The organism is Streptomyces olivochromogenes (assembly GCF_021538895.1).
Taxonomy (GTDB): Bacteria; Actinomycetota; Actinomycetes; order Streptomycetales; family Streptomycetaceae; genus Streptomyces; species Streptomyces olivochromogenes_A.
The window spans coordinates 1-55,545 of record NZ_JADDRL010000065.1; the positions used below are offsets into that span (position 1 = coordinate 1).

Sequence of the window (55,545 nt, forward strand, 5' to 3'; positions counted from 1 at the left end):
CCGCACGGGACGTCCCCGGTGGCGTACGGCAGCCGCAGCACCCCGTCCGCGGTCCACAGCCCCGCCCCGGCCAGCCATCCCGGCGGCGCCGGGTAGTGGTGCACCCGCCGCTCGGCCGGCCGCCACACCGCGACCCAGTTGCCCAGCGGACCGTCGACGCGCAGCGCCACCGCGCAATGCTCCGGCGTCAGCACCTGCCCCGGCTGGATCGCGAACGGGGTCACCGTGTACTCCGCCATCCGCAGGCACTCCGGGAAGCGCACCGGCAGCGTGCTGCCCAGAACGCCCCAGCCCAATCGTTCCTGCCCGGGGGAGGCCGCGTCCGACCCGATGAGGATCAGCCCGCTGTCCGGGTCGGCGAGCAGCAGCCGGTCGTCGCTGCCGGGCGCGATCTCCAGGAGAGGCGACACCTCCCCGCCGCGCTCCAGGTCCACCGCGACCGCCTTGGTGCGCCCGCCGATCTCCCGGTCCACGGCGAGCATCCGCCCCGCCCGGTCCAGCCAGACCCCGCCCGAGCAGCGCCCCGGGATCTCGGCCAGCCGCTCCGGCCCGAACGCGCCGCCCGCCACCAGCCACACCGCCGTGGAGCGGGGACCGGCCGCGAGGGCGTACGCCCGCATGCCGCCCGGCGCCGGCGGCAGCAGCCCGAGCCGGGTGCCGGCGTCGGGGCACTCCACCGCGCTCAGCGGCAGCTCGCCGGTGCCGGGGCCGGTCGGGTAGAGCAGCGAGAACACGTGCCGCTGCCCGGCCACCCGTCGATGGATCAGGACCCGCCCGTCACGCATGGGCTGCACCTCGGTGCCGGGCTCCTCCGGCTGGTGGCCGGGCAGCGGCACGGCGTACGGCTCGGGGCCGTCCAGCGTCCAGCGCTCCGGGAACCAGGAGCCGCCGTCCACCGCGAGGCGGGCGGCGTAGGCGCCGTCCGCGGTGATGGCGCAGCCCGCCGCCGGCGGCTCGCCGTTCCCCTCGGCAGCCGAGGGCGGTGGGGGTACCCCCTGCTCGAGCGAAGTCGAGAGCTTGGGGGACGCACAGGCCGTCATGGTTCGGTCACCTCCAGCGACGAAGCTAGTTTTCGCACGCACAGACGTGGGACCGGCCAGCTGCCGCTTCACACATAAGGATGGCCGGGCAGCGGTTCGCCTGAGGAAACGGGGGCGGATGTGCTGCCCGGGGCTCTTTGGGGACGCAGCCGGTACATCCCCCCAGAACAGCCAGGTAGCCTTTTCCCCGTGCCCCGTCTGTCTGAAGTCATCGCCGCGCTGGACAACCTGTGGCCCGCCGAGCGGGCCGAGTCCTGGGACGCGGTCGGCACGGTCGTGGGCGACCCCGACCAGGAGGTCGCCCGGGTCCTGTTCGCCGTCGACCCGGTGCAGGACATCGTCGACGAGGCGGTGAAGCTGGGCGCCGACCTGCTCGTCACCCACCACCCGCTCTACCTGCGCGGTACGACCACGGTCGCGGCCACGCACTTCAAGGGCCGGGCCGTGCACACGCTGATCAAGAACGACATCGCGCTGCACGTCGCCCACACCAACGCCGACACCGCCGACCCGGGCGTCTCGGACGCCCTCGCCGGCGCGCTCGACCTCCGCGTCGTACGACCCCTCGTGCCGGACCCGACCGACCCCGAGGGCCGCCGGGGCCTGGGCCGCGTCTGCGAACTCGACCACCCGCTGACCCTCCGCGAGCTGGCCGCCCGCGCCGCCGAGCGCCTGCCCGCCACCGCGCAGGGCATCCGGGTGGCCGGCGACCCCGAGGCCGTCGTGCGCACCGTCGCCGTCAGCGGCGGCTCCGGCGACAGCCTCTTCGACCAGGTCCGGGCGGCGGGCGTCGACGCCTTCCTCACCGCGGACCTGCGCCACCACCCCGTCTCCGAAGCGGTGGCCCAAGGTTCCCTCGCGCTGCTCGACGCGGCGCACTGGGCCACCGAGTGGCCCTGGTGCGAACTGGCCGCAGCCCAGCTCGACGAGATCTCCGACCGCCACGGCTGGGACCTGCGCGTCCACGTCTCCAAGACGGTCACCGACCCCTGGACCGCCCACGCGGCGTCCAATGCCACCACTAGCTCAACAGGAGCCCCCAACTGAACGCCGCGCCCGCCGACCAGATCCGACTCCTCGACGTCCAGGCCCTCGACGTCCGCCTGCAGCAGCTGGCGCACAAGCGGAAGTCGCTGCCCGAGCACGCCGAGATCGAGTCGCTGACGAAGGACCTCACGCAGCTGCGCGACCTGCTCGTGGCCGCGCAGACGGAGGAGAGCGACTGCGCCCGCGAGCAGACCAAGGCCGAGCAGGACGTGGACCAGGTGCGCCAGCGTGCCGCCCGCGACCAGCAGCGCCTGGACTCCGGCGCGGTCACCTCCCCCAAGGACCTGTCGAACCTCCAGCACGAGATCGCCTCCCTCGCCAAGCGCCAGGGCGACCTGGAGGACGTCGTCCTGGAGGTCATGGAGCGCCGTGAGGCCGCGCAGGAGCGGGTGGGCGAGCTGACCGGGCGGGTGGCCTCCGTCCAGGCGAAGATCGACGACGCGACCGCGCGCCGGGCGGCCGCGTTCGAGGAGATCGACGGCGAGGCGGCCACGGTGACCAAGGAGCGCGAGGTCATCGCGGGCTCGGTCCCGGCGGACCTGCTCAAGCTCTACGACAAGCTGCGCGAGCAGCAGGGCGGCATCGGTGCGGCCAAGCTGTACCAGCGCACCTGCCAGGGCTGCCGCCAGGAGCTGGCCATCACCGAGCTGGCCGAGATCCGCAAGGCCGCGCCCGACACGGTCGTGCGCTGCGAGAACTGCCGCCGCATCCTGGTGCGCACGGCCGAGTCCGGCCTGTAGGGACCGAAGCCGTGCGGGAGTTCATCGTCGAGGCCGACGGCGGGTCGCGGGGCAACCCGGGGCCCGCGGGCTACGGGTCCGTGGTGATCGAGGCGGCGTCGGGCGAGACCCTCGCCGAGGCGGCGGAGTACATCGGGATCGCCACCAACAACGTGGCCGAGTACCGGGGTCTGATCGCCGGCCTGCGCGCCGCGCACGCCCTCGACCCGTCCGCCGCGGTGCACGTGCGCATGGACTCCAAGCTCGCCGTCGAGCAGATGTCGAGCCGCTGGAAGATCAAGCACCCCGACCTGAAGCCCCTCGCGGCGGAGGCGAACCGCGTCTTCCCGCCGGAGCGGGTGACGTACGAGTGGATCCCGCGCGAGCGGAACAAGCACGCGGACCGGCTGGCCAACGAGGCGATGGACGCGGGCGGCCGGGGCGAGCAGTGGTCGCCGTCGACGTCCACGGCCGAGCTGGACGCGTCGGCGGCGGAGCGCGCACGGGCCGCGGCTCCCGAGCCGTCCGGCCCGCCAGGGGACGCCACGGCGGGCGCGGCACGCGCACGGGCGGCGCTGGCGGACGTACGGGCGGCCCGGACCGTCGCCGCGGACGGGCCGAAGAGTGCGGCGGCACAGCCGACGAAGTCGGCGCCGTCGGCAGAGGCGCCGAAGGAGACGTCGAAAGCGGCGCCGAAGGAGACGTCGAAAGCGGTGCCGAAGGAGGCGCCCGCCCCCGGCTGGTCCGCGCCGGACCTCGGCGCTCCCGCCACCTTCGTGCTGCTGCGGCACGGCGAGACCCCGCTGACGCCGCAGAAGCGGTTCTCGGGCAGCGGCGGAACCGATCCGTCCCTGTCCGACGTGGGCCGGGAGCAGGCCGAGCGGGTCGCCGCGGCGCTCGCCCGGCGGGGCACGATCCAGGCGGTCGTGGCGTCCCCGCTCACCCGTACCCGGGAGACCGCCGGGATCGTCGCCGCCCGGCTCGGGCTCGACGTGACGGTCGACGAGGGCCTGCGCGAGACGGACTTCGGCGCCTGGGAGGGGCTCACCTTCGGCGAGGTGCGCGAGCGTCACCCGGACGATCTGAACGCCTGGCTGGCCGACCCGGAGGCCCGCCCCACCGGCGACGGTGAGAGCTTCGCGGCGACCGCCACCCGGATCGCGGCCACGCGCGACAAGCTGATCGCCGCGTACCAGGGCCGCACGGTCCTGCTCGTGACGCACGTGACCCCGATCAAGACCCTCGTGCGGCTCGCCCTGGGCGCCCCGCCCGAGTCCCTGTTCCGCATGGAGCTGTCGGCGGCCTCCCTGTCGGCGGTGGCCTACTACGCGGACGGCAACGCGAGCGTACGGCTGCTGAACGACACGTCTCACCTGCGCTGATCGCCGACCTGCACAGGCGCTCACCCGCGCCGGGCCGCCCGCTCCCGCAGCAGCTCCGCTGTCGGCCCGTCCGCCGGCAGGAACGCCTCCAGCTGCAGTTCGGCCAGCGTGATGTCGACCGCGGTGGCGAAGGACGTCAGCGTGGTCAGCAGCCGCAACTCGCCCTCCGCGCAGCGCAGTCGGAGCGGGACGGCGAAGCCGAGGTAGTCCTCGTCCGGTGCGTACGGCGGTACGTACCCGGCGAGTTCGTCGGCCAGCGCGTCGAGCCCGGGATCGGGGCTGCGGGCGGCGCGCGCCCGGACGTTCTCCACGATGTGCCGCCCCCACGCGCCCAGGTTCAACACCCGCGGCGCCATCCCGCGCGGATGCAGCGCCAGCCGCAGCAGGTTGGCGGGCGGCTCCAGCAGCGCCGGGTCGGCCCCCTCCGTGAGCACCTCGAACGCAGCGTTGGCCGCGACGAGGTCACCGCGGGGCCCGGCCACGACCGCCGGATACGGCAGATGCCCCTCCAGGATCCCGCCCAACGCCGCGCGCACGGCACCCAGTTGGCTCGCCTCCAGCGGTGACTCGGGGTACGCGGGCGCGTAACCCGCCGCCAGCAGCAGCGCGTTGCGCTCCCGCAGCGTGAGCTCCAGCGACTCGGCCAGCCGCAGCACGACCGCGCGCCCCGGCACCGAACGCCCCCGCTCGATGAAACTGACGTACCTCTGTGTCGTCCCGGCCCGCGAGGCGAGTTCGAGCTGGCTGACCCGACGGGCGGTGCGCCAGCGCAGCAGCTCCCGGGCGAAGGCCGGTGGTTCGACGGTGGTCATACGCCCAGTTGTACGACACGGGTACGACATGGGTACGACATGGGTACGACAACCGGGCGTCGCCACCGCACTGACGCCGACTGCCCATACCCGGCCGGGAATTGAGGCCCCGCCCCCCGTCCGCCCAGCATGGCGGCATGCGCAGCTACCACATCGAGACGCCCGGCACCGTCGACGGCATCGTCGCGCGCGACACGGCCGCCCGCCCGGAACCCGGCCCCACCGACATCGTCGTCCGCGTGCACGCGGTGTCCCTCAACCGGCGCGACCTGCTGATCCTGGACGGGAGTTACCCGCTGAAGGCCGCCCCCGGCGTGATCCCGGTGAGCGACGGCGCCGGGGAGGTGGTCGCGGTGGGCGAGGCGGTCACCCGCTTCACCGTCGGCGACCGCGTCACCAGCACCTACTTTCCCCGCTGGATCGACGGCCGGATCACCCCCGCCCTGATCGACCAGCCCGGCGCCACGCTGCCCGGCATGCTCGCCGAGTACGTCCGCCTCGACCAGGAGGCGGCCGTCGCCGCCCCCGCCCACCTGAGCTGGGAGGAGGCCGCCTGTCTGCCCTGCGCGGGCGTCACCGCCTGGAACGCCCTCACCGGCGCCGACCCGGTCCTCCCCGGCGAAACGGTCCTGACCCTCGGCACGGGCGCGCTGTCCCTGTTCGCCGTGCGGTTCGCGAAGACCCTCGGCGCCGAGGTCGTCGCCACGACCTCCCGGCCGGCGATGGCCGACCGCCTCAAGGCCCTCGGCGCCGACCACGTCATCGACCACGCGCGGAACCCGGCATGGGGCCGGGCCGTCCGGGAGCTGACCGGCGGGCGCGGGGCCGACCTCGTCGTCGAGACCGGCGGACCGGACACCATCGAGCAGTCGGTGCGTGCGGCCGGCCTCTACGGCCGACTCGTCCTGGTCGCCGCCGGCGGCCCGCGCCGCCCGTCCCTGGAGATCAGTACGGACGCGCTGGCGTCGAGCCTGGTGAGCATGCGGCGGATCTTCGTCGGCAGCCGCACGCAGTTCGAGGGGATGAACCGGGCGATCACCCGGAACGGCCTGCGCCCGGTCGTCGACCGCGTCTTCGCCTTCGACGAGGTCCACGAGGCCTACCGCCACTACGCGGCCGGCGAGCCCTTCGGCAAGGTCGTCATCCGCGTGGCCTGAGCCCGGCCGCCTCCCGGGCCAGCGTCTCGACCCGCGCCCAGTCCCGGGCGGCGACGGCACCCGCCGGGACCATCCAACTCCCGCCCACACAGCCGACGTTGGGGAGGGCAAGGTACTCCGGGGCGGTCCCCGGGCCGATGCCCCCGGTGGGGCAGAAGCGGGCCTGCGGCAACGGACCGGCCAGCGACCGCAGATAGGCCGTACCGCCGGCCGCCTGCGCCGGGAAGAACTTCATCTCCCGCACCCCGCGCTCCAGGAGCGCCACCACCTCCGTCGTGGTCGACACCCCCGGCAGAAACGGCACCCCGGAGGCCCGCATGGCGTCCAGCAGCCCGTCCGTCCAGCCGGGGCTGACCAGGAAGCGCGCCCCCGCCGCCACGCACGCGGCCACCTGTGCCGGTGTGATGACCGTGCCCGCGCCGACCATCGCGTCCGGGACCTCGGCGGCGATCGCCCGGATCGCGTCGAGCGCGGCCGGCGTCCGCAGCGTCACCTCGACCGCGGGCAGCCCGCCCGCGACCAGCGCCCGCGCGAGCGGTACGGCATGGGCGGCGTCCTCGACCACGACAACCGGGACGACGGGCGCGAGATCCAGCAGCGACGAGGACATGCCGCTCATCCTGCCCGCGGGATGCAGTGTGCGCAAAGGTCATTGCACATGCTGCAATGGCTTCGCGGGGCGGGGCGAGGGCGTGGATCGGGGCGGAGGCGCGGATCGGGGCGAAGGCGTGGATCGTGGCGATGACGTCAGTGAACCTCCGTCACCAGCACGTCCAGCGACCAGGCCTGACCGGCCTTCGCGGGCGCCTCCGCCTCCACGACGTACCCGAGATCGCGCAACGCCTCGACCAGCCGGGCCGGGTTCTCGGGTGCCGTCCCCGACGCCAGCAGGCTCCGGACGATCCGGCCCTTCGTCGCCTTGTTGAAGTGGCTGACGACCTTCCGGGTCGGCGCGTGCAGCACCCGTACGGTCGCGGTCCGCCCCGCCACCTCGCCCTTCGGCTTCCAGGCGGCCGCGTAGGCGGAGGAGCGCAGGTCGAGGACGAGCCCGGCGCCCGCGGCCTCGGGCAGGACGGTGGCCATCGGGGCCCGCCAGTGCGCGCCCAGCGCGCCGAGTCCGGGCAGCTTCACGCCCATCGAGCAGCGGTAGGAAGGGATGCGGTCGGTCACCCGGACGGCGCCCCACAGCCCGGAGAAGACCAGCAACGAGCGCGCGGCGCGCCGCTTGGCGGCCGTGTCGAGGGAGGCCAGGCCGAGGGCGTCGTACAGAACACCGGTGTAGATCTCCCCGGCGGGACGCGCCCCGGCCGTGCGCAGCTCCGCGTTCTTCGCGACCTCGCCCCGCAGCCCCTCGCTCAGCCCGAGCACCTCACGGGCCTTCTCCTCGTCCCCGGCGCACAGCTCCACCAACTCGTCGAGCACGGCCTCACGGGCGGCACCGAGCCCCGGCAGGGACAGCGACTCCGGCTTCAGCGGGGCGCCACGGCCGGAGGATGCCTTTCCTTCGGAGGGAGGCAGCAGGACGAGCACGGGTTCTCCTTCTCTTCTAGAACTCGCTCTTCCAGAACTCGCCACAGCGTACGGCGTGCCACGGGGCGACCCCCGCCCTACTCTCAACACATGCCCCGCCGCCACATCCGCGTGACCGGCGCCCCCGATGCCCCTCTCCGGGCCGCCCTCACCGCGTTGCGCAGTCGCCTCGGTGTGCCCGAGGGCTTTCCGGCCGAGGTGCTCGCCGAGGCCGAGCGGGCCGCGAAGGCCCCCGTCCTTCCCTCGTACGAGGCCACCGACATCCCCTTCTTCACGGTCGGCCGGCCCGACGCCGGCGGCCTGGACCGGGCGACGCACCTGTCCCGGCACGGTGGTGGCTACCGCGTGCGGTACGCCGTCGCCGACCTCGCCGCCTTCGTCGTACCCGGCGGAGCCCTGGACGCGGAGACCCACCGGCGGGCCATCACCCTCCACTTCCCGGACCGCGAGGTCCCGCTGCACCCCGCCGTCCTCGGCGAGGGCGCCGCGAGCCTGCTGCCGGACCAGGACCGTCCGGCGGTCCTGTGGACGATCGACCTGGACGCCGAGGCGCGTACCCGGGCCGTCGACGTCCGCCGCGCCCTCGTCCGCAGCCGCGCCCGGCTCGACCACGCGGACGTGCGGCGGCGGATCGACGGCGGCACCGCCGAGGAACCGGTCGCGCTGCTCAAGGAGATCGGCGAGGCCCGCGAGCGACTGGAGGTCGAGCGCGGCGGCATCTCCCTGTGCGTGCCCGAGCAGGAGATCACCGAACGGGGCGCCGGCTATGACCCGACCTTCCACGCCCCGCCGCCCGCCGAGGGCTGGGCCGCCCAGCTCTCCCTGCTCACCGGCATGGCGGCGGCCGACCTGATGCTGGCCAACGGCACCGGCGTCCTGCGCACCCTCCCCGCCGCCCCGGACGGCGCAGTCGCCCGGCTGCGCCGTACCGCGCACGCCCTGGGCATCGACTGGCCGCACCACGTGTCGTACGCGGCGCTGGTCCGCTCCCTGGACCCGCACCACCCCGACCACGCGGCCTTCCTCCAGGAGTGCACGACCCTGCTGCGCGGCGCGGGCTGCACCGTCTTCCGGGACGGCGCCCTGCCCGCGATCACCACACACGCCGCCGTCGCCGCCCCCTACGCCCCCTGCACGGCCCCCTTGCACCGTCTCGCCGACCGCTACGCCGCCGAGCTCTGCCTCGCGGCCGCCGCCGGACAGGCCCCGCCCGACCGGGTGCTCGCCGCGCTCGACGCGCTGCCCGGGCGGATGGCCGAGGGCTCGCGGCGCGCGGGGACCGTCGAGCGGGAGGTCGTCGGCCTCGTCGAGGCCGCGCTGCTGCGGGACCGGGTGGGGGAGGTCTTCGACGGCTGCGTGGTGGACCTCGACGAGCACCGGCCCACCGCCGGGACCGTACAGCTTCGCTCGCCCGCCGCGACCGGCCGGATCGAGGGCGACCGCCTCCCCCTGGGGGAGCGGCTGCCGGTCCGGCTCACCCGGGCGGATCCGGGAGCGGCACAGGTGCTGTTCGTGCCCGCGTGAGCGCGCCTTTGAGCGCGCCCACGAGGTGATCGGCCTCGTCGGCGTGCAGACGGACCGTGGTCACCTCGCGGCGCCGCCCGAGGAGGCCGACGTGGGTGACGGGCCCGGTGAGGTCGAGGGTGACGGTGGTCTGCGCGCCCACCGCGATGTTCAGCGCGGCGGTGTCCGCGCCGTCGTGGGTGCTGCGCGTCTCGCGGCGCACGGTCGCGATCCGCTCCAGCGGTATGCGCAGGTCCAGCCGGACGCCGTTGCGGACCCGGACCGCGTCCGCCTCCAGCACGTGCGGGCGGACCACGGACGCCGCGTGCAGGGCGACGATCAGCACCACGGTGTACACGTCCAGCACGAGCACCACCCGGTGCACGCTCGGCCAGTCGCGCAGCAGCACGGACATGGTGAGCGTCTCGATCACGCACACGAAGGCGAACCCGGCCATCACGGCGCCCTGGCCCCGCGTATACCCGAACCCCCGCCCCCCGGCCGTCCCATGGGTGCGCCGGGCGATCCACAGCGCCAGGCTCGCCAGCAGCCGCGCCTCGTGCCGGACCAGGGCGTACGCCGTCCTCATGTCCGCTCCTCGGTGACGATCCGCAGCGCGCGCCGGATCGCCTCCGCCTGCGCCGGGGCGAAGTCCGCGTAGAAGGCGCGGAGGAAAGGGGCGTCCCGGTCCAGGTCCGCCTCGGGGACCAGCTCCGGCGGGATGCAGGCGGCGAGGGCCCGCGCCGCGTCCGCCACGCGCGGGTCGTCCGGGCCGGCGTCCGCCAGCCCGTCGAGCAGCGCGTACGCCTCCTTCGCCCGGTCCAGGTTCTCCGGTGAGCCGAGCGTGCCGCGCAGCGCGGTCAGCAGCCGTTCGCGTACCTCGGCGGGCGCCCCGGTGTCGAGCAGCGTGAGGATCTCGCGGTCCTTCGCGGCCATGGGGGAGTCGGAGGCGGGCAGCCCGGCGAGCAGCGGGGCCAGCTCGGGGGAGACGGGACCGTCGGCGGGCAGTTCCCCGGCGTCCAGCAGCGTCCGCAGCCGGGCCCGGCGGTCGCGGATCTCCGCCTCCTGCCGGGCCAGGTCCTCGTCCAGCTCGGTCAGCACCTCGACGAGGTCCTTGCCGGCGTCCTGGGCGAGTACGTCCCGTACCTCCGCGAGGCCCAGACCGAGTTCGGTGAGCCGCCGGATCCGGGCGAGTACGACGGCGTGCCGGAGGGTGTAGTTCCGGTACCGGTTGGGGTGCCGCTCCGGCTCGGGCAGCAGGCCCAGGTGGTGGTAGTGCCGCACGGTGCGCGTGGTGACGCCCACGGTGGCGGCGAGTTCTCCGATCCGCATGGAACCAGTACAGACGTTGACGTTGCGGCAAGGTCAAGCGCGGCGGGCGGGGGGTGTCCGCGGCACCCGACCAGCAAGCCGAGGACACCGCGGCATGGAAGCCGGGCCCAAAGGCGTTGTACCTCTGCGGAGCGCACGCGGGGGTTCGAGGGGGTACGAGATGGCGGAACAGGCACGCTGGACCCGGGCCAGGCTTGGCCCCTGCGGCCCACACCTCGACCTGCTGACGGCCCGCTTCGACAAGCACGTCTACGCCCCGCACGCCCACGAGGAGTTCACCGTCGGCGTCTGCGTCGGCGGCTCCGAGGTCATCGACTACCGCGGCGGCCGCATCCGCACCGGCCCGGCCTCCCTCGTCGTCCTGGCCCCCGGCGAGGTGCACACCGGCGGACCCGCCACCGCCACCGACGGCTACGCCTACCGCGCCCTGTACGCCGACCCCGCGCTGCTCGGCGACGGCGTCCGCGGCGGACAGCCGCACTTTCGCGAACCGCTCATCGACGACCCCGAACTGGCCGCGGCCTTCCGGTCGGCCCACACCGACCTGGCCCGCCACCCCGACCCCCTGGAGGTCGAGTCCCGCCTGCCCTGGCTGCTCGCCGCCCTGGTCAGCCGCCACTCCACGGCGACCATCGCCCCGGACCGGATCGCCGGCGCGCACGGGATAGCGCTGAGCGTCCGCGACCGCCTCGCCGACGACCTCACCACCCCGCCCTCCCTCGCCGCGCTCGCCGCCGACCTGGGCCTGTCCCGCTACCAGCTCCTGCGCGCCTTCCGTACGACGATGGGGCTCCCGCCCTACGCCTGGCTCGCCCAGTACCGGGTGACCCGGGCCCGCGCCCTGCTGGAGGCGGGACTGCGCCCCGCCGAGGTCGCACCGCTGGTGGGCTTCGCCGACCAGGCGCACCTCACCCGCTGGTTCCGCCGGGTGCTGGGGGTCACCCCGGCGGCATACCGCAACAGCGTTCAAGACACCTGGCGCTGACCCGGCCGAAACTCGCCGTATGACTGCACGCGGCTGGTTCCTGTTCTCCCTGATGGGAGTGGTCTGGGGCATCCCCTATCTGATGATCAAGGTGGCGGTGGACGAGGTGTCCCCGTCGATGGTGGTCTTCACGCGCTGCGCGCTCGGCGCGGCCCTCCTGCTCCCGTTCGCCCTCGGCCAGGGCGGCCTGACCAGGACCGTACGGACCCACTGGCGCCCCATGCTGGCCTTCGCGTGCATCGAGATCATGGTCCCCTGGTTCACCCTCACCGACGCCGAACGGCACCTGTCCAGCTCCACCGCGGGCCTGCTGATCGCGGGCGTGCCGATCGTCGGCGTGGTCCTGGCCCGCTGCCTGGGCGACACCGAACGGCTCGGCGTGCGCCGGGCGTCCGGGCTGGCCCTGGGCCTGGCCGGCGTCGCGGTCCTCACCGTCCCCCACCTGACCGGCGGCGACGCGCGCTCCCTGGTCGAGGTCCTGCTGACGGTGCTGGGCTACGCGACCGCGCCCCTGATAGCCGCCCGCCACCTCAAGAACGTCTCCACGCTCCAGCTCACGGCGCCCTGCCTGGCCCTGGCCGCCCTGGTCTACGCCCCCGCGGCCGCGGTCACCTGGCCGTCCACCGTCCCGTCCGCGCAGACCCTGACCGCCCTCGCCGGCCTGGGCGTCCTGTGCACGGCGCTCGCCTTCATCGCCTTCCTGGAGCTGATCAAGGAGGCGGGTCCGACCCGGGCCACGGTGTTCACGTACGTCAACCCGGCGGTCGCGGTGGCGGCCGGGGCGCTGTTCCTGGACGAGCCGCTGACCGCCTCCGTCGCCGCCGCCTTCACTCTGATCCTGGCGGGCTCGGTACTGGCGACGGCCGCCGGCCCGAGCGGTCCCGCACGCCCGGTAACATGGTCGACACGGCAGACGAGCCGGGCGGACGGCCGCGTGGAGTCCCCCTAGGGGGGCTTCCCGAGGAACGTCCGGGCTCCACAGGGCAGGGTGGTGGCTAACGGCCACCCGGGGTGACCCGCGGGACAGTGCCACAGAAAACAGACCGCCGGGGATCTCGGTCCTCGGTAAGGGTGAAACGGTGGTGTAAGAGACCACCAGTGCCCAGGGTGACCTGGGCAGCTAGGTAAACCCCACCTGGAGCAAGGTCAAAAGGAAACACCCCGGTGTTTCTGCGCGGACGTTCGAGGGCTGCCCGCCCGAGTCCGCGGGTAGACCGCACGAGGCCGACGGCAACGCCGGCCCTAGATGGATGGCCGTCGCCCCGGACTCCGCGAGGAACCGGGGAACAGAACCCGGCGTACAGCTCGGCTCGTCTGCCCTTATGGCCTTGACCTGGGAGTCAAGGCCGCTCCGGCGTCGGTGAAGTCCTTCGGCGTGCTCTCGTACGAGTCGAGGTCCGAATCCGCTAAGCCGCGGCGATCCGCCGGCGGACCGACTCCAGCCACTGCCGAAGTGACATCCCCTGCGGGGGCATCAGGTCGAGCCCCAGAGCCGTCGCCGCGTCGTGGAGTTCCTGGTCCGAGGAGACCAGGGCCAGGAGTTCACCGAGCTCTCGCGCTGCCCGTGCATGATCCTCCGGTTCGGATTGGCTGACGTACTCATCGAGAGCCTCGTCGCGGGATTCGTAGAGGTAGGAGAAATCCCGGTGGAAGTAGGCCCCGAGCAACTGGCTCACCTCGGGGAACCGCTCGTTCCATTCCCAGGCGTTCTGCGGGTTCGCCCGGGGAACGTGTGACGGGTCCTGCAAGAGCCGGTGGAGATGGTCCCTGGCGATGCGCAGGCAGTCCTCCACGCTTGCCCCCGTCGGTGGGCGGATGCGCGGCAGGTTCTCCACGTCGCCGGCGATCTCCTCGGCGAAGAGCCCGACCGAGAGCAGGTCGTCGATCTGCTGCACCGCCGTTGCGGCGCGTGCGGGATCCCGGGCGGTGACCCTGAGATAGGAGTCCAGACCAGGACCCGGGGTCTCCGGTGTGTCGGAGAACGTGAAGCCGGCGTACGCATAGGCCTCCAGCAGGTTGCTGAGTTCATGGAATCGCCGGCCCGGCGGAAGTGCCTGACTCATGGGTTGCTCCAAGCGCGCGTATCAGGGCTGGGGGCTCTGCTCAGCCAGGTGGGTCGCGGTGCGCGGGAGCGGGCGAGGTCGGTCAACTCCCTTGTCGACCAGCCTGATCGAAGGGTTCTTGATCGCGAACGCGATCAGGTCCATCCGGTCGTCCGAGGTGGCTCATCAGTGGTCCGGGCTTCGCCGCCCCTGCCGACGCGTCGCGCCGACCACGTGGCGTGTCCGGTTCGATACTGGGTCGTATGCGTGTCGAATACGATCCCGAGGCCATGGACAGGTCGGCCTTCTACAGGTTTCTGACCTCAGCCGTCGTGCCTCGCCCGATCGCCTGGGTGTCCACGGTCACCGCGGACGGGAGCACCGAGAACCTCGCCCCGCACTCGTTCTTCAGCATCGCCAGCACCGACCCGCCGATCGTCCAGTTCACCTCGATCGGCCGCAAGGATTCGCTGCGCAACGTCGAGGACACCGGGGAGTTCGTCGTCAACTTCTCCTCCCGGCCGCTGCTGGAGGCGATCAACGCCACCGCCGTCGACTTCCCCCGGCACGTCAGCGAGTTCGACGCCGCGGGCATCGAGCGGGAGGCCAGCAGGTGTGTGCGTCCGCCCAGGGTGGCCGCCTCCCATGTGGTCCTGGAGTGCCGGTCGCACACGACCTTGCGCATGGGCAACTGCACCCTCGTCTTCGGACGGGTGGTCCATGCCGCGGTGGACGAGGACTATCTCGTCGACGACCGGCCCAGCAGCGAGCGGCTGCGTCCGCTCACCAAGCTCGGCGGCGACGAGTGGGGCACGCTCGGCGACGTACTGCACCTGAGCCGCATCCCGTACGAGGAGCCCGGTCCCGGCTGATCCGGGCGTACGCCGACCGGAGTTCAGGCGCCCGCTCCCGACCAGCGCGGGGCGGGGCCGTCTTTCGCGCCGACGCGCGCTTCTTTCGCCCGGACGCGAGACGGACCACCCGGTCCGCGGGAAGAGCGCGTGCGGTGCGAGCGGCCCCGTCGGGCCGCTCGCACCGCAGGTGGCGGCCGGTGTCAGCCGGTCACCGTGAACCACACCGCCCGGGACTTCTTCCACTCCGGGTGCGTGAGGTCCTTCGCCTCCGTGCTGTCGCCGTAGAGGTCGGCGGAGCCGTTGTCGGTCAGGAGCTCGGCGCGGGCCGTCGGGGAGGTGAGGTCGGGGACGTCGACCACGGCCTCCCAGCCACCGGGGTCGGTGGTCGGCAGGTCGCGGAGCTTGACCGGACGGTCGGCCGCGTTGCCGGTCCAGGAGTAGAGGGCGTACGGGTCGGAGTTGTCGTCGGCCGCCCAGGAACCGGCCACGATCAGGTACTGGTTCGCGTCGTTCTTGCGGATGTCACGGACCGACAGACCGCCGAGGTCGAGCTCGATCGGGGTGCCGAAGGCGGCCGACGCCCTGCCCGCCACCACCTGGTCGATGTTGGTGACCGGCACGAGCAGGGCCTTGCCGCCGGGCACGGCGGGCGCGAGCGGGGCGCGGAAGCCGACGTAGGCGGTGGTCGTCGAGCCGGGGGCGAACTCCAGGCCCTCCACGTTGAAGCCGTCGATCTGCTTCGGCACCTGACCGGTCGCCGTGCCGGCCGCGAAGCCGTACCGGTCGCCGTGCGCCTCGTCCCAGGCCACCAGGTCGTCACGGAGCTTCTTGTACGAGCCGCCGTAGGTCAGCGTCGTGCCGCTGCCGCTGCCCGTCACCTTCGTGGTGAAGACCGTGTTCCGGGCCGACTTGTACTCGCCGTCCTTGTTGTTGCCCAGCGAGCCGGTCCAGTAGATCGTGTCGCCGACGCGGGCCGCGCCCTCGATGTCGACCTCCTTGGTGACACCCAGCCGCGAGCTGAAGTCCCAGGACTTCAGGGGCGCTCCGGAGGCGTTGCGGTCGTACAGCCGCAGGGCGTTGGACTCGTCGTCCGCCACGACGACATAGCCGCCGCCGACGTCGACCGCCGCCGACGCGTCGCTGGAACCGCTGAAGTACCGGGTGTCCGCGGGCTGTTGCACGGCGGCGGAGGCCGCGTAGTGCAGCGTCTTCGTCGCGGTCCGCCCGTCCACGCCGGTCACCTTCAGCGTCAGGTCGGTGTAGCCCTGTGCGCGGGCGTTGACCGCGACCTGCCGGGTGCCGCCGGTGCCGGTGAAGGTGACGTCCGTCGTGCGGGCCACGGTGGTCCGGCTGCTCAGGGACGCCGAGACCGTCAACGCGCCCGCGTCCGCACCGCTCTGAGCGACCGTCACCTGGACCGTCGGGTCACCGACCGCACCGACCGCGCCGGACAGGTAGGCCGTGGACAGGGCGATGGTCGGCGTTCCGTAGCTCACCGCGTGCGCCTGGCTTCCCATGCCCATGGCCGCGAGCGTCAGCAGCCCGCCCGCCACGGCAACTGTCCTACGGCCGCGGGGGAATACGTAGTCCTGCACTGGGACCCCTTCTTCGCGTCGATGTCGACGAGAAGGGTCAGTGCGCCTCGCCAACTGCGCGCGGCGCGGGCCCGTCCACGGGATGAACAGCCCCGGACGGACCCAGTGAACGCCCCGTCACCCGGGCCAGATGCCGAGCGAACACCTCCCGCGTGTCCGGGGTCAGGGTGCGCAGCGCCACCAGAGCCGTGATGACGACGTCGCAGAGTTCGGCCTGGACGTCGTCCCAGGTGTGGGTGACGCCCTTGCGCGGGTTCTGGCCCGTCGCCCCGATCACCGCCTCGGCGACCTCGCCGACCTCCTCCGACAGCTTCAGCATCCGCAGCAGCATGCCCTCCGCGCCGCCGATCGGCTGATCGGCGTCCAGCCAGGCCCACAGGGCGTCGATGGCGGACCAGAGGTCCTGGGCGGGGGCGTCCTGCTCAGTCATACGGAGCAGCCTGACACGGATACGGAGCGGCCCCCGCGCGCACGGACCAGCCCGCGGCACACACACCCACGCGCCGGTCGGAAGCGCGCCGCCTACTCCTCGAACAACGCCTCCTGTTCCCCCTCGCCCTCCGCCTGCCTGCGCACCCGCTGGTTCCGCGCGCCCACCACCACCGCCGTGACCGCCGCCGTCACCCCGAGGGCCGCCGGGACCATCCAGCCGCGGTCGAAGACGTGGCCGAGGGCGTGGTCGAGGGAGAGGCGGCCGGGGCCCGCGACGGCGAGGCCTGCGGCGGCCAGGCCGAGGGTCGCCGGGTACTCGAAGCCACCCTCCTGGGCGAAGAAGCCGTTGGGGGCGTGGACGGCGGACGCGCCCGTCATCCCGCCGGCCGCCGCGGCGCCGGCGGCGGGCGTGGCGAGCCCCAGCGCCAGCAGCGTCCCGCCGCCCGCCTCCGCGAGCCCCGAAGCCATCGCGCACGCCTTGCCGGGTGTGTAGCCGACGGACTCCATGAACTGGCCGGTCCCCTCGACACCACCCCCGCCGAACCAGCCGAACAGCTTCTGCGAACCGTGCGCGGCGAGCACCCCGCCAATGCCCAGTCGGAGCAGGAGCAGGCCCAGATCACGTCGGTCGTAACACGTCACGGTGACTCCCCATCAGGACAGGCAGACAGCAGGAACAAGTCCCCCTCCGCGTATCCACCGTCGCATCGGACACACCCGACCGGCCCGCCCGGGGCGCCGTTCGGGTGGCGGGGCCGGGGGAGCGATGTGAATCTGACTGACATGACGATTCAGACTGCCAAACTCAGCGATCCGGCCGTCCGGGCCTTCGTCACCGCCGTCAACGCCCATGACCGCGAGGCCTTCATGCAGCTCCTCGCCCCGGGCGCGACCATGGCGGACGACGGTTCCGACCGCGACCTCGCCGACTGGATCGACCGGGAGATCTTCACCTCCCACGGCCACATGGAGGTCGACCGGGAGGCCCGCGACGGCCGCTCCCTCGTCGCCCGCTACCGCAACGACACCTGGGGCGAGATGCGCACCAAGTGGGACTTCACCATCGAGGACGACGGCCGGATCTCCCGCTTCGAGACCGGGCAGGCCTGAACGACACCCGCACGCGAAAGGCCTTGCCCTCGTGTGCACTTCAGCTCCTACCGTCCCGGGCCATGGACACCAACACCACCGGCGTGACCGGCACCAGGACCCTGGGGCGCAGCAGGATCGAGGTGAGCGCCCTCGGCTTCGGCTGCTGGGCGATCGGCGGGGAGTGGGCGGACGCCGACGGGCAACCGCTCGGCTGGGGCAAGGTCGACGACGAGGAGTCCGTACGGGCGATCCACCGGGCCCTCGACCTCGGCGTCACTTTCTTCGACACGGCAGATGTCTACGGCCTCGGGCACAGCGAGCGCGTGCTCGGCCGGGCCCTCGGCAAGCGGCGTGACGACGTCGTCGTGGCCACCAAGTGGGGCAACGCCTTCGACGAGGACACCCGCACCCTCGTCGGCGCCGACGACTCCCCGGCCCACGCCCGCCGCGCCCTGGAAGCCTCCCTGCGCCGCCTGGGCACCGATCACATCGACCTGTATCAGCTGCACATCTCCGACGCGGATCCCGTCAGGGCCGCCGAACTCCGCGACTTGTGCGAGGAGTTCGTGCAGGAGGGGGTCATCCGCGCCTACGCCTGGAGCACCGACGACCCGGCCCGCGCCGCCGTCTTCGCACGGGGCGAGCACTGCACGGCCGTCCAGCACACGCTCAACGTCCTGCAGGACGCGCCACAACTCCTCGCGCTCTGCGAGGAGCTGGAGCTCGCCAGCATCAACCGCAGCCCGCTCGCCATGGGACTGCTCTCCGGCAAGCGGCGCACGGCGCTCGAAGCCGGTGACATCCGCAGCAGGCCCCCGGCCTGGCTCCAGGGATTCGGTGACGGCTCCGGCGTCGATCCGCGGTGGCTCGCCCGGGTCGACGCGCTGCGCGAGGTCCTGACCAGCGACGGCCGTACGCCCGCCCAGGGCGCCCTCGGCTGGCTGTGGGCGCGCAGCCCGCGCACCGTGCCGATCCCGGGTTTCCGTTCCGTCGCCCAGGCGGAGCAGAACGCGGGCGCCATCGCCAAGGGGCCGCTCGACGCCGGGCAACTGGCCGAGATCGACCGGATACTCGGGCGCTGAGCGGCCCCGACGGGAGCCCGCGGCTCAGCGGGCCCGGCCCCCGTACTGGACGTAGGGCTGCTCCCGGGTGCCGTGCGCCTGCCGCGCGTACGGTCCGCCGCCCTGCTCGGTCAGGGTGATCCGCCCGGCCTCGATGGTGGCCACGCGCGGGGCGCGGCGGGCGATGGACGAGTCGTGGGTGACCATGACGAAGGTCAGGCCGTGCTCCCGCCACAGGCCCTCCAGCAGGGCCATGATGTCGTCGCGGGTGCCCTCGTCGAGGTTGCCGGTGGGCTCGTCGGCGAGCAGCACCTTCGGCTTCTTGACCAGCGCGCGGGCGATGGCGACGCGCTGCTGCTGGCCGCCGGACAGCTCGGTGGGGACATGGCCGAGGCGCTCGCCGAGGCCGACCGAGCGCAGGGCCTCGGCCGCCCGCTCGCGGCGCTCGGCGGGCTTGACGCCGAGCGGGACCAGGGCCGTCTCGACGTTCTCCTGCGCGGTCAGCGTCGGGATGAGGTTGAACGCCTGGAAGATGATGCCGATCTTCTCGGCGCGCAGCCGGGTCAGCTTGGCCTCGCCGATGGTGGCGAGGTCGACGCCGTCCAGCTCGACGTGGCCGGCCGAGGGGCGGTCCAGGCCGCCGATCATCTGCAGGAGGGTGGACTTGCCGCCGCCGGTGGGGCCCTGGATGACGAGCTGGTCGCCGTCCTCGATGGTGAGGTCGATGCCGCGCAGCGCCTCCACCGTCTCCTTGCCGCGCGTGTAGCGCTTGGTGACGCCGGTGAGTCTGTACATGGGTTCTCCGTGAGTAGTGAAGGCGTGGGTGAGGAAGAGGGGGCGGGGCGCCGCGTCCCGGGGGGAGTGGAGGCGGCGCCCCGGCTCGGGGGTGTTACGCGACGCTGCGCAGGGCGTCCGCGGGGCGCATCCGGGAGGCGCGCCAGCCGCCCATGGCGCCGGCGATCAGACCGCCGGTGACCGCCAGGCCCACCGCGAGCGCGATGGTCGTCAGCGAGACCGGCGCGGTCAGGGCGATCTCCAGCTTGTTCGCGGCGGACTGCTGACCGGGACCGCCGCCGCCAGGACCGCCCATGCCGCCGCCCATGCCACCGCCGCCGCTGCCGAGCTGCGCGGTGAGCTTCGGGCTGATCGCGGTGACCGTGTAGGCGGCCGCGAGGCCCAGGGCGATGCCGAGGCCGCCGCCGATCAGACCGTTGACCATGGACTCGCCGACGACCTGACGGGTCACGTTGCGCGAGGGCCAGCCGAGCGCCTTCAGGGTGCCGAACTCGCGTACCCGCCGGGACACGGCCGAGGAGGTGAGCAGCGCGGCCACCAGGAAGGCCGCGGCCAGCACCGCGACGGACAGCCACTTGCCGACGCCGGCGGCGAGGCTGGAGGCGGTGGACAGCGAGCCGGAGACGGTGGAGGCGAGGTCGGAGGAGGTGGTGACCGTCGTACCGGAGATGTTGGCCTGGATCTCCTTCTTCACGGCGGCGATCCGCTTCGAGTCCGTCGCCTTGACGTAGATCGTGGTGACCTTGTTCTTCGAGTCGGCCAGCGTCTGGGCCTGCTTCAGCGGCAGGTAGACGTCGGTGGTGGACTCGCCGCTGTCGGGCGTCGCGACACCGATCACCGTGTACTTGGTGCCGGAGATCTTGAAGGCCGAACCGACCTTGTACTTCTTCGACTTGGCGTACGACTTGCTGATCACCGCGACCTTGGCGTCCGTCTGCGTCGCCGTGAACGTCCTGCCCGAGGTGATCTTCATCGTGGCCAGCGGGCCGAGCTCCTGGTCGGTGACGTCGACGCCGGCCACCGAGTAGCTGTTGACGTTGAAGTCGGCTCCGCCGCCCTGCACCTGCGGCTGGCCGGTGCCGCCGCCCGGACCGCCCTGGCCGCTGGTGCCACTGCTGCCGGAGCTCTGCGCCTTGCCCCGGGTGAAGGAGCCGTCGACCTTGGTGACGTTCAGGGAGAGGGCGCCGACCGCGCTCGCCACGCCCTTTTGCGCGGCGACCTTCTCGACCAGCGCGGACTTCAGGGCCTGACCGCCCTGCGTCATCACCCGGTCGGAACTCTGCGAGGTCTTGCCGCTCGACTTGGCGTCGAACTTGAAGTTCGGGCCCTGCGCGCTGCCGGCCTTGGGTGCGGTTTGTGCCTTGGTGACCGTCATGTCGGTACCGAGGCCGTAGAGCGATTTCAGGACCTTGTCCTGCGCCTGCGTCATACCGGCCGACACCGAACTGACGGTGATGACCAGCGCGATACCGAGCGCCAGACCCAGTGCGACGACCAGGGCCGCCTTCTTGCGGCGGCCCAGCTCGCGCTTGAGATAGATGCCAAACATCCCGTTCCTCGAAGGTTCTTGGCGCCCGCTGTGGGCGCGGCCACAAGCTAGGGAGGAACCTTTGTGGCGCACTGAGGAAAACGTGTGTCAGAGCTGAGAAAACGGGGTAAGAAGAAGGATTTTCATAAGACAGCAAATTCCTAGCCCGGAGAGGGTCTGCTCTTAGGAAACCCCTGTTGGGTGCGGTGTACGGTCCCGGAATGCGCGACTCCTCTCGGCTCACGCGGCGTGCCGCTCTCGGTCTCACGGCCGCCGCCCTTCCCCTGTCCGCCGCGGCTTCGCTGTCCACCGCCGCCCCCGCCTCGGCCGCGGCCGCCATCGGCGGCGAGCGGCTCATCCGCCACGGGATCCAGGTGAAGGGCGCCTCCGGACTGCCCAAGAAGCTCACGGCCCGCGCCTGGGTCCTCGCCGACGGCGAGAGCGGGGAGGTGCTCGCCGCGTACGACGCGCACCGGCGGCTGCCGCCCGCGTCCACGCTGAAGATGCTGTTCGCGGACACGGTGCTGGGGAAGTTCGAGCGGGCCGCGCGGCACAAGGTCACCGCCGCCGACCTGGCGGACATCCCGGCCGGCTCCAGCCTGGTCGGCATCAGGCCCGGCATCACCTACACCGTCGATCAGCTCTGGCAGGGCGTGTTCCTGCGCTCCGGCAACGACGCCGTGCACGTCCTCGCGCACATGAACGGCGGTGTCCCGAGGACGGTCGCCGAGATGCAGGCCAAGGCGGCGGACCTCCAGGCCCTGGACACGCACGTGGTCAGCCCGGACGGCTTCGACCACGAGGGGCAGCTGTCCTCCGCGTACGACCTGACCCTCTTCGCCCGGCACGGGCTCAAGGACGACGACTTCCGCGGCTACTGCGGCACCCGGACCGCCGACTTCCCGGCGGGCGGCAAGAAGACCTTCCAGATCCAGAACACCGACCGCCTGCTGACCGGGGCGTGGGGCCTCGGCACGTACCAGGGCCTGATCGGCGTGAAGAACGGCTACACCAGCCACGCCGGCAACACCTTCACCGGCGCCGCCACCCGCGGCGGCCGCACCCTGCTGGTCACTGTGATGCACCCCTCCACCGGCAGCAACGCCGTCTACGAGGAGACCGCCGCGCTGCTCGACTGGGGCTTCGGCGAGGGGAGTTCGGCGCAGGCGGTGGGTCTGCTCGTCGATCCGCTCAGTGAGGGCGGTGCGAAGGCGGGCGCGAACCCGACGGCGGCCGGAAAGCCGGTCCGCGCCGCCGCCGGCGCCCCCGGCTCACCGGCCGCCCCCTCGACCTGGCGCCTGCTGGAAGGGGCGGCGGGCACGGTCGCGTTGTTGGGGGCCGGGGCGTGGACGCTGCGACGCCGCTGGAAGGCCGCCACGGCCACGGGCGTCGAGGGTCGCAGCACAGGCGTCGACGGTCGCCGCGCGGCCGATGAAGACCGGCGGGCGGGCGACGGCGGACAGCGAGCGGGCGACGAGGGCTGGCGGGCGGGCGAAGACGGTCAGCGAGCGGCTGACGAGGGCCGGCAAGCGGCCGACGAAGGCCGGCGGACCGGCGGCAGAAGGCGTCGAGCGGCAGGCAAGGGGCGCCGGAGGGCCGGCGGGGCCCGCCGAGGGAGTGGCGAAGGATCCTGAGCCGCCGATGACGGATGCCGAGTCGTCGATCTGCGCGGCAGCCGTTCCACCCACCGGTGCGTACCCCGCGGTCCCACGCGAGGTCCCACCCCAACCCGGTGCGATGGAACGGCTGCCGCCTCCCCCCTCGGTGTGGTCGGCGGAACCTGAGTGCTCCAAGTGTGAAGTTCTTGTGGAGGAAGTTGAGCATAAGCCCGCGACCGGCCGCAATACCGCGGATGTTCAAATTCCGCTTGTGCAGGTTGAGGAGTTGACGACGTGTGGGATCGCTCAGCCCCGCCCGACGTACGGCATCGCCGTCGCCAGCACCGTCGCGAACTGCACGTTCGCCTCCAGTGGCAGCTCCGCCATGTGCCGCACGGTGCGTGCCACGTCGGCCACGTCCATCACGGGCTCGGGGGCGACCTCCCCGTTGGCCTGCAGCGCTCCGGCCTGCATCCGGGCGGTCATGTCGGTGGCCGCGTTGCCGATGTCGATCTGCCCGACCGCGATGTTGTACGGCCGCCCGTCCAGCGACAGCGACTTGGTGAGGCCGGTCAGCGCGTGCTTGGTGGCGGTGTAGGGGGCCGAATGCGGTCGGGGCGTGTGCGCCGCGATGGAGCCGTTGTTGATGATCCGGCCGCCCTGCGGGTCCTGCTCCTTCATCTGCCGGTACGCCGCCTGCGCGCACAGGAACGCCCCGTTGAGGTTGGTGTCCACCACGTGCCGCCACGCCTCGTAGGGCAGGTCCTCCACCGCCACCCCGCCGGGCCCGAACGTCCCCGCGTTGTTGAAGAGCAGGTCGACCCGCCCGAAGCGGTCCACGGTCGCCGCGAACAGCGCGGCGACCTGCTCCGGCTGGGCCACGTCGGTGCGCACGGCGAGGAAGTCCCCCTCGGGCGCCAGTGCCGCCGTGTCGTCCAGTCGCTGGGCGCGGCGTCCGGTCAGCGTCACCGACCAGCCCGCCCGCAGCAGTTCCACGGCGACCGCGCGCCCGATCCCGGAGCCGGCGCCGGTCACCACCGCGATCTTCGATTCCCTGTCAGTCATGCCTCCGCAGCGTAGGCCCCGAGTCCGTCATGCGGAATCCACTGTCCGCCATACGGTTGCCCGATCGCCCCGGATCCGGTCGCCCCGGAACCCGGTCGCCTCAGACGGGCACGACCTCACCCGGGTACCGCACCCCGGTCCGCTCCCGTATCGCGTCCAGCGTCCGCATCACCGCGAGGGTGCCGTCCAGCGGGACCAGCGGGGACTCGGTCTCGCCCGCCCGCAGCGCGCGCATGACCTCCTTCGCCTCGTGCCTCAGGCTGTGGCGCGGCCCGTCCGCCGGGTCGAGGGCGAACTCCTCCGGGTCACGGCCGTCGCGGTGCAGGACGAAGCGGTCGGGGTGGAAGAAGCCGTTCGGGATGTCGATGCGGCCGCGCGATCCGGTGACCGAGGCGGTGGTCGCCGTACCGCCGACGATGGAGCAGTGCACCGATGCGAGAGCGCCGCTCTCCCAGGAGAGCAGTGCACCCGTCTGGAGATCGATGCCCTCGTCGGAGAGCACCGCTCTCGCCATCACCTCCGCCGGTTCACCCAGCAGCAGCTGCGCGAACGACACCGGATACACGCCGAGGTCCAGCAGCGCCCCGCCGCCCAGCGCCGGGTCCCGCAGCCGGTGCGCCGGCGGGAACGGCCCGGCCAGCCCGAAGTCCGCCTGCACGGTGCGCACCTCGCCGATCGCCCCGTCGTCGACCAGCGCCTTCAGCCGCCGTACCAGCGGGTTGCAGTACATCCACATCGCTTCCATCAGGAAGCTGCCGCGCTCCCGCGCCAGCGCGACCAGTTCCTCGGCCTCGCGCGCGTTGAGCGTGAACGCCTTCTCGCACAGCACGTTCCGCCCCGCCTCCAGGCACAGCCCGGCCGCCACCCGGTGGGCCGCGTGCGGGGTGGCGACGTACACGACATCGATGTCCTCGTCCCGGGCGAGCGCGTCCCAGTCGCCGTACGCCCGCGGGATCCCGAACCGCTCCGCGAAGGCCTCCGCGGATTCCTGGCTGCGCGAGGCCACCGCCACGAGCTCAGCGTCCGGCAGATCCACCAGGTCCGCGGTGAACGCGGCCGCGATCCCGCCCGTCGCCAGGATCCCCCACCGCACGCCCTGCTCCGCCATCCCGGCCCCGCCCTCGCTCAAGTGAACCTCGGCACTGTGTACGAGCTGAGAGCATAGGTGGCGGTTCACCGGCAGAGGGAGGGGCACATGGCCGAGCACGCGGCGGCGCCGACACCGCGGACCCGGCGCCGGCCGGCCGCCCGGCCGCCCGGCACCCGCGCCGACCGCCGCACCGGCCTCCTCGTCACCCTCGTCCTCGGCGGCCTCACCGCCACGCCCCCGCTGGCGATGGACATGTACCTCCCCTCCCTGCCGGAGGTCACCCGCTCCCTGCACGCATCCGCCGCGACCGTCCAGCTCAGCCTCACCGCCTGCCTGGCCGGAATGGCGCTCGGGCAGCTGGTCGTCGGCCCGATGAGCGACCGCTGGGGCCGCCGCCGCCCGCTGCTGGCCGGCCTCGCCGTCTACCTCGTCGCCACCGCCCTGTGCGCGCTCGCGCCCACCGTCGAGACCCTGATCGCCCTCCGGCTGGCGCAGGGTCTGTCCGGCGCGGCCGGGATCGTCATCGCCCGCGCCGTCGTCCGCGACCTCTACGACGGCGTGGCCATGGCCCGCTTCTTCTCCACCCTGATGCTGATATCCGGCGCCGCCCCGATCGTGGCCCCGCTGATCGGCGGGCAGATCCTGCGGGTGACGGACTGGCGGGGCGTCTTCGTCGTCCTGACGCTGATCGGGGCCGCGCTGGCCGCGCTCGTCTGGCTCCGGCTCCCCGAGACCCTCCCGCCCGCGGAACGCCACAAGGGCGGCGTCGCCGAGGCGCTGCGCGCCATGCGCGGACTGCTCGCCGACCTGCCCTTCACCGGCTGCATGCTCGCGGGCGGCTTCTCCAGCGCCGCGCTGTTCGCCTACATCTCGGCGTCCCCGTTCGTGATCCAGGAGATCTACGGCGCCTCCCCGCAGACCTTCAGCCTGCTCTTCGGCCTCAACTCGGTCGGCCTGGTCACCGCGGGGCAGATCAACGGCAAGGTGCTGGTCGGCCGGGTGCGCCTGGACAAGGTGCTCGCCACCGGCCTGTCGGTGATCGTCCTGGCCGCCACCGCCCTGCTGCTGATGTCCACCGGCGTCCTCGGGCACGTGGGCCTGGCCCCCGTCGCCGCCGCGCTGTTCGTGCTCATGTCCGCGATGGGCTTCACGCTCCCCAACACCACGTCCCTCGCCCTGATGCGCACCCGGCACGCGGCCGGCTCCGCCTCCGCGCTCCTCGGCACCTCCACCTTCCTCGTCGGCGCGGTCGCCTCCCCCCTCGTCGGCGTCGCCGGGGAGCACACCGCGGTGCCGATGGCGGTCGTCCAGCTGGGGGCGGCACTGGTGGCGCTGGCCTGCTTCGTGGGAATGTGCCGTCCCTGGACCACACACGCAGGGGCGGAAGGAGCGGGGAGCTGAGCGCACCGAGACTGCGCGTCGACACGCCGGAACGGGCCGGACTCGACCCCGCAGAACTGGGCCACCTCGTCCGCGAGGTCCACGACCTCACCGCCGGGGAGGACCCCTGGGCGGCGGGCGTGGTCGTGGTCGCCGGGCGCGGCCCGGTGATCGCCGTGCAGGAGGCGGCCGGCTGGGCGGTCCGGTACGCCGCGTACGACCCCGAGACCGACCGCGGCGTCGAGCTGCCGCGCCGGTCCCGGGTCCCGATGACCGTCGGCACCCCCTTCGACGTCGCCTCCCTCACCAAGCTGTGCACCGCCGTCGCCGCCGTGCAGCAGATCGAGCGGGGCACCCTCGGCATAGACGCGCGGGTCGGCGCCTACCTGCCGGAGTTCCACGCGGCCGCCCGGCACGGCATCACCGTGCGGCAGCTGCTCACCCACACCACCGGGCTGCGCCCCGAACTCCCGCTGTACGACTGCGCGACCGACGCGGAACGGCTGGAGCTGCTGCGGGCGGAGGCCCCGTCGAGCACACCGGGGACGTACCTCTACTCCGACCTGAACATGCTCCTGCTCCAGTACGTCCTGGAGCGCGTCACCGGCCGCACCCTCGACGTCCTCGTGCACGAGGGGATCACCCGGCCGCTCGGCATGAGCGCGACCGACTTCGGGCCGTGCCCCGGGGCCGCCGCCACGGAGGACCAGCGGCGGCCGTGGGCCAAGGCCGACCGGGGCATGCTGCGGGGCGTCGTCCACGACGAGAACGCGTGGGCGCTGGGCGGCGTCGCCGGCCACGCCGGCCTCTTCTCGACGGGGCGCGACCTCGCCGTGCTGTGCCGGGCGCTGCTGTCGGGCGGCGCGTACGGCCCGGCCCGTATCCTCGGCCCCGACTTCGTCGACCTGCTGCTGGCCCCGCCGGGCCTCGGGTTCGCGGTCGACCGGCCGTGGTTCATGGGGGAGCTGTCGGGCAAGGGAGCGGCGGGCCACACGGGCTTCACGGGCACCTCCCTGGTCCTGGACCCGGCGACGGACACGTTCCTGGTGCTGCTGGCCAACCGGGTGCATCCGTGCCGGCGGCCGCCGGACAGCCGGCCCCGGGCGGCCGCGGCCACACGGCTGGTCCGGGCGGTGCGGGGGACCTGAGAGAATCGGCGGGTGACCGTCCCCGTCTCCCCAGCCGACACGCTCCGCGGCTCACTCGCCGGACTGCTCGACGGACTGCCGCCCAAGCAGGCCGCCGCGGCCGTGGAGCGGCTGATCGCCAACTACCGCGGGGACACCCCGACCGACGCGCCGATCCTGCGGGACCGCGCCGACGTCGCCGCGTACGCCGCGTACCGGATGCCCGCGACCTTCGAGGCGGTGCGGGCGGCGCTGGAGGCGTTCGCGGATGCCGTGCCCGGCTGGGCGCCCGGCAGTCATGTGGACGTCGGGGGCGGGACCGGCGCGGCGACCTGGGCCGTCAGCGCGACCTGGGACGGGGTCCGGCCGGTGACCGTGCTGGACTGGGCCGAGCCCGCGCTGGCCCTCGGCCGGGAGCTCGCCGCCGCCAACCCGGCGCTGCGGGACGCCACCTGGCAGCGCTCTCGGATCGGAGCGGCGCTCACCATCGAGAGCACCGATCTCGTCACCGTTTCCTACGTCCTCAACGAACTCTCCGAGGCCGACCGCGCCGCCCTCGTCGACGCCGCCGCCGGAGCCGCGCGGGCCGTCGTGATCGTCGAGGCCGGCACCCCCGCCGGCTACGCCCGCGTCATCGAGGCCCGCCACCGGCTGATCGCCGCCGGCTTCCAGGTCGCCGCCCCCTGCCCGCACAGCGCCGCCTGCCCCATCGTCCCGGGCGAGGACTGGTGCCACTTCTCGGCCCGGGTCAGCCGCTCCTCCCTGCACCGCCAGGTCAAGGGCGGCTCGCTGCCCTACGAGGACGAGAAGTTCAGCTACGTCGCCGCCGTCCGCTTCCCGGCCGAGCCCGCCGCCGCCCGCGTGGTCAGGCGCCCCCAGATCCGCAAGGGGCAGGTGCTCCTCGACCTGTGCGAGGCCGAGGAGCGGATCCGCCGCACGACGGTCACCAAACGCCACGGCGACCTGTACAAGGCGGCCCGGGACGCGGACTGGGGCGACTCCTGGCCGCCGCCCGCCGAGGACGAGTAGGCCCGGCGCGCGGGCCGGTGACGTCAGCCCCAGCCGCGCTCACGAGACGCGCCGTCTCACCCCCCTGGTAGCTTCGCCCCATGGTCAAGAAGCCCGTCCCGGACGCCACCCGCCGCAGCGAGAAGTCCCGCCGCGCCATCTACGACGCCGCCCTCGCCCTGGTCGCGGAGGTCGGGTACCCGAAGACCACCGTCGAGGGGATCGCCGCCCGGGCCGGCGTCGGCAAGCAGACCATCTACCGCTGGTGGTCGGCCAAGGCGGACGTCCTGCTGGAGGCCTTCCTCGACCTGGGCGAGCAGGCGGCGCGGGCCGCCGGGCAGGAGCCGTACGAGTTCCCGGACACCGGTGACCTCGCCGCCGACCTCAAGGCGGTCCTGCGGGCCACCGTCGACGAGCTGCTCGACCCCCGCTTCGAGGCACCCTCCCGCGCCCTGGCCGCCGAGGGCGTGGTCAACGAGCAGCTCGGCCGCGAGTTCGTCGGCAAGCTCCTCGAACCCCAGCTCCAGCTGTACGTCGACCGGCTGCGCTCCGCCCAGGACAAGGGTCACGTACGGCCCGACATCGACCCGCACATCGCCCTGGAACTGTTCGTCTCGCCCCTGGCCCAGCGCTGGCTGCAGCGCACCGGCCCGATCTCGTACGCGTACACGGACACCCTCGTCGACTACGCGCTGGGCGGTCTGGCCCCGCGCTGACCCCTCGCGGCGGGCCGGAAGCCCGGCATGTCCCGACAAGGCCCCCCGGAGTACACGAAGGTGGGACCATGAGGCATGCTGTCCGCACAACAGCGAGGCGACCACCAAAACCAGGGGTGAGATGAGCGCGACGTTCGGTGGCCGGACCGGCCGGCAGGGCAAACTCTCCCAGTGGCTGCGCGGACGCCGCCGGCCGGAAGCCGGTGACGACGGCGGTCGTGAGGCCCTGCTGCTCGCCGCCGCCGGAGCGGGACTGCCCCTCGCGCCCGCCGCGCACCCGGCCCCCGGCTACCGCTGCTCCTGCGACCGCGTCGGCTGCCCCACCCCGGCCCGGCACCCGGTGTCCTTCGCCTGGCAGACGCAGTCCACCACCGACCGCGGTCAGATCGAGCGCTGGGCCCGGCACCAGCCGCAGGCCAACTTCATCACCGCGACCGGCATGCTGCACGACGTCCTCGACGTGCCCCTGGAGGCCGGCCGGGAGGCGCTGGACCGGCTGCTCGGCTCCGGCGTCGAGGTCGGCCCGGTCGCCGAGAGCGACGACGGCCGCATGCTGTTCTTCACCCTCACCCGCGGCACGCCCGAGGACGAGGACGAGTGGTGGCCCTGCGAGCTGGACTGCCGCCCCGAGACCATGGACGAACACCCCGGCCTGCGCTGGCACTGCCGCGGCTCCTACGTCCTCGTACCGCCGGCCCGGCTGCCCGGCGACGACCAGCGGGTGCGCTGGGTGCGCGGCCCGGAGCACCAGCTGCCCGATCCGCTGAGCCTGCTGGAGATCCTCACGGACGCCTGCGCCCGGCACGCGGGCGAGCGAGGGGACCACGCCGACTCGGCCTGGCCGCCGCGCCACTGAGAGCGTTCGCCGACCATCCGGCCCACCCGGCCCGCGCGACCGGGGCGGTCCCGGCTACTCGCCCTGCGCCGCCGTCAGCCCCTGGATGCGGCCCAGCATCGACACCTTGTCGCCGGCCGCGCCCTTCCGCGGGTCGAGAGCGACCTCGTTGGACACGAACTCCAGCGTCAGCGACTGCTTGACCTCGCCCTTCGTCAGGGCCCGCACGTCGTCGTTCGGGGCCGGGACGTCGGTGCCGGCGTAGGCGGTCTCCTTCTCGAAGTGGTGCGTGGTGAAGAACACCAGCGCCCCGCCGTCCGCCGTGCGCAGCGCCAGCGGCGCGTAGTCGCCGTCCGTGCGCGCCTCGTCGATGTACTGCGTGACCAGACCCGGCTTGCGGGCCTCCTTCGCGCGCGTCTGCCGCCAGCCGCTGGTGTGCTCGCCGTCCGCGAAGCCGCTCCCGCCGCTCTTCAGATACGTCGCGTACGTCCGGCTCAAGTCCTGTGGGGGCACGGCGAGTTCCGCCGTGGTGGCGGGTACGGCCTCGGCCCAGCCGTCCTTGTCCTTCTTGAACTCCGGCACGCCGTCCGGCCGTACGAGCGTCAGATACGCCACCTGGAACGGCTCGGACAGGCTGCCGCGGGTGAAGACGAACAGCCAGCGCGCGCTGCCGCCCTTGTTGGCGGCCGTGTCGGCGAGGAACCAGCGCGGCCAGCCGGCCTTCTTGGGGATCGTGAACTTGGTGTCCGACAGCTTCAGCGGCACGTACCCGCTGTTGCCGCCGGGGTTGTTCGCGTGCCCGGCACGCAGCCGGGCCCGGTCGATGTCGCCGAGGGCACCGGTGACGTAGTCCGCGTCCAGGGAACTGTCGAACGCCTGGTCCGCCTTGTTGTAGGCGTCCGTGAACCGTTCCAGCGCCTTCGCGGCCTCGGCGCGGGTGGAGGCGGGGAGCACCGCGCGCTCCCCGTGCACCACCACGCATCCGCTCGCCGTCAGCGACAGAGCGGTCAACGAGGCCGCTATCAGTGCGTTCCGGTCACGCCTGCGATGCCTTCGAGGGCTGCGATCCCTGGTCATCACGTGCCTTCACCTTCCCCTTCCCGGAGGCGAACCCTACCGGGGCGAGGAACAGCGCGAGCGTCGGGACCAGGTACAGCAGCCACACCGTGATCTGCAGGACGGTCGGGTCGGGCTGGAAGTTGAACACGCCCTTCAGCAGCGTCCCGTACCAACTGTCCGGCGGAATCGTGTCGCTGATGTCGAAGGCCAGGTCGCGCAGACCCGGGATCCAGTCGGCCTCCTGCAAGTCATGGACGCCGTACGCCAGTACGCCCGCCGCCACGACGACCAGCATGCCGCCGGTCCAGGTGAAGAACTTGGCGAGGTTGATCCGCAGGGCGCCCCGGTAGAACAGCCAGCCGAGGAATACGGCCGTGGCCAGGCCGAGTGCCACGCCGATCAGCGGGCGCGGGGTGCCGTCGCTGGCCGCGTGGACCGAGGCCCACACGAACAGGGCGGTCTCCAGGCCCTCCCGGCCGACCGCCAGGAAGGCGGTGGCGACCAGCGCGCCGGTGCCCATCGCCAGGGCCGCGTCCAGCCTTCCGTGCAGCTCCGACTTCAGGTGTCGGGCGGTGCGCCGCATCCAGAACACCATCCACGTCACCAGGCCCACGGCGACGATGGACAGGGATCCGCCGAGGGCCTCCTGCGCCTCGAACGTCAGCTCCTGGGAGCCGAATTCGAGCGCGCAGCCGAAGCCCATGGCGATGGCGACCGCGACCCCGATGCCGGCCCAGATGGGCTTCAGGGCGTCCTTGCGGCCCGTCTTGACCAGGTAGGCGATCAGGATGCAGACGACGAGGCTGGCTTCCAGGCCCTCGCGCAGGCCGATCAGATAGTTGGAGAACACGGGCTACGCCTCCTCGGAGAACAGCGTCCGGCCCCACCAGTCGCCCTTGTCCCGGACGCCGGGCGGAACCGCGAAGACCGCCGAACCCACGTGCTGGATGTACTCGTTGAGCGCGTCCTTCGCCGACAGCTGCCGCTGCAGCGGGATGAACCCCTTGCGTACGTCGCGCTGGTAGGCCAGGAAGAACAGGCCCGCGTCGAGGCGGCCGAGGCCGTCCGTGCCGTCGGTGAAGGAGTAGCCCCGGCGCAGGATCGTGATCCCGTTGTTGGAGTCGGGGTGCGCGAGCCGCACGTGCGCGTCCGGCTTCATCGCCTTCAGGAACGGCTTGTCGTGCTCCTTGGCCTTGCCGACCGGCGCGCCCTCGCCCTTGTCCCGGCCGAAGATGTCCTCCTGCTCCTGCAGGGAGGTGCGGTCCCAGGTCTCGATGTGCATCCGGATGCGCCGGGCGACCAGGTACGAACCGCCGGTCATCCAGGCCGAGTTCTTGTCGACGTCGCCGTCGCCGACCCAGACGAAGTTCTTGAGCCGGTCGGTCTCGGTGCCCGCGATGTTGCGGGTGCCGTCCTTGAAGCCCATCAGGTTGCGCGGGGTCTGCGCGTCCGGGGTGGTCGAGGAGGTCTTGCCGAAGCCGAGCTGCGACCAGCGGATGACGACCTTGCCGAAGCCGATGCGGGCCAGGTTGCGGATCGCGTGCACGGCGACCTGCGGGTCGTCGGCGCAGGCCTGGATGCACAGGTCGCCGCCGGTGCGGACGCGGTCGAGGTTGTCGCCGGGGAACTTGGGCAGGTCCACCAGCGCCGCGGGACGCCGGTCGGCCAGGTCGAACTTCTCGAACAGCGACGGACCGAAGCCGATCGTGAGCGTCAGCCGCGAGGGCTTGAGGCCCAGCGCCTCACCGGTGTCGTCCGGCGGAGCCTCGGCGAGACCGCCGTACGCGCCCTCGCCGACCGCCTGCCCGGCGGTCATCCGGCGCGCGGCCGCCGTCCAGTCCTTCAGCATCCGCACGAACTCGGCGCGGTCTTCCGTCTCCACGTCGAACGCGGCGAAGTGCAGCCGGTCCTGGACCGGCGTGGCGATGCCCGCCTGGTGCGCGCCGTGGAAGTCCACCGCGGCGCCCGCCTCGGCCGCCGCGGGGGCGACGTCGTTGCCGGTCTTCGCCATGGCCACGGCACCGCCGGCCGCGGCGGCACCGAGCGCGAGCCCGGCGCCGCCCCAGCCGATCAGCGAGCGGCGGGTGGGAGAGGTGCTGTTGCCCTGGGTTTCGCTCATGATTCGTCGCCTCCCTACTTCACAACGCTCGCGGCGAGCTTGGACAGCGGCTCGGCGAGGGCGTTCACCGCGTCCGACAGCTCCTTGCGCTGGTCCTTGGTGACCTTGTCGTACGAGATGAAGTCGTACGAGTTCTTGTCCGAGCGGTACTTGTCGAGCAGCGTGTCCAGCGCGCCGAACTGCTTGTCGAGCTCCTTGGTCAGCGCCGGGTCGTTCTTCGACGCGACCGGCTTGAGCAGCTCGTACGCCTTCTGGGCGCCCTCGACGTTGCCCTTGAAGTCGACCAGGTCGCTGTGCGAGTAGCGGTCCTCCTCGCCGGTGACCTTGCCGGTGGCGACCTCGTCGAGCAGCTCCTTGGCGCCGTTGGCCATGGAGGTCGGGGTGATCTCGGCCTTGCCGACCCGCTCCTGCCAGTCCTTCAGGTCGGTCACCAGCTGGTCGGCGAGGGTCTTCTCCTCGTCACCGATCTTCTTGTCCGCCCACAGGGCCTTCTCCAGACGGTGCCAGCCGGTCCACTTCTGGCCGTCCTCCAGGCCGTCCTCGCGGACGTCGACCTTGGGGTCGATGTCACCGAAGGACTCGGCGACCGGCTCGGTGCGCTCCCAGCCGAGGCGCGAGGGCGCGTACGCCTTCTGGGCGGCCTCCAGGTCGCCGGCCTTGATGGCCTTCACGAAGGTCTCGACGAGGGGCAGCGTGGCGTCGGACTGCTGCTGGGCGTACGCGCGGTAGTCGGCGACCGCCTGGTCGAGCCGCGGGTCCCGCTTGGCGGCCGAGCCGCCGGTGACCTTGAGGTCCTGGCGGATGCCGGTGCCCTTCATGCCGGGCTTGCAGGCGATCCGGTACGAGCCCGCCTTCACCTCGGCGGTGAGTCGCTGCTTGGTGCCGGGGCCGATGTTCTCGCGCTCGCTGACGATCCGGTCGTCCGGGAAGAGGAGGTAGACCTCGGTGACCTTGGAGCCCTTGTTGTCGATGGCGAGCTCGACGTGCCCGGCGGAGATCTCCTTCTTGGAGATCTCGCACTTGCTGTCGGTGGCGGTCACGTCGATGGCGCGGTCGCCCCCCTTGGCGTCGCTCTTCGCCGTGCAGGCCGTGAGGGCGGTCAAGGCCGCCGTGGCGACGGCGGCGGTGACGGTGAGTCGGGCGGCTCGCATGCAGGCTCCAAGCGGGGACGGTGTGGTGAGGCTGGCCTAACTTACCTGAGGCTAACCTCACCAATACCCACCCCATCGGGGATTCAGTGCGGACGGAAAGATCACAGACACGGCTTGATCTCGACGGCTCAAAATCGACCCCAAGCAATGGTCAAGGGAAGGCAAAGAGGTGCTGTACAGGGTCACCGGAGCCACCTGTGCGCGGCGCTCGCGGCACGACCGGCGCACCGAATCGTTACCCGGCGCACGAACGGGCTCCCGGACAAAGCGCGTTGGTCCGGACGAAACGCGTTCGCCCGGACGAAATCCGTTGGCCCGCCCGGGGCGTGCGCCCCCGAGAATGGCCCGCATGGACAGGGGACACCGGGAGTTGCTCGGCCGGGATCGACTGGTTCTCGACGTCCGGGACCGTCCCGGCCCGCCCCCGCTGCGGTTCGAGGCCACGGACGACGCGCGGCGCCGGCTGCTGCGTCAGGGGGAGCGCCCCCTGCTGCTGGGCGCGGCGACCGGCGACGGCTGCTGCCGGGACCTCCATCTGCACCGCCTGGCCGGCTACCGGTCACCGCTGCCGCCCCTGCGCTCCGCGGCGATGCGGTCGGGCGTCAACCAGGTCCACCAGTACGCGCGTTGGCTGGAGGACGCCCCGCAGGGCCCGCTGTGCGACGGACGCTGGGAGCTGTCCCGGCGCACCGTCTTCGCGCCGGGCGTCTGGGACGTCGACCTCGTGCGCGACTGGCCCGGCGGATGCCTTGAGCTGTGGTGCGGAGGCGGCTGGCACGGCGTCCTGCCGCTGCGGGAGCTCTCGACGCCCGACGCCCCGCGCGTGAAGGCCTACCGCAAGCACGCCCGCGAGGGCACGCTCGCGCCCGTGCTCCTGTGGTGGGTGTCCTTCCTGGACGGCTGGGCGATCCTCGACGGGCACGACCGGGCGGTGGCCGCGCTCACGGAGGGCCGCACCCCCGAGTGCGTGGTGCTGACCCGGGTGGTCGACGAGGACACCTGGCGCCGGCAGGCCGCGGAGCTGACCGAGGAGTGCGAATCCCGCACGGCCCCACTGGACGCCCGCCCCCACCCCGGCGCCGCACGCCACCGTGCCCTGATGGAGGAGGGCTTCGCCCACACCCTCGCCGAACTCCCGTACGAGGCGAGCTCGACCCCTTCCTGGCCGCTGCCCGGCGGCCGTGCGGACTGGGACCACCTCGCCGCCGCCGCGGTGTTTCAATTCCCAAGTGACTGACTACGACGTGCTGCGCGTCTTCTGCGCGGCCAATGGCGGCTACGGCAACGAACTCGGCGTCGTCCGCGACGGCTCCGTGCTGCCCGAACAGGGCGACCGGCAGGCGTTCGCGGCCAAGCTCGGCTTCAGCGAGACCGTGTTCGTGGACGACCCCGAGCGCGGGGTCGTCGACATCTACACCCCCACCCTGCGCCTGCCCTTCGCCGGGCACCCCTGCGTGGGCACGGCCTGGCTGCTGGACGTGCCCGAGCTGGTCACCCCCGCGGGAGTCGTCGGTGCCCGGCTGGACGGCGAGTTCAGCTGGATCGAGGCGCTCCCGGAGTGGGCCCCGCCGCGCACCCTGCGCCAGTACCCGAGCGCCGCCGAGGTCGACGCCCTGCCCGTCCCGCCGCCCGGCGAGTGGATCTACGCCTGGGCCTGGGAGGACGAGGCCGGGGGCCGCGTCCGGGCCCGGGCCTTCCCCGGCCGCGGCGACGGCATCGAGGAGGACGAGGCCACGGGCGCGGCGGCGCTGTTGCTCACCGCGCGGCTGGGCCGCGCGCTCAACATCACGCAGGGCGCCGGTTCCCAGATCCTCACGGCGCCGCAGCCGCACGGCTGGGTCGAGATCGGGGGACGGGTCTACCTGGAGCGCTGACGCGTCCGGCGGTTCTCACGCCGAGAGCGGGAACTCCTCGCCCAGCGCCCGGAACACCTCGGTGTTCAGCGCGAAGGCCCGCTTGCACTCGGCCACCATCCGCTGCTTGTCCAGGTCGTCGGCGCCGACCGCGTCCAGCAGTGCGCGGTAACCGCGCTTGAACGCGGCCGGGTTGGGGATCTCCTCGAACACATAGAACCGGACCCCGTCGCCCTTCTTCGCGAAGCCCCAGGTCCGCTCCGCCCGGTCGCGGATGATCTGGCCGCCGGACAGGTCGCCCAGATAGCGCGTGTAGTGATGGGCGACGTACCCGGCCGGCCACCGCTCGGCGCACTCCCGCGCCCGCTCCGCGTACGCCCGGGTGGCCGGCAGCGCGCCGAGGGTCGACCGCCAGTTTGGTCCCCGCAGATGCGCCAGGTCCCGCTCCAGCGCGGCCAGCCGGAACAGCTCCGGCCGGATGAAGGGCCCCGCCACCGGATCCGACGCCAGCCGCCCGGCCCCGGCCTCCAGCGCCTCGTACACGAACCACAGCTGCTCGGTGTAGCGCGCGTACGCCTCCACGCCGAGCCTGCCGCCGAGCAGGTCACTCATGAACGTCGAGGTCTCGGCGGCCACGTGCTGTTCATGGGACGCCGTACGGATCAGTGTCGAGAAGGAGTCCATGGGGCACATCCTCTAAGGTAAGGCTTACCTAAGTCAATGGATTTACCGACACCCTGTCGGTAAAAGTCTACAAGAAAGAGCCCGCCCTCCGGATGATCCGGAGGGCGGGCTCGGCGACCGACGGTCGAAGAAGGGGCGGGCGAGGGCCGGGGGAGGGTCAGGGCAGGGTCAGGATCTCCGCCCCCGTGTCCGTCACCACCAGCGTGTGCTCGAACTGCGCCGTCCGCCTGCGGTCCTTGGTCACGACGGTCCACCCGTCGTCCCACATGTCGTACTCGTGCGTCCCCAGCGTCAGCATCGGCTCGATCGTGAACGTCATCCCGGGCTGCATGACCGTCGTCGCGTGCGGGCTGTCGTAGTGCGGGATGATCAGCCCGGAGTGGAAGGACGAGTTGATGCCATGACCGGTGAAGTCCCGGACGACGCCGTACCCGAAGCGCTTGGCGTACGACTCGATGACCCGGCCGATGATGTTGATCTGCCGGCCCGGCTTGACCGCCTTGATCGCCCGGTCGAGCGACTCCCGGGTCCGCTCCACCAGCAGCCGCGACTCCTCGTCCACGTCACCCACGAGGTAGGTCGCGTTGTTGTCGCCGTGTACCCCGCCGATGTACGCCGTCACGTCCAGGTTGACGACGTCGCCGTCCCGCAGCACCGTCGAGTCCGGAATGCCGTGGCAGATGACCTCGTTGACGCTGGTGCACAGGGACTTGGGGAAGCCGCGGTAGCCGAGCGTGGACGGGTAGGCGCCGTGATCGCACATGTACGCGTGGGCGACCTTGTCCAGCTCGTCCGTGGTCACACCCGGCGCGATGAGCTTCGCGGCCTCCGCCATCGCCCGCGCGGCGATACGCCCGGCGACGCGCATCGCCTCGACGGTCTCGGGGGTCTGCACCTCCGGTCCGGTGTACGGCGTCGGCGCGGGCTTGCCGACGTACTCGGGGCGGCGGATGTTTCCGGGTACCGAACGAGTGGGAGAGAGCTCCCCTGGTACGAGCAGCGACTGGCCAGACATGTCAGCGAGTCTAACCAGCGGGCATGGGGGACCATGTCCAAGGCGAAAGGAGCCGGTCATGGCCCTGTTCAAGAAGCGGACGGTCGGAAAGCCCGGCGAGTGGTACTACTGCCTGGAGCACAAGAAGGTCGAGGAGGGTCCCGACTGCCCCGGCAAGGACCGTTTCGGACCGTACGCCACCCGGGCGGAGGCCGAACACGCGATGGAGTCCGCCCGCGAGCGCAACCTCCAGTGGGAGAACGACCCGCGCTGGCACGACGCGCCGGCCCCGAGCGCGGACGACGACTGATCAGGCCTCCGCGGCCTTCTCCGCCCGTGCCGTCCGCGAGGTCGCCGCGGCCGCCCGCCGCTCGCGCAGCCGCACCGCGTGCTCGTCGGTCCGCACGTCGTACGCCATCAGCTGCGGCAGGCCGAGCGCGAGCAGGCCCACCGCGCCCGCGCACAGCAGCCCGCCGGACCACACCGACGCCCGCACCCCCAGCCACGCGGCCGCCCCGCCCGCGCGGACCTGGCCGACCGTCGGCCCGACGGAGTAGGACAACAGCTCGATCCCCGCGAGCCGCCCGCGCAGCTCGTCGGGGATCGTCTGGCTCCACATGGCGCCGCGGAAGATCCCGCTCACCATGTCGCAGCAGCCGGCGACCGTGAGACACAGCAGGACCAGCCATACGTCGCCCACGGCACCGGCGGCCGCGACGGCCAGCCCCCACAGCGCGGCGGACAGCACCACCATCCGCCCGTGCCGGTGGATCCGCCCGGTCCAGCCGCTCGTCAGGCTCACCAGCAGCGAACCGAACGGCACCGCCGCATACTCCCCCATAGCCTTAAGGGCATGGGGGGACCCCCATGCCCCAACGACCACTCGGCGTCCAGCTCGTCCGCGAGGAACGGCAGGACGGCGAGCGGCATCGCGAGGAACATCGCGGCGAGGTCGACGGCGTACGTGCCGAGCAGGTCCTTGCGGCTCCAGGCGTACCGGGCGCCCTCCGCGATCGACCGCAGCGACGGCTTCGCGGCCTCGTGCGCCGCCGGGGAGGACGCGATGCGCACCATGAGGGCCACGGAGACGACGAAGGTGGCCAGATCCGCCGCGTACGCCGAGGAGGGCCCCGCGTACGCCACCACCACGCCCGCCACGGCCGGGCCCGCGACCCCGCCGACCGTCCAGCGCAGCGAGTTGAGCGAGGCCGCGGCCGGGAGGTGGTCGTGGGCGACGATCCGGGGCCACAGCGAGTCGAGCGCGGGCCGCTGCACGGAGTCCAGGGAGGCGGACAGCGCGGCGACCACGTACAGCGGCCAGACCGCAGGGTGCGGCAGCAGCGCGTTGCCCAGCAGCAGCACGCTCAGCAGGCCCTGCCCGGCCTCCGTCCACACGATCAGCCGCCGCTTGTCGAGCGCGTCGGCGAGCGCGCCGCCGTACAGCCCGAACACCAGCAGCGGCACCAGCTCCACGGCCCCGATCGCGCCCACCGCAGCCGCGCTCCCGGTGAGGTCCTTCAGCTGCACCGGCAGCGCGACGAAGGTGAGGAAGCTGCCGAAGTTGGTGATCAGCCCCGACACCCAGAGCTTGCGGAAGTCGGCGGAGGCCCGCCAGGGGGAGAGATCGGGGAGCACGGCACGCAAGCCGGTGGGGGCTGTGTCGGAGGAGTCGGTCACGAGTGGGCATGGTCGGACGGAGCGGGGGAGGCGGGCAACCGCTTTTTTTAGGCGCCGCCGGGAGGGCCGCCGCGTCGCCGGCGGCACGGAAACGGTGCGCCTCAGGCGGGCGGCCGGGTCACCAGGGGGCGGCAGGCGGTGCCGTGAGGGTCTCCGCCAGCCTCGACAGACGGTCCCGGAAACCCCGCCGGACCCGCGGCGAGTTCCCGTTCTCACCGGCCGCCGCGGTCACCAGGTGCTGCACGCTGTCCAGGTCCAGCGCCGCCCCCTCCGGCACGGCCAGCGTCTCGTGCGCCATCGCCTCCAGCTCGCCCCCGCCGCAGCCCAGCGTCAGCACGGTCACCCCGGCCCGCCGCGCGTCGTGCACCCGCTCCAGCAGCGGCGTGGGCTCCTCGGGCGCCACGACGAGCAGGGTCTCGCCCCGCCGCGCCGCCGCGATCCGGCCCGGCCCGACGGCCAGATGCGCCGGGTCGCTGGGGCGCGCGTCGTGCCGTACGAGCGTCGGGTTGAGCTCCGGCGTCCCCGACCACGCGGCCTCGTCCACCAGGTGCGCCGCCAGATGCCACGGCTCGTACTCCGGCGTGCCCACCAGCAACAGCCCGCCCCCGTGGGCCACCACGGACCCGCGCAGCACCCCGGCGAACCGCCGCGTGGCCCCCAACCACTCGGTCCCGGCGAGTACTTCGCGCAACAGCGCGACCCGTACGGCGTCCATACGTCCGCATCCTGCCGCAATCGGTCACTCGTGACGCGGAGTTCACCCCGAATTCGCCCAACGAGGGGAAGTTCCCGCCCATGACCGACGTCACCGTCCCCTTCAGAGCGGGTCGCGAGGGCTACGCGAGCTACCGGATCCCGGCGGTCGTGGCCACGGACTCCGGCACCCTGCTGGCCTTCTGCGAGGGCCGGGTCGGCTCCGCCAAGGACCACGGCGAGATCGACATCGTGCTCAAGCGTTCCACGGACGGCGGCCGCACCTGGGGCCCGCTCCAGGTCGCCGCGAGCAACGACAGGAACCTCGCGGGCAACCCGGCCCCCGTCGTCCTCGACACCGGCCGCGTCCTGCTCGTGCACGTCCGCGCCAGCGCCCTCGCCAGCGAGGACGCGATCCTGCGCGGCAAGGTCAAGACGGGCCAGGGGCGCCGCGTGTGGGTGCAGCACAGCGACGACGACGGCGCGACCTGGTCCGCGCCGAAGGAGATCACCTCTCAGGTCAAGCGGACGGGCTGGCGCTGGTACGCCACCACACCCGGCCACGCCCTCCAACTGCGCGGCGGCCGGGTCCTGGTCCCCGGCAACCACACCGTGCCGCCCACCGGCACCGACGTCGGCAACGAGCCCCGGTACAACAGCGGCCACTGCCTGCTCAGCGACGACCGCGGCCAGAACTGGTTCCTCGGCTACGTCGACGAGAACACCGACGGATACATCAACGTCAACGAGACCACCGCCGCCGAACTCCCCGACGGCCGCGTCTACTTCAACGCCCGCAACGACTCCCCGTCGCCCGGCAACCGTGCCGACGCCCACTCGAAGGATGGCGGGAAGACCCTGGTCAGACCCTTCCGGCCGCAGGCCGGCCTGCCCGCGCCGGTCTGCCAGGCCGGCGTGCTGCAGCTGCGCGACCCCGACGTGCTCCTCTACTCCGGCCCCGCCGACCCCGCCGCCCGCGCCCTGATGACCATCCGCGCCTCCGACGACGGCGGCACCACCTGGCGCCCGGTGTTCACCGTCGACGGCCTGCCCGCCGCGTACTCCGACCTGGTCCGGATCGACGAGGAGACCGTCGGACTCCTCTACGAGACCGGCGACTTCGGCCCCTACGAGACGGTCACTTTCCGCCGGGTGCCGATCTCGCGACTGCTCTGACCGGGTCGGGGAGCGGAGGCGGACGTAGAGTCGGCCGCATGACCTCTCACGACAGTGCACAGACGCCCGCCGCGACACCCGCTGTGACACCCGCGGGGACTCCCGCCAAGGACCCCTGGGACCTGCCCGACGTCTCCGGGCTCGTCGTCGGCGTGCTCGGCGGCACCGGGCCGCAGGGCAAGGGCCTCGCCTACCGCCTTGCCCGCGCCGGCCAGAAGGTGATCATCGGCTCCCGCGCCGCCGAGCGCGCCCAGGCCGCCGCCGACGAGCTCGGCCACGGCATCGAGGGCTTCGACAACGCCGAGGCCGCGCGGCGCAGCGACGTCGTGATCGTCGCCGTGCCCTGGGAGGGCCACGGCAAGACGCTGGAGTCCCTGCGCGAGGAGCTGGCCGGCAAGCTCGTCGTGGACTGCGTCAACCCGCTCGGCTTCGACAAGCAGGGCGCCTACGCGCTGAAGCCGGAGGAGGGCAGCGCCGCCGAGCAGGCCGCCGCCCTGCTGCCCGGCTCGCGGGTGGCCGCCGCCTTCCACCACCTGTCCGCCGTGCTGCTCCAGGACCCGGAGATCGAGGAGATCGACACCGACGTCATGGTCCTCGGCGAGGAGCGGGCCGACGTGGAGATCGTCCAGGCGCTGGCCGGACGCATCCCCGGCATGCGCGGCATCTTCTCGGGTCGCCTGCGCAACGCCCACCAGGTGGAGTCGCTGGTCGCGAACCTGATCTCCGTGAACCGCCGGTACAAGGCCCACGCGGGGCTTCGCGTCACCGACGTGTGAGCCGGGAGAGCGGATGGGGGACACTGGACGCCGTCACGCAGTGTCCCCCGACAGGAGCCCCCGCCATGCCCCCTTTGCCCCCAGCCAGCCCGACCCGGCGGCTCGCTGTTTACACCCTGGTCGTGTGCCTGCTCGCCGTCGCCGCGGCGGTCGTCTCCTTCGCCCAGGGCAGCTGGCTCGGGATCGTCTGGGTGCTGCTCGCGGGCCTGTCGTCCAACATGACCTGGTACTACCTCAAGCGCGGCAGGGCCGACCGGGACCGGTCCGTCACCGGCTGACCCCGCAGTACTCGTCCGTGCCCTGCCAGAACCGGTAGAGCTCCTGGCCGCAGTACTTGTCGACGTCCGTGATCCCCAGGTGGCGCAGGATCGCGTCGATCACGTCGAAGAACGCGCCGTTGATCGACGGCACCCACAGCAGCGCGATCACGAACAGCAGGCCGAACGGCGCGAACGGCTCCACCTGGCGCTTGACGTTGTACGACAGCCAGGGCTCGATCACGCCGTAGCCGTCCAGGCCGGGCACCGGCAGGAAGTTCAGGATCGCCGCCGTGACCTGGAGCAGCGCCAGGAAGGCCAGCGCGAACCGGAACTCCAGCGGCACGCCGTCCAGCGCACCGAGCCAGAACGGGGCCGTGCACACCGCCGCGAACAGGATGTTCGTCAGCGGACCCGCCGCCGAGATCAGGCTGTGCCGCCAGCGACCCCGGATGCGGTTGCGCTCGATGTACACCGCGCCGCCGGGCAGACCGATGCCGCCCATGATCACGAACAGCACGGGCAGCACGATGCTCAGCAGGGCGTGCGTGTACTTCAGCGGGTTGAGGGTGAGATAGCCCTTCGCGCCGACCGAGATGTCCCCGCTGTGCAGCGCGGTGCGGGCGTGCGCGTATTCGTGCAGGCACAGCGACACCACCCAGGCCGCCGTCACGAACAGGAACACGGCGAGACCGGGCTGCTGCGCGAACCCCGTCCAGGTGGCCCAGCCCGTGACGGCGGTGACGGCCGCGATCCCGAGGAAGACGGGACTGATCCGCCGGTCGCTGTGGCGGGTGGTGACGCTGGTCATGGATGCGCTCCTGTCGGGGCGGACGGGCCATGCGGTGGCGAGCCCGACCGTACCGGGCACGGAGGGAAAACGTCTCGCGGTCGGCCACCGGTTCCTGAAGGGTGGGGCCATGGCACTGATGCGGGTGTTCTACGAGTTCTGGCAGACGGAATGCTGCGGGACCCCGTTCGCGGTGGGGGACCGGGTCGGCCGGCGGCTGGTGACCGTCGGCCGGGACGACATCGACTCGGGGGACTGTGCGGAGGAGCTGCGGACGCATGGCGCGCCGTCCCGGGCGGAGAAGCACGGCGGCCCCGCGCACGAGACCGTCGGCCGCGTCCGCTCCGTCGACCTCGTCCACCAGGACCACGCGGAGCGCGCCCCGGGCGCGCACACCCTGGAACCCGTGCCCGGGACGCGGTCGCTCACACTTGTCGACGCGTGCCCGAAATGGTTCCGGCAGGAGGAGCCCCGCACGGAGGCGGGGCTGCGCCGCGCCCGGCGTACGACCGGTGTCCTCGTCACCCTGGACGTTGCGGACGCCGCACCGCCGGAACCCCGTGACCGGCCCTGACGACACCGGAGACAATGGACCCCGTGCGCTATCGCATCCTCGGTACCACCCAGGCGCTCCGCCCCGACGGCACGGCCGTTCCCGTGGGCGGAGCGCGGCTGCGTGCCCTGCTGACCGTGCTGGCCCTGCGACCCGGCCGCGGCGTGCCGGTGAGCGTGCTGGTCGACGAGGTGTGGGACGGGGACCCGCCCGCCGACGCGTCCGGGGCGCTGCAGGCCCTGGTCGGACGGCTGCGCCGGGCGCTCGGCGCGGACGCCGTCGCCTCGGCGGAGGGCGGCTACCGGCTCGCCGCCGTGCCCGACGACGTCGACCTGCACCGCTTCGAGCGGCTGACCGGCGACGGGCTGCGCGCCCTCGCCGACGACGACCCGGCGAAGGCGGCCGACGTGCTCGACGACGCGCTCGCCCTGTGGCGCGGGCCCGCCCTCGCCGACCTGCCCGACCGCACCGCCGAGGCGGCCCGCTGGGAGACCCGCCGCCTCGACGCCCTCCGCGCCCGGCACACCGCCGCGCTGGCCCTCGGCCGGGCCGAAGAGGCGCTGCCCGAACTCACCGCCCTGTGCGACAGCCATCCACTGGACGAGTCCCTCCAGGTCGTCCGCCTGCGCGCGCTGCGCGACGCCGGCCGCACGGCCCAGGCCCTGGCCGCCTACGAGGACGTACGCCGCCTCCTCGCGGACCGCCTCGGCTCCGACCCCGGGCCGGAACTGCGGGCCCTGCACACGGAACTCCTCAACCCGCCCGCCCCACGGCCCCGTCCGACACTCAACGGGACGCCACCGGAGCCGCACATGGACGCCGGTGCCGGTGCCGCGGATCGTGCCGGCGTCGGCCTGTCGTCCCGTGACCGTGCCCCGGGCCCCGACCACCCCCACGCTCCCGCCGGCGCGGTCCCCGACGACCTGCGCGGCGTCGAGGCGGCCGACGGCTCCGCCGCCTCCCTCAGTAATCTCCCCGCCCGCCTCACCTCCTTCGTCGGGCGGGAGGCGGACATCGATGCCATTCGGGGAGACCTCGCGGCCGCGCGGCTGGTGACCCTGCTCGGGCCCGGTGGGGCCGGCAAGACGCGGCTGTCTCTGGAGGCCGCCGAAGCCGTGCGGTACGCCGCCCGGGACGGGGTGTGGCTCGCCGAACTCGCGCCGGTCGACGACCCGGCCGCCGTACCGGAGGCCGTACTCACCGCGATCGGCGCCCGCGAGACCGTGCTGCACGGCGCCGGAGCCGAGAGCATGCGCGCCGTCAACGACCGCTACGACGACCCCGTCGAGCGGCTCGTGGAGCACTGCGGCAGACGCCGCATGCTCATCGTCCTCGACAACTGCGAACACGTGGTGGACGCGACCGCCCGCCTGGTGCAGCGGCTGCTGGCGAGCTGCCCCGAGCTGACCGTGCTGGCCACCAGCCGTGAACCCCTCGGCGTTCCGGGGGAGTTGCTGCGCCCGGTGGAACCGCTGCCGGAACCCGTCGCGCTGCGGCTGCTCGCCGACCGGGGCGCCGCCGCCCGCCTCGGCTTCGACCCCGGCGAGGACCCGGCGGCCTGCGCCGAGATCTGCCGCCGCCTGGACGGCCTGCCGCTCGCCATCGAACTCGCCGCCGCCCGCCTGCGCATGCTCACCCCGCGCCAGATCGCCGACCGGCTCGACGACCGCTTCCGGCTGCTGACCTCCGGCAGCCGCACCGTGCTGCCCCGCCAGCAGACCCTCAGGGCCGTCGTCGACTGGTCCTGGGACCTGCTCGACGAGGACGAACGGGACGTCCTGCGCCGCCTGTCGGTGTTCGCCGGCGGCTGCGACCTGGCCGCCGCCGAGGCCGTGTGCGGACCGGTCGCCCTCGACGCGCTCGGCTCCCTGGTCGACAAGTCCCTCGTGGTGGCCGCCTCGTCCCCCGAGGGCGGCATGCGCTACCGCCTCCTGGAGACCGTCGGCGAGTACGCGGGCGAGCGGCTCGACGAGGCCGGCCGGCGCGCGGAGGCCGAGCGCGCGCACCTGACGTACTACCGCGAACTCGCCCGCACCACCGACCCGTTGCTGCGCGGCCCCGAACAGCGCACCGCCATCGCCCGGCTCCAGCTGGAGTACGAGAACGTGCGCACCGCCCTGCGCCACGCCGTCACCGAGCGCGACGAGCAGGAGGCGCTCTGCCTGGTGCTCTCCCTGGTCTGGTACTGGCAGATGCGCGACCTGCGCATCGAATGCCGCACCTGGTGCAGCGAGGTCATGAACCTCGGCCCCGACCCCTTCACCGAGCCCGCCCGCCGCGCCGCCCCGCTCTGGCAGCGCTGCACCGACGTCCCGCCCCCGCTGACCGGCGAGCTCCTCGCCGAGGCCCGGCGCGGCCTCCACCTGGCCCACATGGCCTGCATGGACACGGAGCTGGACGCCTGGCAGACCCCCGAGGCGCAGGCCAAGCTGCGCACGATCAGCGAGGTCTACGAGCCCGGGATGCCGCAGACCTGCCGCGCCCCCGGAATGCTCTGGTTCTTCGCCGTGATGCTGATCGGCGACATGGACCGGCTCCGCACCATCATCAGCGCCACCGTCGACACCTCCCGGGCCACCCCGGGATTCGAGTGGGAACTGGCCGGCGGTCTGCAGATGCGCGCCAACATCCTGGCCAACCGCGCCGACTGGGCCGGCGACGCGACCCGTGACGCCGACGAGGCGCTGGAGATCTACCAGCGCCTCGGTGACGCCTGGGGCACCGCCGAGGCCCTGTCCGCGCGCGGCGAGGCCCGCGAGCGGCGCGGCGCCTACCTGCTCGCCGCCGCCGACTACGAGGCGGCCATGGAATGCGCCGAACGGCTCGGCGCCCGCGCCCAGCGGACCGTCCTCGGCGCCCGCCTCGGCAGCGCGCTGCTGGAGGGCGGCGAGACCGAGCGGGGCGAGCGCCTGCTGTGGGAGGTGGTCGCCGAGAAGGAGGGCACGTCCAACGAGGCGATGCCGGCCGCCCGGCTCTTCCTGGCCGGCTGGCTCGGGCTCACCGGCCGGGTGCCCGAGGGGCGCGAGCAACTGCGCCTGCTGCGCGAGGGGTTCCGGATCGCCCACTGGGTCATCTTCGACGCCTTCATCCTCGGCGCGGAGGCCTGGCTGGACGCGGCGGAAGGCCGCTACGAGGACTGCCTGGACCGGTCCCGGCAGGCGCTGCGGCGCGCCGACGAGCCGCTGTCCCGCAACATCGCGCCCCACATGCGCTCGTTCTACCTGACGATCGCCGCCGTGGGTCTCACCGGCGGCGACGACGGTGCCCGCGCCGCCGACGCCGTGCGCTGTCTCGGGGCCGCCGACGCGCTCCTGCCGCCCGGCCACGTACCGATCCGGCTGGAGCGCGAGGTGCGCGAGCGGTCCGAGACCCGGGCGCGGGCCGTGCTCGGCGAGGCCGCGTACGAGGCCGCGTACGCCGAGGGCGGCGGCCTCCCCTACGAGGAGGCCGCCGCCCTGGTCTGACGCGGACCGACGATCCGGGGGCCGGCGTCAGCTCTTGGTGCGGAACTTGTGGATCGCGACCGGCGCCATCACCGCGGTGAGACCCGCCGACCAGGCCAGGGTCACCCACAGGCCGTGGGTCACCGGGCCGCCGACCATCAGGCCGCGCGCGGTGTCCGCCAGCGCGGACAGCGGGTTGTAGTCGGTGAAGTTCTGCAGCCAGCCCGGCATCGACTTGGTCGGCGCGAAGATGGACGAGCCGAACTGCAGCGGCATCAGCACCAGGAAGCCCATGGCCTGCACGGACTGTGCGGTCTTCATCATCACGCCGAGGGTGAGGAACACCCACATCAGGGCCGAGCCGAACAGCACGGACAGGCCCACCGCGCCGAGCAGCCCGACCCAGTGGGTGATGTGGAAGCCCACGAGGACGCCGACGATCATGAGGACCACGGTCGCGAACAGCATGCGCATCAGCTCGACCGCGATCTTGGCGAACAGCACCGAGCCGCGCCCGATCGGCAGGGACCGGAAACGGTCCATGACACCGGAGTTGAAGTCCGTGTTGAAGCCGGTGCCCACGCCCTGGGCCATGTTCATGCCCATCATGGCCATCAGGCCGGGCACGACGTACTGCACGTACCGCTCCTGGCCGCCGCCCAGGGACTGGCCGATGGAGCCGCCGAAGACGTACACGAACAGCAGGGTGAAGATCACCGGGAACAGGACGGCGTCGAACATCGACTCCGGGTCCTGCCGGATCCACAGCAGGTTGCGGCGGATCAGCGCGCCGGTGTGGCGCAGGTGCGCCCGCAGTGAGATCGGTGTGTCGGCCTTCGCGGCGGCCGGGGACAGGGTGTTCGAAGGGGCGGCGCGAAGCGCCTCGTTCAGGGTGGTGGTGGGCGACGGGTGGGCGCTCATACGGCGACCTCCTCGCGGGTCTCGACGGGCGCGGCGTCCTGCGGGGCACCGGCACGGTGGCCGGTGAGGGACAGGAACACCTCGTCCAGGCTGGGCAGTTCGGTGGTGATGGAGGAGATGGTGATGCCGCGCGCGGTGACCGCGCCGACCACGGCCGTCAGCTGCTCGTCGCTGAGGATCGGCACCAGCAGGCTGCCGCTCTCGCTGTCCACGGTCGTGGCGGCGAGGCCGGTGATGCCCAGTTCGTCGAGCATCCCGGCGAGCGGGCGCAGCTCCATCGGGTCCGCGGGCCGGACGCGCAGGGTGCGTCCGCCGACCCGGGCCTTCAGCTCCTCGATGCCGCCGTTCGCGATGACCTTGCCGCGGTCCACGACGGTCAGCTCGGAGGCGAGCTGCTCGGCCTCCTCCATGTACTGGGTGGTCAGCAGGACGGTGACCCCGTCCCCGACCATGGCCTTGACCTCGTCCCACACCTCGTTGCGGGTACGGGGGTCCAGTCCCGTCGTCGGCTCGTCGAGGTAGAGCACGGCCGGCCGGCCGATCATCGAGGCGGCCAGGTCCAGGCGCCGCCGCATACCGCCGGAGTACGTCCCCGCGGGCCGCCTGGCGGCCTCCGTCAGCGAGAACCGCTCCAGCAGCTCGTCGGCGCGGGTGCGGGCCTCCTTGCGGGGCAGGTCGAGCAGCCGCCCGATCAGGTACAGGTTCTCCCAGCCCGGGAGCTTCTCGTCCACCGAGGCGTACTGGCCGGTGAGCCCGATCACCCGGCGCAGCTGCCGGGGCTGGCGCACGACGTCGTATCCGGCGACGGTCGCCTGTCCCGCGTCGGGGGCCAGCAGGGTGGAGAGAATGCGTACGAGGGTGGTCTTGCCGGCTCCGTTCGGCCCGAGCACACCCATCACGGTGCCCTCGCGCACATCCAGGTCGACCCCGTCCAGCGCCTTGGTCTCGCCGTAGTGCTTGACCAGCCCCCGCACGGTCACGGCGTTGCCTCCGCCGAGGGGGTTCTTGTCGATTCGCGTCATGCCCATGAAGGTGTCAGGCCCGACCGACAAAGCACCGACAGGGCGCCGACAGGGACATGTCGGCGACCGACAGGCCGCCGACACGGCGACAGCCCGCCGACGGGGGAAGATCGGCGGGCTGTCTCTGTGCCGCTGTGGCTTGGGGGACTGTCGGTGGATCAGTGCACGGAGTGCTCCTCCAGCGGGAAGGTCCCGCCGACGACGTCCTCGGCGAACTCCTTCACCGCGTTGCCCATGACCTCGCGCAGGTTCGCGTACTTCTTGACGAACTTCGGCACCCGGCCCGAGGTCAGGCCGAGCATGTCGGTCCACACCAGCACCTGCGCGTCCGTCTCCGGACCGGCGCCGATGCCGACGGTCGGGATGTGCAGCACCCGGGTCACCTCGGCCGCGAGCTCGGCCGGGACCAGCTCCAGCACCACTGCGAACGCGCCCGCGTCCTGCACGGACTTCGCGTCGCGCAGCAGCTGGGCCGCCGCCTCCTCGCCGCGGCCCTGGACCCGGTAGCCCATGGCGTTGACGGACTGCGGGGTCAGGCCGATGTGGGCCATCACCGGGATGCCGGACTCCACCAGCAGTCGGATCTGCTCGTAGGAGCGCTCGCCGCCCTCCAGCTTCACGGCGCCGACGCCGGCCTCCTTCACCAGGCGGGTGGCCGAGCGCAGCGCCTGCACCGGGCCCTCCTGGTAGGAGCCGAAGGGCAGGTCGCCGACGATCAGGGAGCGCTGCGTGCCGCGGACGACCGCCGCGGACAGCATGGTCATCTCGTCGAGGGTGACGGGCACGGTCGACTCGTACCCGAGGTGGCAGTTGCCTGCCGAGTCGCCGACCAGGATCACCGGGATCCCGGCCTCGTCGAACACCGACGCGGTCATCGCGTCGTAGGCGGTGAGCATGGGCCACTTCTCGCCGCGTTCCTTGGCGAGAGCGATGTCGCGAACAGTGATACGGCGTGTGCCCTTGCCTCCGTACAGCGCCTTGCTGCCGTCGGAGGGCTGTGTCTGGGCAGCCGAAATCTGCGTCATTGCAACGGCTCCTTCAAGTCATCTCGAGGCGCCCTCACGGCGTCCCCGGATTCCCTCCATGGTGGCACCTCGTGCCAGGGAGGGCCAGGGGACCCCCGTGTGATCCCATCGCCGTTCGCTCGGGTGCCGCTCGCCCTGCGCTCGGCCCGGGCCCGGCTGTGCAACGACTCGGCAAAGGAATTCAAATACGAGACGGTGCCGTATTGGAATTCTCCTAGGCTCGTCGGCATGACAACACCTGCCGTCCGTGCCTCCCACGGCTCCCGGATACCCGAGGCGGTGCACCGGCGCCGCTGGGCGATCCTCGGCGTCCTGATGCTGAGTCTGCTGATCGTGGTGCTCGACAACTCGATCCTGAACGTCGCCATCAAGACCATCTCCACCCCTGCCCCGACCGGCCTGGGCGCCACCCAGAGCCAGATCGAGTGGGCCATCAACGCCTACACCCTCGTCTTCGCGGGCCTGCTGTTCACCGCCGGCCTCATCGGCGACCGCCTGGGCCGCAAGAAGGTCCTGCTCGGCGGCCTCGTCGTGTTCGGTATCGGCTCGGCCCTCGCCGCCGAGTCCGGCACGCCGGGCGAGCTCATCACCTTCCGTGCGCTCATGGCCCTCGGCGCCGCCTTCGTGATGCCCGCCACCCTCGCCGTGCTGATGAACGTCTTCGAGCGCGAGGAGCAGCCCAAGGCCATCGGCATCTGGGCCGGCGGCGTCGGGCTCGCCATCGCCATCGGCCCCATCACCGGCGGCGCCCTCCTCGACCACTTCTGGTGGGGCTCCGTCTTCCTCATCAACGTACCGATCGTGATCATCGCGCTCGCCCTGATGGTCTGGCTGGTGCCCGACTCGCGCGACCCGAAGCCCGGCCGGCTCGACCCGATCGGCGTCGTGCTGTCCGTCGTCGGCCTCGTGCTGCTGGTCTACGGCATCATCAAGGGCGGCGAGCTCGCCGACTTCACGGACCCGACCGTGCTCGCGACCATCGTGGCCGGCCTCGTCGTCCTCGCCGCCTTCGTCGTCTTCGAGAAGCGCAGCGACCATCCCTCGCTCGACGTCACGTACTTCAAGAACAAGGTGTTCTCGGCCGCCATGGCCGCCATCGCGCTGGTGTTCTTCGCGCTGATGGGCGTGACCTTCTTCTCGGTCTTCTACACCCAGAGCGTGCGCGGCTACTCGCCCTTCCAGTCCGGTCTGCTGATGCTGCCGCTGGCCGCCGCGCAGATGATCTTCGCGCCGCGTGCCCGGCTGCTCGTCGACCGGTTCGGCAACAAGGCCACCACCACCGCCGGTCTGCTCCTCATCGCCGCGACGCTGGCCGCGTTCGCCGGCTTCGAGGCGGACACGCCGATCTGGGTGCTGGAGGTCGTGTTCTTCCTCATGGGCACCGGCATGGCCCACATCATGACGCCGACCTCCGTCGTCATCATGCAGGCCCTGCCCCGCGAGAAGGCCGGTTCGGCCTCCGCGCTCAGCAACACCTTCCGCCAGGTCGGCGGCGCCCTCGGCATCGCCGTGCTCGGCTCGGTCCTGTCCACCTCGTACCGCACCGGCATCGAGGGCAACCTCGGCCAGCTGCCGGCCGGCCTCCGGGACACGGCGGGCGAGTCCATCGAGGCGACCCTCGGCATCGCCGAGAAGCTCGGCCCGCGCGGTGACGCCCTGGTCGGCTCGGCCAACGACGCGTTCCTGCACGCCATGCACATCACGGCGCTGTGCGGGACGGGCGTCGCCCTCATCGGCGCGCTGGTGGTCGCCCTGTTCCTGCCGGGCAAGCCGCCGACGCCGCAGGAGGGCAAGCGCGAACAGGAGTTGGTGGTGGCAGCGGAGTAACGGCCGACCGGGCTCGTGGGTCGGTCGGAGAGGCAGCACGGGGGAAGGAGGCGGCTGCGGGAGGATTTCCGCAGTGCAGCGAAAGGAAGAGTCACGTGAGTCTTGCCGACAGCCGGACGCGGCCGGACGGTCCCACCCGGGGCCGCCCGCGCAGCGAGGCCGTGGAACACGCCATTCTGGAGGGCGTGATGAAGCTCCTGGAGGACGGCGTCCCTCTCGCCGAACTCTCCATCGAGCGCGTCGCCCGCACCGCAGGCGTCGGCAAGGCCACCATCTACCGCCGCTGGAGCGGGAAGGAGGAGCTCTTCGTCGACGTCATGCGCGCCGCCGAGCCCCCCGACCCCGTGCTCCCCGGCACCTCGATGCGCGACGACCTGGTCGTCCTGCTCGAATCACTGCGCCAACGCGGCCTGGTCAGCCGCTCGTCGGCGATCCTGCACAACGCCCACACCCAGATGAAGAGCAGCCCCAAGATCTGGGCCGCCTACCACGCGAACGTGATAGTGCCCCGGCGCGAGAAGGGCCTCGACGTCCTGCGCCGCGGGCAGCTCAACGGCGAACTCCGCGCGGACGTCGACCTCGAACTGGCCAACGACATGTTCGTCGGCGCGATGCTCGTCCGTACCGTCATGCGCCCCGACGCCGACCTCCCCGAGGGGCTGTCGGAGGAGATCGTCGACACGGTGCTCGACGGCCTACGACCTGTCAGCTCATCCGGCGTATAGCCCGTATGTGCAGGTTTCGTCACAGTCCACCCGCGTTCCCCGGGTAACCGGAACTCCTGGCGCCGACTTGTTCGTCCTCGTCTTCCGTACGGCCGTCATGGGACGGCAGGAACGAGGCCGATCATCCCCTAGGGTCGTAACCCGGGGGGAAGACGGTGGGCACGGCGGGCAGTGAGGCAGACGGTATGGCGCAGCAGGCATACATGGCGGAGACGGACAACGGCGGCTCGGGGCCCGAGCGCCAAGGATCGCGGCTTCGGCACCTGCTGCACCGCCTGCGCGTCCGCCTGTTCGACGGCTGGCGCGGTGATCCACGCATCTGGCGGCGCGGCATCGTCCTCGCCGCCGTCGCGCTGTTCCTCGCCCTGGTGATGCTGGTGCACTCGCGCATCCCCAACACCGTGGGCAACCTCGGCAGTCTCACCGAGACGTTCCTGCCCTGGGTGGGCGGCCTGCTGATCCCGGTCCTGGTGGTCGCCGGCTTCCTGCGCAAGTCGGCGACCGCGCTGATCGCGGTGCTGCTGCCGTCGATCGTGTGGCTGAACCTCTTCGGCGGCCTGCTCACCGACAAGGCGGGCGCCGGCGGCGACCTCATGGTGGCCACCCACAACGTCAACGCGGACAACCCCAACCCGTCCCGCACGGCCCGCGACGTGGCCACCTCCGGCGCCGACATCCTCGCCCTGGAGGAACTGAAGGCGTCCGCCGTCCCGGTGTACGAGCGGGCGCTCGCGTCGACGTACAAGTACCACGCGGTCGTCGGCACCGTCGGGCTGTGGAGCAAGTACCCGATGACCGGCGTCGAGGCGGTGGACATCAAGCTCGGCTGGAAGCGGGCCATGCGCGCCACGGTGGCCACGTCGAAGGGCTCGGTCGCGGTGTACGTCGCCCATCTCCCGTCGGTGCGCGTGAAGATGGAGGCCGGTTTCACCGCCCGGCAGCGGGACAAGAGCGCGAACGCGCTCGGCGAGGCGATCTCCGACGAGTCGCTGCCACGCGTCGTCCTGCTCGGCGACCTCAACGGCACGATGAACGACCGCGCGCTCAACGCCGTCACCTCCCAGCTGCGTTCCACGCAGGGCGCGGCGGGCAGCGGCTTCGGCTTCAGCTGGCCGGCGTCGTTCCCGATGGCGCGGATCGACCAGATCATGGTCAAGGGCGTCGAGCCGGAGAGCTCGTGGGACCTGCCGCGCACCGGCAGCGACCACTTGCCGGTGGCCGCCCGTGTGAAGCTGGACACAGCCTCTTAACCTGCTGGAATACTGGGCCCGCCAGCGTTTGTTCCGTACGTGAACATACTGCGGAAGCAGTCGTACGGAACTCCACTCTGAAAGGCCCTTCATGCCCTTGGCCCTGCTCGCCCTCGCCGTGGGTGCCTTCGGCATCGGTACGACCGAATTCGTCATGATGGGCCTGCTGCCCGACGTCGCGGACGACCTGCACATCTCGATCCCCACCGCCGGGCATCTGGTCTCGGCGTACGCGCTGGGCGTCGTCATCGGCGCCCCACTGCTGGCGGCGGTGACCGCGCGGATGTCCCGCCGCACCGTCCTCATGGCCCTGATGGCCCTGTTCGTGGCGGGCAACGCGCTCTCGGCGTTCGCTCCCGGCTACGACTCCCTGCTCGCCGCCCGCTTCCTCAGCGGCCTGCCGCACGGCGCGTTCTTCGGCGTCGGCGCCGTGGTCGCGACCACGATGGTCCCGCCGGAGCGCAAGGCCCGCTCCGTCTCGCTGATGTTCCTCGGCCTGACCGTCGCCAACGTCGCGGGCGTGCCCGTGGCGACGCTGATGGGCCAGCACCTGGGCTGGCGGGCGACGTTCCTCGGCGTCAGCGCGATCGGCGTGGCGGCGATAGCGTCGCTGGCCCTGCTGATCCCGCACGACCACGCTCCCGCTCCGGCGGCGGGCCTGCGCGGCGAACTCGCCGCGCTGCGGTCGGTGCCGGTGTGGCTGGCGCTCGGCACCACGGTGGCGGGCTTCGGCGCGCTCTTCGCGGCCTACAGCTACATCACGCCGATGCTCACGGACTCCGCCGGGTACGCCGAGTCCAGCGTCACGCTGGTACTGGCGCTGTTCGGCGTGGGCGCGACGGCGGGCAACCTGCTCGGCGGCCGCCTGGCCGACCACTCCCTGCGGGCCACGCTGTTCGGCGGCCTGGTCTCCCTGGCCACGGTTCTCTCCGTCTTCCCGCTCCTCATGCGTACGCCGGTCATGGCGGCCGTGGCCGTGATCCTGCTCGGCACGGCCGCGTTCGTCACGGGGTCCCCGCTCCAGTTGATGGTCATGGAGAAGGCGTCGGCGGCCCCCTCGCTGGCCTCCTCCGCCAACCAGGCGGCCTTCAACCTCGCGAACGCCGGCGGCGCCTGGATCGGAGGCCTGGCCCTGGCGGCCGGCTTCGGTACGACGTCCCCGGCGCTCGCGGGCGCGGGGCTGGCGGTACTGGGCCTTGCCGTGGCAGGTACGGCGTACCTGGTGGACCGGCACCGGGCGACCCCGCCGACCGGCCTCGCCGAGCGGGTGGTCGCCTCGCACGTACCGGAACAACCGGGCGCGCTGCACCACTGACGAGGTCAGGGGGTTGGCGCGGGCCCATGCTGATGGGTTGCCGTGGGGGCCACTCGCTTCTTGGCCAGTGTCGTGCTTCCGCGAGGCGAGTAAAGGGCGCTCCGCTGTCGCTCCGCGTCGCCTGACGGCGATGGCCCTACGGGCCACCCTTGACACGCCTCGCTCCAGCACGGGTGAGAAGCGAGCGAGCGGCCCGGAAAGACGGGTGGCCAGGCGGGGTTCACGGGCATGCGTTGGCTGCGTTCTCGTCCGGCGTCGACGGGCGCGCACGCGCCTCGCCAGCACGCCGGGTCGGCTTAGCGGCGAGCGGTGGGTTGGGGGGGCGGCCCCAGGGGGGCGTCACATCTGCCTCTCAAGTCACATGAAGGCGATGATTGGCAGGTTTGGGACACGTCCGAGCCAAGCCCGGCCCTCCCACCTGGCGGCTTACCCCGGCCCCTTGACCCGAATCGACCAATTACCTCAAGAGGACGGGACGGGACCACCAACCGGCACCAAGGGGGCGCCAGT

51 protein-coding genes, 1 other RNA gene and 4 pseudogenes are annotated in these 55,545 nt (G+C 72.6%); 29 read left to right on the plus strand and 27 right to left on the minus strand.

The window, feature by feature from the left end; translation table 11 throughout:
• The coding region (locus IPZ69_RS28670; protein WP_235457483.1) for a hypothetical protein at positions 1-1,040 on the minus strand (1,040 nt) is incomplete at its 3' end.
• A gap of 189 nt (positions 1,041-1,229) precedes the next feature.
• Between IPZ69_RS28670 and IPZ69_RS28675 the strand changes: the two genes are divergently transcribed.
• The 3 genes from IPZ69_RS28675 to IPZ69_RS28685 are packed head-to-tail and all read left to right on the plus strand — an operon-like array spanning position 1,230 to position 4,188.
• Positions 1,230-2,087, plus strand: a complete 858-nt coding sequence (locus IPZ69_RS28675; protein WP_235457484.1) for a Nif3-like dinuclear metal center hexameric protein — start codon at positions 1,230-1,232, stop codon at positions 2,085-2,087.
• Positions 2,084-2,827, plus strand: coding sequence for a zinc ribbon domain-containing protein (locus IPZ69_RS47530; RefSeq protein WP_308407555.1), 744 nt, complete (start codon positions 2,084-2,086; stop codon positions 2,825-2,827). Before IPZ69_RS28675 ends, IPZ69_RS47530 begins: the two co-directional genes overlap by 4 nt.
• An 11-nt stretch (positions 2,828-2,838) precedes the next feature.
• Positions 2,839-4,188 (plus strand): bifunctional RNase H/acid phosphatase, encoded by a 1,350-nt coding sequence (locus tag IPZ69_RS28685; protein ID WP_235457486.1) that lies wholly within the window; start codon positions 2,839-2,841, stop codon positions 4,186-4,188.
• A 20-nt stretch (positions 4,189-4,208) separates the two neighbouring features.
• On the opposite strand, the gene IPZ69_RS28690 is transcribed toward IPZ69_RS28685, so the two are convergent.
• Entirely contained in the window at positions 4,209-5,000 is a 792-nt protein-coding gene (locus IPZ69_RS28690; protein ID WP_235457487.1) for a helix-turn-helix domain-containing protein, read from the minus strand.
• Between the two features lie 137 nt (positions 5,001-5,137).
• Between IPZ69_RS28690 and IPZ69_RS28695 the strand changes: the two genes are divergently transcribed.
• Positions 5,138-6,157 carry a zinc-dependent alcohol dehydrogenase family protein gene (locus IPZ69_RS28695; RefSeq protein ID WP_235457488.1) on the plus strand — a complete coding sequence of 340 codons (1,020 nt, stop codon included), beginning with the start codon at positions 5,138-5,140 and terminating at the stop codon, positions 6,155-6,157.
• Here the strand turns inward: IPZ69_RS28695 and eda are convergent.
• Together eda and yaaA are read right to left on the minus strand one after the other, a co-directional pair.
• Entirely contained in the window at positions 6,141-6,767 is a 627-nt protein-coding gene (gene eda / locus IPZ69_RS28700) for a bifunctional 4-hydroxy-2-oxoglutarate aldolase/2-dehydro-3-deoxy-phosphogluconate aldolase (protein WP_308407554.1), read from the minus strand. The two genes, IPZ69_RS28695 and eda, sit on opposite strands and share 17 nt — an antisense overlap.
• Before the next feature lie 137 nt (positions 6,768-6,904).
• Entirely contained in the window at positions 6,905-7,687 is a 783-nt protein-coding gene (gene yaaA, locus IPZ69_RS28705) for a peroxide stress protein YaaA (protein ID WP_235457491.1), read from the minus strand.
• Positions 7,688-7,777: 90 nt separating this feature from the next.
• Between yaaA and IPZ69_RS28710 the strand changes: the two genes are divergently transcribed.
• Complete coding sequence (locus IPZ69_RS28710; RefSeq protein WP_235457492.1) at positions 7,778-9,211, plus strand: RNB domain-containing ribonuclease; 1,434 nt, start codon at positions 7,778-7,780, stop codon at positions 9,209-9,211.
• On the opposite strand, the gene IPZ69_RS28715 is transcribed toward IPZ69_RS28710, so the two are convergent.
• Entirely contained in the window at positions 9,162-9,779 is a 618-nt protein-coding gene (locus IPZ69_RS28715; RefSeq protein ID WP_235457493.1) for a hypothetical protein, read from the minus strand. The two genes, IPZ69_RS28710 and IPZ69_RS28715, sit on opposite strands and share 50 nt — an antisense overlap.
• A complete protein-coding gene (locus IPZ69_RS28720) occupies positions 9,776-10,522 on the minus strand; it encodes a MerR family transcriptional regulator (protein ID WP_235457494.1) in 747 nt (248 codons plus the stop codon). Before IPZ69_RS28720 ends, IPZ69_RS28715 begins: the two co-directional genes overlap by 4 nt.
• A gap of 160 nt (positions 10,523-10,682) precedes the next feature.
• Here IPZ69_RS28720 and IPZ69_RS28725 point away from each other — a divergent pair, with 160 nt between their 5' ends.
• From IPZ69_RS28725 to rnpB, 3 genes and pseudogenes are all read left to right on the plus strand, one after another.
• Positions 10,683-11,507 (plus strand): AraC family transcriptional regulator, encoded by an 825-nt coding sequence (locus IPZ69_RS28725; RefSeq protein ID WP_235457495.1) that lies wholly within the window; start codon positions 10,683-10,685, stop codon positions 11,505-11,507.
• An 82-nt stretch (positions 11,508-11,589) separates the two neighbouring features.
• Positions 11,590-12,306: pseudogene (locus IPZ69_RS47915) on the plus strand (DMT family transporter); the annotation flags it as partial.
• Between the two features lie 115 nt (positions 12,307-12,421).
• Positions 12,422-12,824: RNase P RNA component class A (gene rnpB, locus IPZ69_RS28740), an RNA gene on the plus strand.
• An 89-nt stretch (positions 12,825-12,913) separates the two neighbouring features.
• On the opposite strand, the gene IPZ69_RS28745 is transcribed toward rnpB, so the two are convergent.
• Entirely contained in the window at positions 12,914-13,570 is a 657-nt protein-coding gene (locus tag IPZ69_RS28745; RefSeq protein ID WP_235457498.1) for a contact-dependent growth inhibition system immunity protein, read from the minus strand.
• A pseudogene (locus IPZ69_RS47920) lies at positions 13,567-13,665 on the minus strand (hypothetical protein); the annotation flags it as partial. The pseudogene IPZ69_RS47920 and the gene IPZ69_RS28745, both read right to left, overlap by 4 nt.
• A gap of 147 nt (positions 13,666-13,812) precedes the next feature.
• On the opposite strand from IPZ69_RS47920, the gene IPZ69_RS28750 reads away from it, so the two are divergent.
• The gene (locus IPZ69_RS28750; protein WP_235457500.1) at positions 13,813-14,421 is read left to right on the plus strand and encodes a flavin reductase family protein; all 609 of its coding nucleotides are present in this window, start codon (positions 13,813-13,815) and stop codon (positions 14,419-14,421) included.
• Positions 14,422-14,603: 182 nt separating this feature from the next.
• On the opposite strand, the gene IPZ69_RS28755 is transcribed toward IPZ69_RS28750, so the two are convergent.
• The 3 genes from IPZ69_RS28755 to IPZ69_RS28765 form a co-directional block, all read right to left on the minus strand.
• Positions 14,604-15,926, minus strand: coding sequence for a hypothetical protein (locus IPZ69_RS28755; RefSeq protein ID WP_235457542.1), 1,323 nt, complete (start codon positions 15,924-15,926; stop codon positions 14,604-14,606).
• Positions 15,927-16,035: 109 nt separating this feature from the next.
• Complete coding sequence (locus IPZ69_RS28760; protein ID WP_235457501.1) at positions 16,036-16,428, minus strand: MazG-like family protein; 393 nt, start codon at positions 16,426-16,428, stop codon at positions 16,036-16,038.
• A gap of 92 nt (positions 16,429-16,520) precedes the next feature.
• Positions 16,521-17,072 (minus strand): DoxX family membrane protein, encoded by a 552-nt coding sequence (locus IPZ69_RS28765; protein ID WP_235457502.1) that lies wholly within the window; start codon positions 17,070-17,072, stop codon positions 16,521-16,523.
• Between the two features lie 141 nt (positions 17,073-17,213).
• On the opposite strand from IPZ69_RS28765, the gene IPZ69_RS28770 reads away from it, so the two are divergent.
• Complete coding sequence (locus tag IPZ69_RS28770) at positions 17,214-17,540, plus strand: nuclear transport factor 2 family protein (RefSeq protein ID WP_235457503.1); 327 nt, start codon at positions 17,214-17,216, stop codon at positions 17,538-17,540.
• 62 nt (positions 17,541-17,602) lie between these two features.
• Positions 17,603-18,604, plus strand: a complete 1,002-nt coding sequence (locus tag IPZ69_RS28775) for an aldo/keto reductase (protein ID WP_235457504.1) — start codon at positions 17,603-17,605, stop codon at positions 18,602-18,604.
• Between the two features lie 24 nt (positions 18,605-18,628).
• Here the strand turns inward: IPZ69_RS28775 and IPZ69_RS28780 are convergent, their stop codons facing one another.
• Together IPZ69_RS28780 and IPZ69_RS28785 are read right to left on the minus strand one after the other, a co-directional pair.
• A complete protein-coding gene (locus tag IPZ69_RS28780; RefSeq protein ID WP_235457505.1) occupies positions 18,629-19,378 on the minus strand; it encodes an ABC transporter ATP-binding protein in 750 nt (249 codons plus the stop codon).
• A 94-nt stretch (positions 19,379-19,472) separates the two neighbouring features.
• Positions 19,473-20,927 carry an ABC transporter permease gene (locus IPZ69_RS28785; protein ID WP_235457506.1) on the minus strand — a complete coding sequence of 485 codons (1,455 nt, stop codon included), beginning with the start codon at positions 20,925-20,927 and terminating at the stop codon, positions 19,473-19,475.
• Positions 20,928-21,127: 200 nt separating this feature from the next.
• On the opposite strand from IPZ69_RS28785, the pseudogene IPZ69_RS28790 reads away from it, so the two are divergent.
• A pseudogene (locus IPZ69_RS28790) lies at positions 21,128-22,315 on the plus strand (D-alanyl-D-alanine carboxypeptidase family protein); the annotation flags it as partial.
• Positions 22,316-22,810: 495 nt separating this feature from the next.
• Here IPZ69_RS28790 and IPZ69_RS28795 read toward each other — a convergent pair.
• Both IPZ69_RS28795 and IPZ69_RS28800 read right to left on the minus strand, forming a co-directional pair.
• A complete protein-coding gene (locus IPZ69_RS28795; protein ID WP_235457508.1) occupies positions 22,811-23,569 on the minus strand; it encodes an SDR family oxidoreductase in 759 nt (252 codons plus the stop codon).
• A 100-nt stretch (positions 23,570-23,669) separates the two neighbouring features.
• The gene (locus IPZ69_RS28800) at positions 23,670-24,677 is read right to left on the minus strand and encodes a Gfo/Idh/MocA family protein (protein WP_235457509.1); all 1,008 of its coding nucleotides are present in this window, start codon (positions 24,675-24,677) and stop codon (positions 23,670-23,672) included.
• Positions 24,678-24,764: 87 nt separating this feature from the next.
• On the opposite strand from IPZ69_RS28800, the gene IPZ69_RS28805 reads away from it, so the two are divergent.
• The 5 genes from IPZ69_RS28805 (at position 24,765) to IPZ69_RS28825 (ending at position 29,746) form a co-directional block, all read left to right on the plus strand.
• Positions 24,765-26,060, plus strand: coding sequence for a multidrug effflux MFS transporter (locus IPZ69_RS28805; RefSeq protein ID WP_235457510.1), 1,296 nt, complete (start codon positions 24,765-24,767; stop codon positions 26,058-26,060).
• On the plus strand, positions 26,012-27,187 hold the full coding sequence (locus tag IPZ69_RS28810; RefSeq protein WP_235457511.1) for a serine hydrolase domain-containing protein: 1,176 nt from the start codon (positions 26,012-26,014) through the stop codon (positions 27,185-27,187). Before IPZ69_RS28805 ends, IPZ69_RS28810 begins: the two co-directional genes overlap by 49 nt.
• Before the next feature lie 12 nt (positions 27,188-27,199).
• On the plus strand, positions 27,200-28,195 hold the full coding sequence (locus IPZ69_RS28815; protein ID WP_235457512.1) for a small ribosomal subunit Rsm22 family protein: 996 nt from the start codon (positions 27,200-27,202) through the stop codon (positions 28,193-28,195).
• An 80-nt stretch (positions 28,196-28,275) separates the two neighbouring features.
• Positions 28,276-28,890 (plus strand): TetR/AcrR family transcriptional regulator, encoded by a 615-nt coding sequence (locus IPZ69_RS28820; RefSeq protein WP_235457513.1) that lies wholly within the window; start codon positions 28,276-28,278, stop codon positions 28,888-28,890.
• 121 nt (positions 28,891-29,011) lie between these two features.
• Positions 29,012-29,746 carry a bifunctional DNA primase/polymerase gene (locus tag IPZ69_RS28825; protein WP_235457514.1) on the plus strand — a complete coding sequence of 245 codons (735 nt, stop codon included), beginning with the start codon at positions 29,012-29,014 and terminating at the stop codon, positions 29,744-29,746.
• 54 nt (positions 29,747-29,800) lie between these two features.
• Here IPZ69_RS28825 and IPZ69_RS28830 read toward each other — a convergent pair whose 3' ends face one another.
• From IPZ69_RS28830 to efeO, 4 genes are read right to left on the minus strand one after another with little or no spacing between them, the layout of a single operon-like run.
• The gene (locus IPZ69_RS28830; RefSeq protein ID WP_235457515.1) at positions 29,801-30,802 is read right to left on the minus strand and encodes a hypothetical protein; all 1,002 of its coding nucleotides are present in this window, start codon (positions 30,800-30,802) and stop codon (positions 29,801-29,803) included.
• The gene (gene efeU / locus IPZ69_RS28835) at positions 30,762-31,634 is read right to left on the minus strand and encodes an iron uptake transporter permease EfeU (RefSeq protein ID WP_235457516.1); all 873 of its coding nucleotides are present in this window, start codon (positions 31,632-31,634) and stop codon (positions 30,762-30,764) included. The genes IPZ69_RS28830 and efeU overlap by 41 nt, the downstream gene beginning before the upstream one ends.
• A gap of 3 nt (positions 31,635-31,637) precedes the next feature.
• Positions 31,638-32,903: an iron uptake transporter deferrochelatase/peroxidase subunit gene (gene efeB / locus IPZ69_RS28840; RefSeq protein ID WP_235457517.1), complete on the minus strand. Its 1,266-nt coding sequence runs from the start codon at positions 32,901-32,903 to the stop codon at positions 31,638-31,640.
• A 14-nt stretch (positions 32,904-32,917) separates the two neighbouring features.
• The gene (gene efeO, locus IPZ69_RS28845; RefSeq protein WP_235457518.1) at positions 32,918-34,054 is read right to left on the minus strand and encodes an iron uptake system protein EfeO; all 1,137 of its coding nucleotides are present in this window, start codon (positions 34,052-34,054) and stop codon (positions 32,918-32,920) included.
• A 349-nt stretch (positions 34,055-34,403) separates the two neighbouring features.
• On the opposite strand from efeO, the gene IPZ69_RS28850 reads away from it, so the two are divergent.
• Complete coding sequence (locus IPZ69_RS28850; RefSeq protein ID WP_235457519.1) at positions 34,404-35,291, plus strand: hypothetical protein; 888 nt, start codon at positions 34,404-34,406, stop codon at positions 35,289-35,291.
• A complete protein-coding gene (locus IPZ69_RS28855; protein WP_235457520.1) occupies positions 35,284-35,928 on the plus strand; it encodes a PhzF family phenazine biosynthesis protein in 645 nt (214 codons plus the stop codon). The genes IPZ69_RS28850 and IPZ69_RS28855 overlap by 8 nt, the downstream gene beginning before the upstream one ends.
• Before the next feature lie 15 nt (positions 35,929-35,943).
• Here IPZ69_RS28855 and IPZ69_RS28860 read toward each other — a convergent pair whose 3' ends face one another.
• Together IPZ69_RS28860 and map are read right to left on the minus strand one after the other, a co-directional pair.
• The gene (locus IPZ69_RS28860) at positions 35,944-36,591 is read right to left on the minus strand and encodes a biliverdin-producing heme oxygenase (RefSeq protein ID WP_235457521.1); all 648 of its coding nucleotides are present in this window, start codon (positions 36,589-36,591) and stop codon (positions 35,944-35,946) included.
• A gap of 157 nt (positions 36,592-36,748) precedes the next feature.
• A complete protein-coding gene (gene map / locus IPZ69_RS28865) occupies positions 36,749-37,606 on the minus strand; it encodes a type I methionyl aminopeptidase (RefSeq protein WP_235457523.1) in 858 nt (285 codons plus the stop codon).
• A gap of 58 nt (positions 37,607-37,664) precedes the next feature.
• Between map and IPZ69_RS28870 the strand changes: the two genes are divergently transcribed.
• On the plus strand, positions 37,665-37,895 hold the full coding sequence (locus tag IPZ69_RS28870) for a hypothetical protein (protein ID WP_235457525.1): 231 nt from the start codon (positions 37,665-37,667) through the stop codon (positions 37,893-37,895).
• Here IPZ69_RS28870 and IPZ69_RS28875 read toward each other — a convergent pair.
• Positions 37,896-39,262: pseudogene (locus IPZ69_RS28875) on the minus strand (MFS transporter).
• A 118-nt stretch (positions 39,263-39,380) separates the two neighbouring features.
• The gene (locus IPZ69_RS28880; protein WP_235457526.1) at positions 39,381-39,977 is read right to left on the minus strand and encodes a hypothetical protein; all 597 of its coding nucleotides are present in this window, start codon (positions 39,975-39,977) and stop codon (positions 39,381-39,383) included.
• Positions 39,978-40,057: 80 nt separating this feature from the next.
• Here IPZ69_RS28880 and IPZ69_RS28885 point away from each other — a divergent pair, with 80 nt between their 5' ends.
• From IPZ69_RS28885 to IPZ69_RS28895, 3 genes are all read left to right on the plus strand, one after another.
• Positions 40,058-41,131, plus strand: a complete 1,074-nt coding sequence (locus IPZ69_RS28885; RefSeq protein ID WP_235457527.1) for a sialidase family protein — start codon at positions 40,058-40,060, stop codon at positions 41,129-41,131.
• 38 nt (positions 41,132-41,169) lie between these two features.
• A complete protein-coding gene (npdG, locus tag IPZ69_RS28890) occupies positions 41,170-41,907 on the plus strand; it encodes an NADPH-dependent F420 reductase (RefSeq protein ID WP_235457528.1) in 738 nt (245 codons plus the stop codon).
• Between the two features lie 65 nt (positions 41,908-41,972).
• Positions 41,973-42,185 (plus strand): hypothetical protein, encoded by a 213-nt coding sequence (locus IPZ69_RS28895; protein WP_235457529.1) that lies wholly within the window; start codon positions 41,973-41,975, stop codon positions 42,183-42,185.
• Here IPZ69_RS28895 and IPZ69_RS28900 read toward each other — a convergent pair.
• Positions 42,175-42,975, minus strand: coding sequence for a site-2 protease family protein (locus tag IPZ69_RS28900; RefSeq protein WP_235457530.1), 801 nt, complete (start codon positions 42,973-42,975; stop codon positions 42,175-42,177). The two genes, IPZ69_RS28895 and IPZ69_RS28900, sit on opposite strands and share 11 nt — an antisense overlap.
• A 109-nt stretch (positions 42,976-43,084) precedes the next feature.
• On the opposite strand from IPZ69_RS28900, the gene IPZ69_RS28905 reads away from it, so the two are divergent.
• Positions 43,085-43,528: a DUF6578 domain-containing protein gene (locus tag IPZ69_RS28905; protein ID WP_235457531.1), complete on the plus strand. Its 444-nt coding sequence runs from the start codon at positions 43,085-43,087 to the stop codon at positions 43,526-43,528.
• A 14-nt stretch (positions 43,529-43,542) separates the two neighbouring features.
• Positions 43,543-46,971: an AfsR/SARP family transcriptional regulator gene (locus IPZ69_RS28910; RefSeq protein ID WP_235457532.1), complete on the plus strand. Its 3,429-nt coding sequence runs from the start codon at positions 43,543-43,545 to the stop codon at positions 46,969-46,971.
• 27 nt (positions 46,972-46,998) lie between these two features.
• Here IPZ69_RS28910 and IPZ69_RS28915 read toward each other — a convergent pair whose 3' ends face one another.
• The 3 genes from IPZ69_RS28915 to panB all read right to left on the minus strand — a co-directional run bounded on the left by IPZ69_RS28915 (position 46,999) and on the right by panB (position 49,918).
• Positions 46,999-47,871, minus strand: coding sequence for an ABC transporter permease (locus IPZ69_RS28915; protein WP_235457533.1), 873 nt, complete (start codon positions 47,869-47,871; stop codon positions 46,999-47,001).
• Positions 47,868-48,893: an ATP-binding cassette domain-containing protein gene (locus tag IPZ69_RS28920; protein ID WP_235457535.1), complete on the minus strand. Its 1,026-nt coding sequence runs from the start codon at positions 48,891-48,893 to the stop codon at positions 47,868-47,870. Before IPZ69_RS28920 ends, IPZ69_RS28915 begins: the two co-directional genes overlap by 4 nt.
• Positions 48,894-49,051: 158 nt before the next feature.
• A complete protein-coding gene (gene panB / locus IPZ69_RS28925) occupies positions 49,052-49,918 on the minus strand; it encodes a 3-methyl-2-oxobutanoate hydroxymethyltransferase (protein WP_235457537.1) in 867 nt (288 codons plus the stop codon).
• 228 nt (positions 49,919-50,146) lie between these two features.
• Between panB and IPZ69_RS28930 the strand changes: the two genes are divergently transcribed.
• From IPZ69_RS28930 to IPZ69_RS28945, 4 genes are all read left to right on the plus strand, one after another.
• Positions 50,147-51,745, plus strand: a complete 1,599-nt coding sequence (locus tag IPZ69_RS28930) for an MFS transporter (protein ID WP_235457538.1) — start codon at positions 50,147-50,149, stop codon at positions 51,743-51,745.
• Between the two features lie 95 nt (positions 51,746-51,840).
• A complete protein-coding gene (locus IPZ69_RS28935; protein ID WP_235457539.1) occupies positions 51,841-52,470 on the plus strand; it encodes a TetR/AcrR family transcriptional regulator in 630 nt (209 codons plus the stop codon).
• A gap of 185 nt (positions 52,471-52,655) precedes the next feature.
• Positions 52,656-53,720, plus strand: a complete 1,065-nt coding sequence (locus tag IPZ69_RS28940) for an endonuclease/exonuclease/phosphatase family protein (protein ID WP_235457540.1) — start codon at positions 52,656-52,658, stop codon at positions 53,718-53,720.
• 91 nt (positions 53,721-53,811) lie between these two features.
• Positions 53,812-55,035: an MFS transporter gene (locus tag IPZ69_RS28945; protein WP_235457541.1), complete on the plus strand. Its 1,224-nt coding sequence runs from the start codon at positions 53,812-53,814 to the stop codon at positions 55,033-55,035.
• Positions 55,036-55,545 lie beyond the last annotated feature (510 nt).

Bases quoted from the DNA above. Each gene is read 5' to 3' on its own strand.
- IPZ69_RS28690 (WP_235457487.1), bottom strand. From the start codon at position 5,000: ATGACCACCGTCGAACCACCGGCCTTCGCCCGGGAGCTGCTGCGCTGG.
- IPZ69_RS28695 (WP_235457488.1), top strand. From the start codon at position 5,138: ATGCGCAGCTACCACATCGAGACGCCCGGCACCGTCGACGGCATCGTC.
- eda (WP_308407554.1), bottom strand. From the start codon at position 6,767: ATGTCCTCGTCGCTGCTGGATCTCGCGCCCGTCGTCCCGGTTGTCGTG.
- IPZ69_RS28710 (WP_235457492.1), top strand. From the start codon at position 7,778: ATGCCCCGCCGCCACATCCGCGTGACCGGCGCCCCCGATGCCCCTCTC.
- IPZ69_RS28715 (WP_235457493.1), bottom strand. From the start codon at position 9,779: ATGAGGACGGCGTACGCCCTGGTCCGGCACGAGGCGCGGCTGCTGGCG.
- IPZ69_RS28720 (WP_235457494.1), bottom strand. From the start codon at position 10,522: ATGCGGATCGGAGAACTCGCCGCCACCGTGGGCGTCACCACGCGCACC.
- IPZ69_RS28725 (WP_235457495.1), top strand. From the start codon at position 10,683: ATGGCGGAACAGGCACGCTGGACCCGGGCCAGGCTTGGCCCCTGCGGC.
- IPZ69_RS28745 (WP_235457498.1), bottom strand. From the start codon at position 13,570: ATGAGTCAGGCACTTCCGCCGGGCCGGCGATTCCATGAACTCAGCAAC.
- IPZ69_RS28750 (WP_235457500.1), top strand. From the start codon at position 13,813: ATGCGTGTCGAATACGATCCCGAGGCCATGGACAGGTCGGCCTTCTAC.
- IPZ69_RS28755 (WP_235457542.1), bottom strand. From the start codon at position 15,926: ATGGGCATGGGAAGCCAGGCGCACGCGGTGAGCTACGGAACGCCGACC.
- IPZ69_RS28760 (WP_235457501.1), bottom strand. From the start codon at position 16,428: ATGACTGAGCAGGACGCCCCCGCCCAGGACCTCTGGTCCGCCATCGAC.
- IPZ69_RS28770 (WP_235457503.1), top strand. From the start codon at position 17,214: ATGACGATTCAGACTGCCAAACTCAGCGATCCGGCCGTCCGGGCCTTC.
- IPZ69_RS28775 (WP_235457504.1), top strand. From the start codon at position 17,603: ATGGACACCAACACCACCGGCGTGACCGGCACCAGGACCCTGGGGCGC.
- IPZ69_RS28780 (WP_235457505.1), bottom strand. From the start codon at position 19,378: ATGTACAGACTCACCGGCGTCACCAAGCGCTACACGCGCGGCAAGGAG.
- IPZ69_RS28785 (WP_235457506.1), bottom strand. From the start codon at position 20,927: ATGTTTGGCATCTATCTCAAGCGCGAGCTGGGCCGCCGCAAGAAGGCG.
- IPZ69_RS28795 (WP_235457508.1), bottom strand. From the start codon at position 23,569: ATGACTGACAGGGAATCGAAGATCGCGGTGGTGACCGGCGCCGGCTCC.
- IPZ69_RS28800 (WP_235457509.1), bottom strand. From the start codon at position 24,677: ATGGCGGAGCAGGGCGTGCGGTGGGGGATCCTGGCGACGGGCGGGATC.
- IPZ69_RS28805 (WP_235457510.1), top strand. From the start codon at position 24,765: ATGGCCGAGCACGCGGCGGCGCCGACACCGCGGACCCGGCGCCGGCCG.
- IPZ69_RS28820 (WP_235457513.1), top strand. From the start codon at position 28,276: ATGGTCAAGAAGCCCGTCCCGGACGCCACCCGCCGCAGCGAGAAGTCC.
- IPZ69_RS28825 (WP_235457514.1), top strand. From the start codon at position 29,012: ATGAGCGCGACGTTCGGTGGCCGGACCGGCCGGCAGGGCAAACTCTCC.
- IPZ69_RS28830 (WP_235457515.1), bottom strand. From the start codon at position 30,802: ATGACCAGGGATCGCAGCCCTCGAAGGCATCGCAGGCGTGACCGGAAC.
- efeB (WP_235457517.1), bottom strand. From the start codon at position 32,903: ATGAGCGAAACCCAGGGCAACAGCACCTCTCCCACCCGCCGCTCGCTG.
- efeO (WP_235457518.1), bottom strand. From the start codon at position 34,054: ATGCGAGCCGCCCGACTCACCGTCACCGCCGCCGTCGCCACGGCGGCC.
- IPZ69_RS28850 (WP_235457519.1), top strand. From the start codon at position 34,404: ATGGACAGGGGACACCGGGAGTTGCTCGGCCGGGATCGACTGGTTCTC.
- IPZ69_RS28860 (WP_235457521.1), bottom strand. From the start codon at position 36,591: ATGGACTCCTTCTCGACACTGATCCGTACGGCGTCCCATGAACAGCAC.
- map (WP_235457523.1), bottom strand. From the start codon at position 37,606: ATGTCTGGCCAGTCGCTGCTCGTACCAGGGGAGCTCTCTCCCACTCGT.
- IPZ69_RS28870 (WP_235457525.1), top strand. From the start codon at position 37,665: ATGGCCCTGTTCAAGAAGCGGACGGTCGGAAAGCCCGGCGAGTGGTAC.
- IPZ69_RS28880 (WP_235457526.1), bottom strand. From the start codon at position 39,977: ATGGACGCCGTACGGGTCGCGCTGTTGCGCGAAGTACTCGCCGGGACC.
- IPZ69_RS28885 (WP_235457527.1), top strand. From the start codon at position 40,058: ATGACCGACGTCACCGTCCCCTTCAGAGCGGGTCGCGAGGGCTACGCG.
- npdG (WP_235457528.1), top strand. From the start codon at position 41,170: ATGACCTCTCACGACAGTGCACAGACGCCCGCCGCGACACCCGCTGTG.
- IPZ69_RS28895 (WP_235457529.1), top strand. From the start codon at position 41,973: ATGCCCCCTTTGCCCCCAGCCAGCCCGACCCGGCGGCTCGCTGTTTAC.
- IPZ69_RS28900 (WP_235457530.1), bottom strand. From the start codon at position 42,975: ATGACCAGCGTCACCACCCGCCACAGCGACCGGCGGATCAGTCCCGTC.
- IPZ69_RS28905 (WP_235457531.1), top strand. From the start codon at position 43,085: ATGGCACTGATGCGGGTGTTCTACGAGTTCTGGCAGACGGAATGCTGC.
- IPZ69_RS28910 (WP_235457532.1), top strand. From the start codon at position 43,543: ATGGACCCCGTGCGCTATCGCATCCTCGGTACCACCCAGGCGCTCCGC.
- IPZ69_RS28915 (WP_235457533.1), bottom strand. From the start codon at position 47,871: ATGAGCGCCCACCCGTCGCCCACCACCACCCTGAACGAGGCGCTTCGC.
- IPZ69_RS28920 (WP_235457535.1), bottom strand. From the start codon at position 48,893: ATGACGCGAATCGACAAGAACCCCCTCGGCGGAGGCAACGCCGTGACC.
- panB (WP_235457537.1), bottom strand. From the start codon at position 49,918: ATGACGCAGATTTCGGCTGCCCAGACACAGCCCTCCGACGGCAGCAAG.
- IPZ69_RS28930 (WP_235457538.1), top strand. From the start codon at position 50,147: ATGACAACACCTGCCGTCCGTGCCTCCCACGGCTCCCGGATACCCGAG.
- IPZ69_RS28940 (WP_235457540.1), top strand. From the start codon at position 52,656: ATGGCGCAGCAGGCATACATGGCGGAGACGGACAACGGCGGCTCGGGG.
- IPZ69_RS28945 (WP_235457541.1), top strand. From the start codon at position 53,812: ATGCCCTTGGCCCTGCTCGCCCTCGCCGTGGGTGCCTTCGGCATCGGT.